Annotated in this window: 57 protein-coding genes (2 of these 57 running past the window's edge); 25 read left to right on the forward strand and 32 right to left on the reverse strand. The window is 60.3% G+C overall.

The genetic code is table 11. The features are described 5' to 3' along the window. The 6 genes from cls to FH061_RS07155 all read right to left on the reverse strand — a co-directional run. A protein-coding gene (gene cls, locus FH061_RS07130) for a cardiolipin synthase (RefSeq protein ID WP_151634645.1) crosses the window boundary here: on the reverse strand, positions 1-106 show its 5' portion. It extends 1,157 nt beyond the left edge of the window; only the first 106 of its 1,263 coding nucleotides appear in the window; the start codon lies at positions 104-106; the stop codon falls past the left edge of the window. A gap of 343 nt (positions 107-449) precedes the next feature. Continuing rightward, positions 450-2,057, reverse strand: coding sequence for a nitrogen regulation protein NR(I) (gene ntrC, locus FH061_RS07135; protein WP_151634424.1), 1,608 nt, complete (start codon positions 2,055-2,057; stop codon positions 450-452). Between the two features lie 60 nt (positions 2,058-2,117). Further along, on the reverse strand, positions 2,118-3,200 hold the full coding sequence (gene glnL / locus FH061_RS07140; protein ID WP_151634426.1) for a nitrogen regulation protein NR(II): 1,083 nt from the start codon (positions 3,198-3,200) through the stop codon (positions 2,118-2,120). Between the two features lie 87 nt (positions 3,201-3,287). After that, positions 3,288-3,788 carry a DUF4124 domain-containing protein gene (locus FH061_RS07145; protein ID WP_151634428.1) on the reverse strand — a complete coding sequence of 167 codons (501 nt, stop codon included), beginning with the start codon at positions 3,786-3,788 and terminating at the stop codon, positions 3,288-3,290. A 205-nt stretch (positions 3,789-3,993) separates the two neighbouring features. Beyond that, a complete protein-coding gene (gene glnA / locus FH061_RS07150) occupies positions 3,994-5,409 on the reverse strand; it encodes a type I glutamate--ammonia ligase (protein ID WP_151634430.1) in 1,416 nt (471 codons plus the stop codon). 150 nt (positions 5,410-5,559) lie between these two features. After that, entirely contained in the window at positions 5,560-5,799 is a 240-nt protein-coding gene (locus FH061_RS07155) for a hypothetical protein (protein WP_151634432.1), read from the reverse strand. A 27-nt stretch (positions 5,800-5,826) separates the two neighbouring features. Here FH061_RS07155 and FH061_RS07160 point away from each other — a divergent pair, with 27 nt between their 5' ends. Beyond that, positions 5,827-6,279 carry a rhodanese-like domain-containing protein gene (locus FH061_RS07160; protein ID WP_151634434.1) on the forward strand — a complete coding sequence of 151 codons (453 nt, stop codon included), beginning with the start codon at positions 5,827-5,829 and terminating at the stop codon, positions 6,277-6,279. A gap of 38 nt (positions 6,280-6,317) precedes the next feature. On the opposite strand, the gene FH061_RS07165 is transcribed toward FH061_RS07160, so the two are convergent. The 4 genes from FH061_RS07165 to orn all read right to left on the reverse strand — a co-directional run bounded on the left by FH061_RS07165 (position 6,318) and on the right by orn (position 11,257). Next, on the reverse strand, positions 6,318-7,658 hold the full coding sequence (locus FH061_RS07165) for a TAXI family TRAP transporter solute-binding subunit (RefSeq protein WP_151634647.1): 1,341 nt from the start codon (positions 7,656-7,658) through the stop codon (positions 6,318-6,320). Positions 7,659-7,799: 141 nt separating this feature from the next. After that, complete coding sequence (locus FH061_RS07170; protein WP_151634436.1) at positions 7,800-8,369, reverse strand: hypothetical protein; 570 nt, start codon at positions 8,367-8,369, stop codon at positions 7,800-7,802. A gap of 546 nt (positions 8,370-8,915) precedes the next feature. After that, positions 8,916-10,583: a peptide chain release factor 3 gene (locus tag FH061_RS07175; RefSeq protein ID WP_151634438.1), complete on the reverse strand. Its 1,668-nt coding sequence runs from the start codon at positions 10,581-10,583 to the stop codon at positions 8,916-8,918. Positions 10,584-10,672: 89 nt separating this feature from the next. Further along, a complete protein-coding gene (gene orn, locus FH061_RS07180) occupies positions 10,673-11,257 on the reverse strand; it encodes an oligoribonuclease (protein WP_151634440.1) in 585 nt (194 codons plus the stop codon). Between the two features lie 43 nt (positions 11,258-11,300). Between orn and FH061_RS07185 the strand changes: the two genes are divergently transcribed. The 5 genes from FH061_RS07185 to ppnP all read left to right on the forward strand — a co-directional run bounded on the left by FH061_RS07185 (position 11,301) and on the right by ppnP (position 16,234). After that, positions 11,301-12,560, forward strand: a complete 1,260-nt coding sequence (locus FH061_RS07185; protein WP_151634442.1) for a M48 family metallopeptidase — start codon at positions 11,301-11,303, stop codon at positions 12,558-12,560. A gap of 10 nt (positions 12,561-12,570) precedes the next feature. Continuing rightward, positions 12,571-13,461, forward strand: coding sequence for a ribosome small subunit-dependent GTPase A (gene rsgA / locus FH061_RS07190; protein WP_151634444.1), 891 nt, complete (start codon positions 12,571-12,573; stop codon positions 13,459-13,461). A gap of 104 nt (positions 13,462-13,565) precedes the next feature. Continuing rightward, positions 13,566-14,480, forward strand: a complete 915-nt coding sequence (argF, locus tag FH061_RS07195) for an ornithine carbamoyltransferase (RefSeq protein ID WP_151634446.1) — start codon at positions 13,566-13,568, stop codon at positions 14,478-14,480. 72 nt (positions 14,481-14,552) lie between these two features. Next, complete coding sequence (gene argG / locus FH061_RS07200) at positions 14,553-15,890, forward strand: argininosuccinate synthase (RefSeq protein WP_151634448.1); 1,338 nt, start codon at positions 14,553-14,555, stop codon at positions 15,888-15,890. 23 nt (positions 15,891-15,913) lie between these two features. Beyond that, on the forward strand, positions 15,914-16,234 hold the full coding sequence (gene ppnP / locus FH061_RS07205; RefSeq protein ID WP_151634450.1) for a pyrimidine/purine nucleoside phosphorylase: 321 nt from the start codon (positions 15,914-15,916) through the stop codon (positions 16,232-16,234). Between the two features lie 78 nt (positions 16,235-16,312). Here ppnP and murB read toward each other — a convergent pair whose 3' ends face one another. Next, positions 16,313-17,350 carry a UDP-N-acetylmuramate dehydrogenase gene (murB, locus tag FH061_RS07210; RefSeq protein ID WP_151634452.1) on the reverse strand — a complete coding sequence of 346 codons (1,038 nt, stop codon included), beginning with the start codon at positions 17,348-17,350 and terminating at the stop codon, positions 16,313-16,315. Between the two features lie 145 nt (positions 17,351-17,495). Between murB and FH061_RS07215 the strand changes: the two genes are divergently transcribed. Together FH061_RS07215 and FH061_RS07220 are read left to right on the forward strand one after the other, a co-directional pair. Next, the gene (locus FH061_RS07215) at positions 17,496-17,981 is read left to right on the forward strand and encodes a YajQ family cyclic di-GMP-binding protein (RefSeq protein WP_151634454.1); all 486 of its coding nucleotides are present in this window, start codon (positions 17,496-17,498) and stop codon (positions 17,979-17,981) included. Between the two features lie 100 nt (positions 17,982-18,081). Beyond that, entirely contained in the window at positions 18,082-18,717 is a 636-nt protein-coding gene (locus tag FH061_RS07220; RefSeq protein ID WP_151634456.1) for a retropepsin-like aspartic protease family protein, read from the forward strand. Positions 18,718-18,804: 87 nt separating this feature from the next. Here the strand turns inward: FH061_RS07220 and aroG are convergent, their stop codons facing one another. Next, on the reverse strand, positions 18,805-19,869 hold the full coding sequence (gene aroG / locus FH061_RS07225) for a 3-deoxy-7-phosphoheptulonate synthase AroG (RefSeq protein ID WP_151634458.1): 1,065 nt from the start codon (positions 19,867-19,869) through the stop codon (positions 18,805-18,807). Here aroG and FH061_RS07230 point away from each other — a divergent pair. Further along, complete coding sequence (locus FH061_RS07230; RefSeq protein WP_151634460.1) at positions 19,868-20,050, forward strand: hypothetical protein; 183 nt, start codon at positions 19,868-19,870, stop codon at positions 20,048-20,050. The genes aroG and FH061_RS07230 overlap by 2 nt on opposite strands. A 216-nt stretch (positions 20,051-20,266) precedes the next feature. Here the strand turns inward: FH061_RS07230 and FH061_RS07235 are convergent, their stop codons facing one another. Then, on the reverse strand, positions 20,267-20,779 hold the full coding sequence (locus FH061_RS07235) for a redoxin domain-containing protein (protein WP_192804950.1): 513 nt from the start codon (positions 20,777-20,779) through the stop codon (positions 20,267-20,269). A gap of 789 nt (positions 20,780-21,568) precedes the next feature. Here FH061_RS07235 and FH061_RS07240 point away from each other — a divergent pair. From FH061_RS07240 to FH061_RS07255, 4 genes are all read left to right on the forward strand, one after another. Beyond that, positions 21,569-22,804 carry a polyhydroxyalkanoate depolymerase gene (locus FH061_RS07240; RefSeq protein WP_151634464.1) on the forward strand — a complete coding sequence of 412 codons (1,236 nt, stop codon included), beginning with the start codon at positions 21,569-21,571 and terminating at the stop codon, positions 22,802-22,804. 115 nt (positions 22,805-22,919) lie between these two features. Beyond that, positions 22,920-23,702 (forward strand): electron transport complex subunit RsxB, encoded by a 783-nt coding sequence (gene rsxB, locus FH061_RS07245; protein ID WP_404822430.1) that lies wholly within the window; start codon positions 22,920-22,922, stop codon positions 23,700-23,702. After that, entirely contained in the window at positions 23,699-24,349 is a 651-nt protein-coding gene (gene nth / locus FH061_RS07250; protein ID WP_151634468.1) for an endonuclease III, read from the forward strand. Before rsxB ends, nth begins: the two co-directional genes overlap by 4 nt. 296 nt (positions 24,350-24,645) lie before the next feature. Next, positions 24,646-25,068: a DUF1841 family protein gene (locus FH061_RS07255; RefSeq protein WP_151634470.1), complete on the forward strand. Its 423-nt coding sequence runs from the start codon at positions 24,646-24,648 to the stop codon at positions 25,066-25,068. Between the two features lie 51 nt (positions 25,069-25,119). On the opposite strand, the gene FH061_RS07260 is transcribed toward FH061_RS07255, so the two are convergent. The 6 genes from FH061_RS07260 to FH061_RS07285 form a co-directional block, all read right to left on the reverse strand. After that, the gene (locus FH061_RS07260; RefSeq protein WP_151634472.1) at positions 25,120-25,626 is read right to left on the reverse strand and encodes an Hsp20/alpha crystallin family protein; all 507 of its coding nucleotides are present in this window, start codon (positions 25,624-25,626) and stop codon (positions 25,120-25,122) included. 408 nt (positions 25,627-26,034) lie between these two features. Then, a complete protein-coding gene (locus tag FH061_RS07265; RefSeq protein WP_151634474.1) occupies positions 26,035-26,421 on the reverse strand; it encodes an Hsp20/alpha crystallin family protein in 387 nt (128 codons plus the stop codon). 25 nt (positions 26,422-26,446) lie between these two features. Beyond that, positions 26,447-26,896, reverse strand: coding sequence for an Hsp20/alpha crystallin family protein (locus FH061_RS07270; protein WP_151634476.1), 450 nt, complete (start codon positions 26,894-26,896; stop codon positions 26,447-26,449). A 254-nt stretch (positions 26,897-27,150) separates the two neighbouring features. Beyond that, positions 27,151-27,492, reverse strand: coding sequence for a c-type cytochrome (locus tag FH061_RS07275; RefSeq protein WP_151634478.1), 342 nt, complete (start codon positions 27,490-27,492; stop codon positions 27,151-27,153). A gap of 12 nt (positions 27,493-27,504) precedes the next feature. After that, the gene (locus FH061_RS07280; RefSeq protein ID WP_151634480.1) at positions 27,505-27,825 is read right to left on the reverse strand and encodes a c-type cytochrome; all 321 of its coding nucleotides are present in this window, start codon (positions 27,823-27,825) and stop codon (positions 27,505-27,507) included. Positions 27,826-28,103: 278 nt separating this feature from the next. Continuing rightward, positions 28,104-30,272, reverse strand: a complete 2,169-nt coding sequence (locus tag FH061_RS07285) for a preprotein translocase subunit TatB (RefSeq protein ID WP_151634482.1) — start codon at positions 30,270-30,272, stop codon at positions 28,104-28,106. A gap of 114 nt (positions 30,273-30,386) precedes the next feature. On the opposite strand from FH061_RS07285, the gene FH061_RS07290 reads away from it, so the two are divergent. Genes FH061_RS07290 through FH061_RS07300 form a run of 3 tightly spaced genes read left to right on the forward strand, consistent with a single transcriptional unit; the run spans position 30,387 to position 33,059 of the window. Further along, the gene (locus FH061_RS07290; RefSeq protein WP_151634484.1) at positions 30,387-31,241 is read left to right on the forward strand and encodes an AAA family ATPase; all 855 of its coding nucleotides are present in this window, start codon (positions 30,387-30,389) and stop codon (positions 31,239-31,241) included. Between the two features lie 35 nt (positions 31,242-31,276). Then, a complete protein-coding gene (locus FH061_RS07295; protein ID WP_151634486.1) occupies positions 31,277-31,900 on the forward strand; it encodes a GNAT family N-acetyltransferase in 624 nt (207 codons plus the stop codon). Next, positions 31,890-33,059 (forward strand): vWA domain-containing protein, encoded by a 1,170-nt coding sequence (locus FH061_RS07300; protein WP_151634488.1) that lies wholly within the window; start codon positions 31,890-31,892, stop codon positions 33,057-33,059. Before FH061_RS07295 ends, FH061_RS07300 begins: the two co-directional genes overlap by 11 nt. Positions 33,060-33,089: 30 nt before the next feature. Here FH061_RS07300 and FH061_RS07305 read toward each other — a convergent pair whose 3' ends face one another. Further along, positions 33,090-33,920, reverse strand: coding sequence for a response regulator (locus tag FH061_RS07305; protein ID WP_151634490.1), 831 nt, complete (start codon positions 33,918-33,920; stop codon positions 33,090-33,092). A gap of 332 nt (positions 33,921-34,252) precedes the next feature. Between FH061_RS07305 and FH061_RS07310 the strand changes: the two genes are divergently transcribed. The 3 genes from FH061_RS07310 to parC are packed head-to-tail and all read left to right on the forward strand — an operon-like array spanning position 34,253 to position 39,357. After that, positions 34,253-36,241, forward strand: a complete 1,989-nt coding sequence (locus tag FH061_RS07310) for a DNA topoisomerase IV subunit B (RefSeq protein WP_151634492.1) — start codon at positions 34,253-34,255, stop codon at positions 36,239-36,241. 10 nt (positions 36,242-36,251) lie between these two features. Beyond that, the gene (locus FH061_RS07315) at positions 36,252-37,028 is read left to right on the forward strand and encodes a lytic transglycosylase domain-containing protein (protein WP_151634494.1); all 777 of its coding nucleotides are present in this window, start codon (positions 36,252-36,254) and stop codon (positions 37,026-37,028) included. A 13-nt stretch (positions 37,029-37,041) separates the two neighbouring features. Further along, positions 37,042-39,357 (forward strand): DNA topoisomerase IV subunit A, encoded by a 2,316-nt coding sequence (gene parC, locus FH061_RS07320; RefSeq protein WP_151634496.1) that lies wholly within the window; start codon positions 37,042-37,044, stop codon positions 39,355-39,357. Between the two features lie 176 nt (positions 39,358-39,533). On the opposite strand, the gene FH061_RS07325 is transcribed toward parC, so the two are convergent. The 6 genes from FH061_RS07325 to FH061_RS07350 form a co-directional block, all read right to left on the reverse strand. After that, a complete protein-coding gene (locus FH061_RS07325; protein WP_151634498.1) occupies positions 39,534-40,727 on the reverse strand; it encodes an aminotransferase-like domain-containing protein in 1,194 nt (397 codons plus the stop codon). Between the two features lie 249 nt (positions 40,728-40,976). Next, on the reverse strand, positions 40,977-41,810 hold the full coding sequence (locus FH061_RS07330; RefSeq protein ID WP_225984519.1) for a PhzF family phenazine biosynthesis protein: 834 nt from the start codon (positions 41,808-41,810) through the stop codon (positions 40,977-40,979). Positions 41,811-41,836: 26 nt separating this feature from the next. Next, entirely contained in the window at positions 41,837-42,295 is a 459-nt protein-coding gene (locus tag FH061_RS07335; protein WP_151634500.1) for a RidA family protein, read from the reverse strand. A gap of 54 nt (positions 42,296-42,349) precedes the next feature. Further along, complete coding sequence (locus tag FH061_RS07340; RefSeq protein ID WP_225984520.1) at positions 42,350-43,231, reverse strand: DMT family transporter; 882 nt, start codon at positions 43,229-43,231, stop codon at positions 42,350-42,352. Positions 43,232-43,250: 19 nt separating this feature from the next. Beyond that, on the reverse strand, positions 43,251-43,841 hold the full coding sequence (locus FH061_RS07345) for a LysE family translocator (protein ID WP_192804951.1): 591 nt from the start codon (positions 43,839-43,841) through the stop codon (positions 43,251-43,253). Between the two features lie 10 nt (positions 43,842-43,851). Next, the gene (locus FH061_RS07350; protein WP_151634502.1) at positions 43,852-44,850 is read right to left on the reverse strand and encodes a threonine dehydratase; all 999 of its coding nucleotides are present in this window, start codon (positions 44,848-44,850) and stop codon (positions 43,852-43,854) included. Between the two features lie 108 nt (positions 44,851-44,958). Between FH061_RS07350 and FH061_RS07355 the strand changes: the two genes are divergently transcribed. Next, positions 44,959-46,425, forward strand: coding sequence for an aminotransferase-like domain-containing protein (locus FH061_RS07355; RefSeq protein ID WP_151634504.1), 1,467 nt, complete (start codon positions 44,959-44,961; stop codon positions 46,423-46,425). 221 nt (positions 46,426-46,646) lie between these two features. Continuing rightward, a complete protein-coding gene (htpG, locus tag FH061_RS07360; RefSeq protein WP_151634505.1) occupies positions 46,647-48,560 on the forward strand; it encodes a molecular chaperone HtpG in 1,914 nt (637 codons plus the stop codon). A 173-nt stretch (positions 48,561-48,733) separates the two neighbouring features. Here htpG and FH061_RS07365 read toward each other — a convergent pair whose 3' ends face one another. Both FH061_RS07365 and FH061_RS07370 read right to left on the reverse strand, forming a co-directional pair. Next, complete coding sequence (locus FH061_RS07365; protein WP_151634507.1) at positions 48,734-49,213, reverse strand: acyl-CoA thioesterase; 480 nt, start codon at positions 49,211-49,213, stop codon at positions 48,734-48,736. Between the two features lie 22 nt (positions 49,214-49,235). After that, positions 49,236-49,670, reverse strand: coding sequence for a hotdog fold domain-containing protein (locus FH061_RS07370; protein WP_151634509.1), 435 nt, complete (start codon positions 49,668-49,670; stop codon positions 49,236-49,238). 156 nt (positions 49,671-49,826) lie between these two features. On the opposite strand from FH061_RS07370, the gene FH061_RS07375 reads away from it, so the two are divergent. Beyond that, entirely contained in the window at positions 49,827-50,414 is a 588-nt protein-coding gene (locus FH061_RS07375) for a TetR/AcrR family transcriptional regulator (RefSeq protein ID WP_151634511.1), read from the forward strand. Between the two features lie 34 nt (positions 50,415-50,448). Here FH061_RS07375 and FH061_RS07380 read toward each other — a convergent pair whose 3' ends face one another. The 4 genes from FH061_RS07380 to FH061_RS07395 all read right to left on the reverse strand — a co-directional run bounded on the left by FH061_RS07380 (position 50,449) and on the right by FH061_RS07395 (position 53,531). Beyond that, the gene (locus FH061_RS07380; protein ID WP_151634513.1) at positions 50,449-51,492 is read right to left on the reverse strand and encodes a 2-dehydropantoate 2-reductase; all 1,044 of its coding nucleotides are present in this window, start codon (positions 51,490-51,492) and stop codon (positions 50,449-50,451) included. Positions 51,493-51,504: 12 nt separating this feature from the next. Further along, positions 51,505-51,948 carry an Mpo1 family 2-hydroxy fatty acid dioxygenase gene (locus FH061_RS07385; protein ID WP_151634516.1) on the reverse strand — a complete coding sequence of 148 codons (444 nt, stop codon included), beginning with the start codon at positions 51,946-51,948 and terminating at the stop codon, positions 51,505-51,507. Between the two features lie 67 nt (positions 51,949-52,015). Beyond that, positions 52,016-52,762, reverse strand: coding sequence for a helix-turn-helix transcriptional regulator (locus tag FH061_RS07390; protein ID WP_192804952.1), 747 nt, complete (start codon positions 52,760-52,762; stop codon positions 52,016-52,018). Between the two features lie 19 nt (positions 52,763-52,781). Continuing rightward, positions 52,782-53,531, reverse strand: a complete 750-nt coding sequence (locus tag FH061_RS07395; RefSeq protein WP_151634520.1) for an SDR family oxidoreductase — start codon at positions 53,529-53,531, stop codon at positions 52,782-52,784. Positions 53,532-53,669: 138 nt separating this feature from the next. Between FH061_RS07395 and FH061_RS07400 the strand changes: the two genes are divergently transcribed. The 3 genes in view from FH061_RS07400 to FH061_RS07410 are tightly spaced (at most 60 nt apart) and all read left to right on the forward strand, a layout consistent with a single transcriptional unit that may run on beyond the window. Beyond that, positions 53,670-54,143 carry a DNA-deoxyinosine glycosylase gene (locus tag FH061_RS07400; RefSeq protein WP_151634655.1) on the forward strand — a complete coding sequence of 158 codons (474 nt, stop codon included), beginning with the start codon at positions 53,670-53,672 and terminating at the stop codon, positions 54,141-54,143. Between the two features lie 60 nt (positions 54,144-54,203). Then, a complete protein-coding gene (locus tag FH061_RS07405; protein ID WP_151634522.1) occupies positions 54,204-55,043 on the forward strand; it encodes a spermine/spermidine synthase domain-containing protein in 840 nt (279 codons plus the stop codon). Then, positions 55,040-56,191: the 5' portion of a GspE/PulE family protein gene (locus tag FH061_RS07410; RefSeq protein WP_151634524.1), read on the forward strand. Its footprint extends 663 nt past the window's final position; 1,152 of the gene's 1,815 nt are visible here — the first part of the coding sequence; it begins with the start codon at positions 55,040-55,042; its stop codon lies beyond the right edge, outside the window. The genes FH061_RS07405 and FH061_RS07410 overlap by 4 nt, the downstream gene beginning before the upstream one ends.

A 56,191-nucleotide genomic window follows, 5' to 3' on the forward strand; every position in this document is an offset into this window, starting at 1 on the left:
ACAGGCTTTCGATCTGTGTCTCGATCTTCTTCTCACCCTCGTTGAGATTGGCAATGAGGATGGTGACGATGGCTGTGAGCGCGATCGCAATGATGATGTGGATTATGCTGAAATGCTTTTTCACCTGTCCGCCCCCTGATGGCGCGCAGGAATTGCCGCCGGCAGCGCTTGACCCCGTGCTGCCTGACACATTGCGCAGCACGGCATCCGCTATTGTTCCAATACAGCAAAAAGCTGTTCGGCTATGTTATTCCTTGCGTCAATGCGCGGTCTTGCGCTGGATAAAGCTTCATGCTGGTGCGTGCACCGGTCCAATAAGGAGCAGCGCACCGCAAAAGCGCAAAAGGCAAGGGAAAGCAAAGCGGGATGGGAAGACGGGGCGGCAGTGAGATGCGCCCCGCCCGGCAGGTCTGAATTGATCCGGATGCCGACGGCCGACGGGGACTTCGTTACTCGTCCTTTGCGCCGTCAATGCCCAGTTCGTGAATCTTCCTGGTGATGGTATTGCGCCCGATGCCAAGGCGGATCGCGGCATCGTTCTTGCGGCCATGCGTATGCTTCAGCGCCGTCTTGATCAGCGCGGATTCAAACTGGCGGCCGAGAGCATCCATGACTTCCGGCTGGCCCGCCGCCAGCATGCTGGCGGCTTCCGATTCGAGCAGGGCAATCCAGCCGGCCTTGTCCGCGCCGTTGCCGGCAACACCGGGTGCATGGCTATTGAGCGGATGGTGCATCGGCGCGGCAGGAACATAGGCGCCCGCACTGAATTGCGGACCGGTCGATGCGGAATCCGGGAGCGCCGCTGCGGGCAGCTGGGGCTGCGCAGGCATAGGCGTGGGGGGCATCGAAGGCGTTGAGGGCACCGAGGCGATGCCTGCCGTCAGCGGTGGCGGGACATATTCCTGTCCATGGGTAAGGTCATGCGGCAGATCCTTGATTTCCACCGTCTGCCCCGGCGCCATCACCGTGATCCAGTTGCACAGGTTTTCCAGCTGACGCACGTTGCCAGGCAGTTCCAGGCTGGAGAGGAATTGCATCGCGCTCTCCGACATGCGCTTGGCTTCGACGCCCAACTGCTTGGCGCTTTGCGCCAGGAAGTGGCGCGTCAAAAGGGGGATATCCTCGCGCCTCTCCCTCAAGCTGGGCAGGCGCAGCCGGATCACATTGAGGCGGTGATACAAGTCTTCCCGGAACAGCCCTTCCTTGACGCGCTGCTCCAGATTCTGGTGCGTGGCAGCGATGACGCGCACATTCGCTTTCAGCGGCTGATGCCCGCCGACGCGATAGAAATGCCCATCCGAGAGCACACGCAGCAGGCGTGTCTGCAGGTCGAAAGGCATGTCGCCGATTTCATCGAGGAACAGCGTGCCGTTTTCCGCCTGCTCGAAGCGCCCCCGCCGCGTTGCCTGCGCGCCGGTGAATGCGCCCCGCTCATGCCCGAACAGTTCGGATTCGAGCAGGTCTTTCGGAATGGCGGCGGTGTTGAGGGCGATATAGGGCTGCGCCGCGCGCGGACTGTGCTTGTGCAGCGCGCGTGCCACCAGTTCCTTGCCCGATCCCGATTCACCGGTGATCAGCACCGTCACATTCGATTGCGAAAGACGGCCGATGGCGCGGAACACATCCTGCATCGCGGGAGCCTGCCCGAGAATCTCGGGCGTTTCGGCCGACACCTGTTCGACGCCGGATTCGCGCAGGCTTTCTTCAAGTGCGCGGCGAATCAGCTCGACTGCCTTGTCGATGTCGAAAGGCTTGGCGAGATACTCGAAAGCACCGCCCTGAAAGGCGGCGACGGCGGAGTCCAGATCGGAGAACGCGGTGATGACGATGACAGGCAGCCCCGGATACTTGGCCTTGACTGCCTGGAGCAGTTCAAGGCCCGATTCCCCCGGCATGCGGATATCGGAAACCAGGACCTGCGGCACGCTGGTCTGCAGGGCGTCGAGCGCCTCCCGCGCATTGGGAAAACTTTTGGTAGCGAGATTTTCGCGGGCGAGGGCCTTCTCCAGCACCCAGCGAATTGATTCATCGTCGTCGACAATCCAGATTGGCTTCATATAGTCTTATGCGTTTCGCATGGCAAGGCATTAATCAAAGCCGGCCCCGATCATTCGGACTCAAGGCAACGGTATCAAAATCCTGAAGTCGGTGCATCCCGGTTTGCTTGTGCATTCGATCACTCCCATGTGCTGCTGAACGAATGTCTGCGCAAGCGTCAGACCCAATCCGCTTCCGCCCTCTCGTCCCGATACCAGCGGATAAAAGATGCGGTCCTGGATATCCGGCGGGATGCCCGGTCCATTGTCGATAATATGCAAGTCTAATGCCAGCCTGTAACGAATCTTCGCGAGCGTCACCTGCCGCGCCACCCGGGTCTGCAATGTGATCTGCGCACCGCCGTCCCTGATCTGCTGCGACAGGGCCTGCGCCGCATTGTGCGTGATGTTCAGCACGGCCTGGATCAGCTGCTCCTTGTCACCGCGGAATTCCGGCACCGACAGATCGTAATCGCGCTTGATGGTCAGGCCCTGCGGGAATTCGGCCACGATCAGGCTGCGCACCCGCTCGCAGACTTCATGGATGTTCACATCGCCGACGATATGCGGCCGCCTGTGCGGCGCCAGCAGGCGATCGACCAGTGTCTGCAGTCGATCGGCTTCCTTGATGATCACCTGCGTGTATTCGCGCAGCTCCTTCAACTGCCGCTCCGGCAGCTCGAATTCCAGCAACTGGGCCGCGCCCCGGATGCCGCCGAGCGGGTTCTTGATTTCATGCGCCAGATTGCGGATGAGCTCCTTGTTCGCCTGGCTCTGGTCGAGCAGCCGCTCTTCGCGGTCGAGCTTGAGCTGCTGAACGTTTTCCCGCAGCTCGATGAGCACCGGCATCTCGGGATTGTCGACAGCGGTGACAATCACATGCACCTGCAGGGCTTCGCGCCCCGCACGCTCCAGGGTCAGATCCAGACGCTTGTCGGCGAAACGATGCTGGACAGCTTCTTCGAAAACCTCGGCGAGATGATCGCCGTTCAGAAAAAGATCGCCAAGCCGTTGCGACATCAGCGCCTTGACCGAACTTTCAAACAGATTTTCGGCAGCGGCATTGGCATAGACAATACGGCTACCGGGATCGAGGATGATGACTGCCGACGACAGCAGTTCAAGTCCTTCGAGTGAATTGCGGGGAGTGGATTTGGGAGTCATTTAAAAATTAAGGGCTGCATCAGCAGCCCTTGTCATGCAAACACCATACCTGAAGAACCCTTTGCTGCGGTGAAGCAGCGGCGATCGCTATTTCAGGTTGCCAATCTCACGCCGAAGCGCTTCGATATTCTTTTCCGTGCGGCCGATATCTTCCTTCATCGCCGCAACCCGCTCCTGATACCTGGCGAAGTTGCGCTCGTCGCCGCGGCGCTCCGGCTCGCCATTGTTGAAGTCCTTCTTCAGACTGGCAAGCTTCTGTTCTTCGCTGCGCATTTCGTCGAGCAGGATCTGGCGGCGGTCATTATCCCGGGTTTTCTGGGTATCGCTGTCGACGCGCGGAAAGTCGGACGGCGAGTTGGACGGCTTGGCTGCTGCCGTCGTCTGCACCACAGGCTTGCGCGCCGCCGAGGGCGGTGCAGGAATCATCGTAATCCCTGGCAGATCGATTTTCTTGCAGCCCTTGGTCAGGCCGGTGTTCTTGTATTCCTTCTTGCCGGTTTCATCAACGCAGAGAAAGACTTCGCTTTGTGCCGCCGTATGTCCGGAAATGCCTGCAAACAGCAGCAGGCCTAAAAATTGTTGTTTCATAATCTTTCTGTATAAGAACAGTAAAGGCAGGAGTAAGTTTAGTATGAGAAACACGCCTTTACAAACGTTCGATTCAGAACCTCTTATAGCACAACAGTTCCTGGAAACAAAAAAGGGAAGGCCTAAGCCTTCCCTTTCATACAACACTTACCGCTGACATTTGCAGCGCCCGCCGAACTCACGGCGTTGCAATCAGCGTGGCTGATTACAGCGAGTAGTACATGTCGAACTCGATCGGATGAGTCGTCATGCGGAAGCGCTGGACTTCCTGCATCTTCAGCTCCATGTAAGCGTCGATCATGGTGTCGCTGAATACGCCGCCGCGTGTCAGGAACTCGCGGTCCTTGTCGAGATACTCGAGCGCCTGTTCGAGCGACGAGCAGACGGTCGGGATCAGCTTGTCTTCTTCCGGCGGCAGATGGTACAGATCCTTCGATGCTGCCTCGCCCGGATGAATCTTGTTCTGAACGCCGTCCAGACCGGCCATCATCAGTGCGGAGAAGCAGAGGTACGGGTTCGACAGCGGATCCGGGAAGCGCGCTTCCACGCGGCGGCCCTTCGGATTTGCGACGTGCGGAATACGGATGGAAGCGGAGCGGTTCTTGGCCGAGTAAGCCAGCTTGACCGGTGCTTCAAAACCAGGAACCAGACGCTTGTAGGAGTTGGTGCCCGGGTTGGTGATCGCGTTCAGCGCACGTGCATGCTTGATGATGCCGCCGATGTAGTACAGCGCGAAATCGGACAGGCCGGCATAGCCGTCGCCTGCGAACAGGTTCTGGCCGTCTTTCCAGATCGACTGGTGAACGTGCATGCCCGAACCGTTGTCGCCAACCAGCGGCTTCGGCATGAAGGTTGCGGTCTTGCCGTAGGTGTGGGCGACATTCCAGATCACGTACTTCATGTTCTGCGTCCAGTCGGCACGCTCGACCAGCGTCGAGAACTTCGTACCCAGTTCATTCTGGCCTGCGCCTGCGACTTCGTGATGGTGAACTTCGACCGGGATGCCCATGGCTTCGAGAATCAGGGACATTTCCGAGCGCATGTCCTGGAAGCTGTCGACCGGGGGAACCGGGAAGTAGCCGCCCTTGACGGTCGGGCGATGGCCGGTATTGCCGCCTTCGAGATCCTTGCCTGTGCTCCATGACGCTTCTTCGGAATTGATCTTGACGAAGCAGCCGGACATGTCAACTTTCCAGCGGACGCTGTCGAAGATGAAGAACTCGGGTTCCGGGCCGAAGTAGGCGGTGTCGCCGAGGCCGGAAGACTTCAGATAGGCCTCAGCGCGCTTGGCGATGGAGCGCGGATCGCGGTCATAGCCCTTGCCGTCTGCGGGTTCGATGACGTCACACTGCATGAACAGCGTGGTCTCTTCCATGAAGGGATCGATGTTGGCTGTGTTCGGATCGGGAATCAGCAGCATGTCAGAAGCTTCGATACCCTTCCAGCCGGCGATGGAGGAACCGTCGAATGCATGGCCTGCTTCGAATTTGTCCATACCGAACTGGGAAACGGGAACAGTAACGTGCTGCTCCTTGCCTCGGGTGTCTGCAAAACGAAAATCAACGAACTTGACTTCGTTGTCTTTCGCCATCTTCAAGACCTCTGCGGCCGTACGTGCCATGCGAATCTCCTAAAATGAGCTAATTGATGCGGTGGTTATGCAATTGGGTTGAGCCGATTGAGCCGACTGTGTTCACCGTAACGCGAAGGCCGCGGCACACATCGAAGTGGGACCAGAACTCAGCCCGCAATGATAGCAGATTCCATGCCATCAACTTGAGAAATCACAAACCCGCCGCACCCGCATGAAGCAGGCTAAATAGCGAAAATAGTGCGCATTTGTAAGCTTTTTCCCAACAAAAACGCAGCAACGCAACTCACCAAAAAAGTGCAGCTCAAGGTTATCGCACCACATTGGTGATCTACGATTTTCACGCTCGATTTTTTGCACATTATTGGTGCGTCGTTTGATCGGTCCGACGGCGGCTTGATTGGCTAAAATAGCAAACATTCCTTTCTACTATTTAGGCCGAACATCATGGATATCCTCACGCAAGCCCGCGAACGCGGGCAGGAAAATACTTTGCCATATGCCGGTGCGGTCACGCCGGCGGAAGCATACGAGCTGCTGCGCTCCGATCCAACAGTGAAGCTCATTGACGTACGCACGAATGCGGAACGCGACTGGGTGGGACGGGTAGCGATTCCGGAAACCCAGCATGCGGCCGTCCAATGGAATACCTATCCCGGCAGTGTGCAGAACCCCGCGTTTCTGGAAGAGCTGTCCCGGGTCGCCGACAAGGAGGAAGTACTGCTCTTTCTATGCCGCTCGGGAGTGCGTTCGCGCCATGCCGCGAAGCTGGCCACTGAAAACGGCTATGCCCACTGCTTCGACATTCTTGAAGGATTCGAAGGCGACAAGGATGCGGATGGACACCGCAAGACCGTCGGCGGCTGGTGCAAGGCGGGCCTGCCCTGGACGGGCGCCTGAGTAGCGCCGGCCCGGCCCGCGTGCCGATTGGACGGCGCTCAGGAAACGGCCGCCTTTTCCATCAGGGCGACAATGCGCCGCCGGACAAAGTTGATATGGCTGCGCAGGCCATAGAGTTCGTCGGCAAAGGACAGCGGAATTGAAATCCGGTTGACGCGCTCCTCGATGTCGTTGAGGCGCTGCAGTTGCGCCGGATAGACCTGTGCATGCTTTTCCCGCGGCACGTCCTCGATTTCCTGTTCCACCGCGCGCAACTGTCCGTACCAGCGATAGACGCGCGACCGCACTTTCCACACATACAGGGGCGGGATGATGCGAGACAGCGGAAGAATCAGCGCTCCCAGGGCCACCACCACCACCCACATCCGCTCCAGGAAGTTCGCCAGCCAGAATGGAAGATAGCGCTGCAGCAGCGGCGAGCCGGTCTTATAGTATTTCTCGGCCGCCGGGGATACCGGAATCTCCGTATAACTAGCTGTGGGAAATTCTCCTTTCCGGTTGAACCAGCCGGCATTGCCGTGAATGCTCGTCGCCGCCTGCACGAACAGATTGACCAGGGCGGGATGCAGGTCTTCACGCGCAACCAGGGTTGCCGTCGGAGCAATCAGGTGATAGTCCTTGGGCGGGAGGTCGCGCCCGAGGTCCACGATGCCTCTTGGCAGAACGACATGCGAGAGAAACGGGAAGCGGCGCGTGTAAGCCTCCGCCTGCGAGAAATCGAACAGTTTGATGCCGGGCGTCTGCAACAGCATCTGGATGAGCGGAGCATCCGGGGCCGAGCTGAATACCAGGCCATCGATGCGGCCGGCCAGCAGCTCCACGGTGGCCGGAGTGTTCTCGAGCATGCCCAGACGAACGTCGCCGGCCTCCATGCCGTTCACCGACAGGATCTTCCTGAAGAGATCGGGTACGCCGGTGCCCTCCGGACCGACATTGATTTTCAGGCCCTTTAGCTGGGTGAGCTGATGAACATTCTTGGCACTGCGGATGAACAGCCATACCGGCTCGGTGAACAGGCTGCCGAGTGAAACCAGACCGCTGCGTTCGGCGGCCTCATGCTCCGTGGATCCGCTCTGAACGAAAGCAATGTCCACATCCGATGAGGGATCATTCAGCCGCTGCAGATTTTCCAGCGATCCGAGCGAGGACTTCTGCACAACGCGAATGTCATATCGCGCGAGCGCGCCCGCGTACTTCTTCCCCAGGGTTTCATAAGCGCTATTGTCCTGTCCCGTCGACAAGGTAACCATGGTCGGCGGTGACGGATCAACCAGCCAGTAGGCAAGCAGGCAGGTTGCGAGGACGGCAATTGCCGCAGGGCCGGCTGCAATCAGAAAATCGCGCAATGAGAAACGCGTGAACTTGAGCATCTTGGGCATGCGTGATCGGAAGGATTTCATGGAGCGACACCATGCCAAGAAACCCCTTCCGGCGCAAGCACCGGAACGTGCAGTTACCTCTCAGGCACCCTTTCCCTTTCGCTGTTGCGAGACCGGCATTGTCCGAACGCCGGGCGAAGATTAGTGATAGTTCGCGGATGAGCGATTGCCATGCGACGAGTGCGGGCTGCTTCGCCCCTGTCGCCCCTTCGCCGCGCCGGACGTCTCGGACAGGCATTGTGCCGCGATGGAAAACCAGTCCTCCACGGTGAGCATGCGGCGTGCCATCGGCAGCAGTTCGCGTTCTTCACGGTCAAGGCGAAGGAAGGCATGCCGGCAGTACAACTCCAGCGAGTTGCAAACCTCGCCTGCCCTCGCCATTCCGTGGTCGAAGGAAGTGGACAGGTGTTCGCCTGCCGCTCGCAGGATGCCTGAGGCTTTTGCGCCCAGCATTTCGAGTTCGACGACCAGCAATTCAGCCTCGCGGCCGAAGCGGCGCAAGGTCGGCATCAGATAACGCTCGATCTTGCGGCTACGGCAGAATTGGTCAAAATGCATCAGCCTGTTGAAGGCAGCATCAAGAATGGCAAAGTCAAGCCGCTGCAATCCCTTCCAGGCTGATTCCATCTGCTGCTGCATCCGTCCAAGCATATGGCGTGCTTTGTCCTGTTCGGCAGCGATAGCGATGATGGAATAGGTTGCGGTCAGCATGAGCACCTCTATAAGGTCAAGCGGAAAAGATCTGCACTTCTAGCAATAAGAGTGCCGACTGGATTCTCGATTCAAGAAACTTGATATAAAGAGCGCGCCATCAAACATCAGGCTCATTGGATGCGGCAGTAAAATTACGGGCGACGACTGGCGGTGCACAATGGTTTTCGTTCCGCGCGCGGGTCACGCAGCCGCGCCGCAAGCATGTGGCTAACTGATGCACTGACGATGTTCCACCGGATAAATGCAGGAAGTTTTCACGAAAACAAGACACAGCGAAGTCGCCTTGGAAAGCGTGCGGTGAGTATAGGGGCCTACTCTTGCCCTTGTTTGATATGGGACAAATTGTGCGGCAAGTTGAGGCGATCTATCAGCATATTCCATTCATCAACTGCTATCTGAAGTGAAAGTATTCAACGGCGACGCAGGAGCAGTTGTGCCTGCAGATTCAGAATGGTTTTCCGCTTTGCGGTTCTCAAAAATGAAAAAGCCGGCGATACGCCTGGTATCGCCGGCCCTGATCTCGCGAACCGGTTCCGGGCAGGATCAGCCCACTTTCACCGCATGCTCGCGGGTTGCATGAAAAGTCAGTTGCGGCCAGCGCTCCTGCGTCAGCTTGAGGTTGACGCCTGATGTCGCAAGATAGGCCATATTGTTGGCGGCATCGTAGGCGATATTGGCGCCCGCCGAAGATTTCTCGAAATCGGCAAGGGCCTTCTTGTCATCGCTCGAGATCCAGCGCGCGCTGCTGATGCTGGTACCTTCAAATACCGCATCGACGCCGTATTCGTTCAGCAGGCGGCTGGCAACGACTTCGAACTGCAGCACGCCGACCGCTCCCAGAATCAGGTCGCCGCCATGCACCGGCTTGAACACCTGCACCGCACCTTCCTCGCCCAGTTGCTGCAAGCCTTTGTGCAGCTGCTTGATCTTGAGCGGATTGCGGATGCGCACCATGCGGAAGAAATCCGGCGCGAAATACGGAATGCCGGTGAATTGCAGCAGTTCGCCTTCGGAAAAGCTGTCGCCGATCTGCATGTTCCCGTGGTTGGGCAAGCCGATAATGTCGCCGGCATAGGCTTCTTCCACCTGCTCCCGGCTCGACGCCATGAAAGTCACCACGCTGGATACCTTGATCTCGCGGTTCAGGCGCAGATGTTTTACCTTCATGCCGCGCTCGAAACGCCCCGAACACACTCGCAGGAAGGCGATGCGGTCGCGGTGCGCCGGATCCATGTTGGCCTGGATCTTGAACACGAAGCCCGAGAACGGCGCTTCCACCGGCTTGACGGAGCGCACCGAGGCATCGCGTTCGCGAGGCGCCGGCGCCCAGTCGAGCAATGCATTGAGGATTTCCCGCACGCCGAAATTGTTGATCGCCGAACCGAAGAACACCGGCGTCTGCGTACCGGCCAGGAAGGCTTCCAGGTCGAACGGATGGGAGGCCCCATGCACCAGCTCGACTTCCATTTTCAGCTGCTCGATTTCAAGCGGGAACATCTCCGACAGGCGCGGATTGTCGATGCCCTTGATCACTTCGAATTCCTGGTCGGCGCGTTCCTCGCCGGCCTTGAACAGCAGAATTTCGTCGCGCAGAAGATGATAGACGCCGCGGAAATTCTTGCCCATGCCGATCGGCCAGGTAACCGGCGCGCATTGGATCTTCAATACCGATTCGACTTCGTCCAGCAGTTCCAGCGGGTCGCGCGTCTCGCGGTCCATCTTGTTCATGAAGGTCAGGATCGGCGTGGCGCGCATGCGGCAGACGTTGAGCAGCTTGATGGTCTGCTCCTCCACGCCCTTTGCCGCGTCGATCACCATCAATGCCGAGTCTACCGCCGTGAGCACGCGATAGGTATCTTCGGAAAAGTCCTGGTGGCCGGGAGTGTCGAGCAGGTTGACCACATGGTCGCGATATTCGAACTGCATCACCGAGCTGGCTACCGAAATGCCGCGCTGCTTCTCGATCTCCATCCAGTCGGAGGTCGCATGCCGACCGCTCTTGCGCGCCTTGACCGTGCCGGCAAGCTGAATCGCGCCGGAAAACAGCAGCAGTTTTTCGGTCAGTGTGGTCTTGCCCGCATCCGGGTGGGAAATAATGCCGAAGGTGCGCCGGCGCGCGACTTCGCGCGCGATCAGCTCGGTGGGAACCTTCCTGGTGTCGGCAGTGCTGTCGACCGCATCGGTCGAGGGAATCTCTGGTACTGAGGCCATGTTTCGGCTTTTAAAAAACGGGTTTTGAAGCTTGCCTGCCACGGTGGCAGCAGGTTTGCGGATACTTGGTCTGGCGGGCCGACGGCTCGTCAGGCCTTGATGAAATGCTCGCGGTAATAACGCAGTTCCTCGATCGATTCGATGATATCGGCCAGCGCGGTATGCTTCTGGTGTTTCTTGAATCCGGAGGAAATCTCCGGTTTCCAGCGGCGGCAGAGTTCCTTCAGTGTCGACACGTCCAGATTGCGGTAATGGAAGAAAGCTTCCAGCTTGGGCATGCCGCGCACCATGAAACGGCGATCCTGGCAGATGGAATTGCCGCACATCGGCGATTTTCCTGCCGGAACATATTTCTTGAGGAAATCGATCAGCGCCGTTTCCGCCTCCGCTTCGCTCACCGTCGAAGCCTTGACGCGGTCGATCAGGCCGGAACGTCCATGGGTGCCCTTGTTCCAGGCATCCATCTTGTCGAGTACCTCATCGGGTTGATGAATTGCAAACACCGGCCCCTCGGCAAGAACATTCAGCTGCGCATCGGTTACCACGCAGGCCACTTCGATGATGCGGTCGCTGTCCGGGTCCAGCCCGGTCATTTCCATATCGACCCAGACCAGATTGAACTCATTGGGACGGACGGGCGCCGGCGCGGCATTTGTTTCAATAGCTTGTGACATAATCTAAATCCTCAGTAATTCGCCATTTTCTCACAGGCACAGCATGTCTTCACTCGTGTTTTCGGTATTGTTCGTCGGCTTTCTGGTTGTGACGCTGATCGTCCGCTTCTGGCTCGGTTCCCGTCATATTCGCCATGTGCTTGCCCATCGCGGCGCCGTGCCGGCGGAATTCGCCGAGAAAATTCCATTGTATGCACACCAGAAAGCCGCGGACTATACCGTGGCACGGACCAAGCTGAGTCTTGTCACGCTGCTGGTGAATGCTGCCGTCCTGGTAGGCTTCACCCTGCTCGGCGGCCTGCAATGGCTGTCGGTGGCGCTGTTCAACCTCACCGGCCCCGGCATGCTGCATCAGCTTGCCCTGCTGGCTGCATTTGCCGCCATTTCAGGCTTGGTGGACTTGCCGTTCGACTACTACCGGCAGTTCGTGCTGGAAGCCAGGTTCGGTTTCAACAAAATGACGCTCGGCCTGTTCATTTCCGACATGGTCAAGAACACGCTGGTCGGCATCATCGTCGGACTGCCGCTGATCTGGGTGATCCTGAGCCTGATGGACAAGGCGGGCAGCCTGTGGTGGTTCTATGCATGGCTGGTGTGGAGCGGTTTCCAATTGCTGATGCTGGTCTTGTATCCGACCGTCATTGCGCCGCTGTTCAACAAGTTCACCCCGCTGCAGGACGAAAGCCTGCGCTCCCGCATCGAGAACCTCATGCAGCGCGTCGGCTTCGCCTCCAAGGGTCTGTTCGTGATGGACGGCTCCAAGCGCAGCGCGCATGGCAATGCCTATTTCTCCGGTTTCGGCGCCGCCAAGCGGATCGTCTTCTTCGACACGCTGCTGGCGCGCCTGGGACCGCAGGAAATCGAAGCCGTGCTCGCGCATGAACTCGGCCATTTCAAGCTCAAGCACATCATCAAGCGCATCGCCGTGATGTTCGGCGTATCGCTCGGCCTGCTGGCGCTGCTGGGTTACCTGAAAACCCAGGCCTGGTTCTACACCGGCCTGGGAGTCGATCCGATGCTGCTGACCAGCAACGACGCCATGGCGCTGGTCCTGTTCATGCTGGCATTGCCGGTCTTCACCTTCCTGCTGTCGCCGCTGACCTCGATCACCTCCCGCAAGCATGAATTCGAAGCCGACGCCTTCGCCGCGAAACATACCAATGCGCAGGACCTGGTTTCGGCGCTGGTCAAGCTGTATGAAGACAATGCCTCGACCCTGACGCCCGACCCCCTGCATTCCGCCTTCTACGATTCGCATCCGCCTGCCAGCATCCGGATTCACCATCTTCTCGGCAGCCGGTAGAGCGACAGACATGACAGGACAGCAAGGAACCGTCATCGCGGCGCACGGCAGGCATTACCTGGTGCAGGCCGGCGAAGAGAAATTGCAATGCGTCACTCGCGGCAAGAAAAGCGATGTCGCGACCGGCGACATTGTCCACTGGAAGCGGACTTCGCCCGATCAGGGCGTCATTGAATCGATCGCCGAACGCAAGACCCTGCTCTATCGCTCGGACCAGTACAAATCGAAGCTGCTTGCCGCCAACGTCACCCAGCTGTTCATCGTGGTGGCAACACAGCCCGGATTCTCCGACGACCTGGTTTCACGCTCCCTGGTCGCGGCCGAAGCCGGAGGAATCGCCGCCCATATCATTCTCAACAAGGTGGATATCGAAGAACTGCTGCCGTCGACGCGGGAGCGGCTCGCTCTTTACCGCGGGCTCGGCTATCCGATCCATGAAGTCTCCGCCAAGAGCATGCCGGAACAGACCAAGGCGCTGCTGCAGCCGCTGATGCAGGGCCAGTCGAGCATCCTGATCGGACAGTCGGGCATGGGCAAGTCGTCGCTGATCAATCTGCTGGTGCCGGACGCCGAACTGGCCACCCGCGAAATCTCGGCGGCCCTCGATTCCGGCAAGCACACGACCACCTTCACCCGCCTGTTCCTGACCGGGCAGGATACGGCCATCATCGATTCGCCGGGTTTCCAGGAGTTCGGCCTCTATCACCTTACCGAAGGCATGCTGGAACGTGCCTTCCGGGAATTCGGTCCGCACCTGGGAAATTGCAAGTTCTACAACTGCCATCATCTGACGGAGCCGGGCTGCGCCGTGCTCGGCGCGGTCGAGGCCGGCGAGATCGCACCGATCCGGCATGCGCTCTACCAGCAACTGGTGCATGAATCCTCGCAAAAGCTCTACTAGGGCCTGCAAGCGGTTATCTTTTCGATACAAAATCTCTTATAATTGAACGGGTTACAACAATCCGGCGGCAAGAGCCAACCCAGCACTTGCCGCCGTTTTCATTTATGTCCATCAAACACTTCCTGCAGTTTTCTGACTTTACGCTTGATGAATTCGAGTATGTGATCGAACGTGCGCGCATCATCAAGCAGAAGTTCAAGAACTATGAGCCGTACCATCCGCTGGTCGATCGCACGCTGGTCATGGTGTTCGAAAAGAACTCGACGCGCACCCGCCTCTCCTTCGAGGCCGGCATGCACCAGCTCGGCGGCGCGGCGATCTACCTGAACACGCGCGACAGCCAGCTCGGTCGCGGCGAACCGGTGGAAGATGCGGCGCAGGTCATGTCCCGCATGTGCGACATCATCATGGTCCGCACTTTCGGCCAGGACATCATCGAGCGCTTTGCCAGCCATTCGCGCGTGCCTGTCATCAACGGGCTGACCAATGAACACCATCCCTGCCAGGTACTGGCCGACGTCTTCACCTACATCGAGCATCGCGGCTCCATCAAGGGCAAGACCGTGGCCTGGATCGGCGACGCCAACAACATGCTTTACTCCTGGCTGCAGGCGGCCCAGGTATTTGGCTTCCACGTGAGCGTATCCACGCCCAAGGGCTATGAAATCAACCCGGACCTGGTTGCGCCCGGCAACGGCAACTACACCGTCTTCGCCGATCCTTCCGATGCCTGCGGCGGCGCGGATCTCGTCACGACCGACGTGTGGACCAGCATGGGCTACGAAGAAGAGAACGCGGCACGGCTGAAGGCCTTTGACGGCTGGATCGTCGACGGCGAGAAAATGAAGCGCGCCAACGCCGACGCCCTCTTCATGCATTGCCTGCCGGCGCACCGGGGCGAGGAAGTCGCCGCCGAAGTGATCGACGGCCCGCAGTCAGTCGTGTGGGACGAAGCCGAGAACCGCCTGCATGTGCAGAAGGCATTGCTCGAATATCTGGTCGTGGGCAGGCTCGCCTGATTGTCGTCCCGGACAGCCCAGTGTTCCATTATCTTATCCATCATCCCAGTTTCATCTAGCGAAGCAGAAATCATGTCGACCATACTTCAGTCCGTACCCGCCAATCAGAAAGTGGGCATCGCCTTTTCCGGCGGCCTCGATACCAGCGCAGCCTTGCACTGGATGCGCCAGAAAGGCGCGATTCCCTACGCCTACACCGCCAACCTGGGCCAGCCGGACGAGCCTGACTATGACGCCATTCCGAAAAAGGCAAAGCTGTACGGCGCCGAGCAGGCACGCCTGATCGATTGCCGCGAACAGCTGGTGGCCGAAGGCATCGCCGCGCTGCAAAGCGGCGCCTTCCATATTTCGACCGCAGGCATCACCTACTTCAATACGACACCGCTCGGCCGCGCGGTGACCGGCACCATGCTGGTCGCGGCGATGCAGGAAGACCAGGTCGACATCTGGGGCGACGGCAGCACCTTCAAGGGCAATGACATCGAGCGCTTCTATCGCTACGGCCTGCTGGTCAATCCGGCATTGCGCATCTACAAGCCCTGGCTCGATGACCGCTTCATCCAGGAGCTCGGCGGCCGCAAGGAAATGTCGGAATTCCTGATCAAGTCCGGCTTCGACTACAAGATGTCGGTGGAAAAGGCTTATTCGACCGACTCCAACATGCTGGGCGCGACACACGAGGCGAAGGACCTGGAACACCTCAACAGCGGCATGAAAATCGTCGAGCCGATCATGGGCGTCGCCTTTTGGCGCGACGACGTCGAAGTCAAGCGCGAGGAAGTCAGCGTCCGCTTCGAGGAAGGACGCCCGGTTGCCCTGAACGGCATCACCTTCTCGAACCCGGTCGACCTGATGATGGAAGCGAACCGCATCGGCGGCCGCCACGGCCTGGGCATGAGCGACCAGATCGAGAACCGCATCATCGAAGCCAAGAGCCGCGGCATCTATGAAGCTCCCGGCCTGGCACTTCTGTTCATTGCCTACGAGCGCCTCGTGACCGGCATCCACAACGAAGACACGATTGAGCAATACCGCGACAACGGCCGCAAGCTCGGCCGCCTGCTGTATCAGGGCCGCTGGTTCGATCCCCAGGCAATCATGCTGCGCGAAGCCTCGCAGCGCTGGGTAGCACGTGCGATTACCGGCGAAGTCACGCTGGAACTGCGCCGCGGCAACGACTACTCGATCCTCAACACGGAGTCGGCCAACCTGACCTACAAGCCGGAGCGCCTGACGATGGAAAAAGGCGAAGGCGCCTTCACGCCGCAGGACCGTATCGGCCAGCTGACCATGCGCAACCTCGACATCACCGATACGCGCGACAAGCTGGGCATCTACAGCAATGCCGGCCTGCTGGGCTCGAACTCTTCCGTCGGCCTGCCGCGCCTCGGCAAGGACAGCGGCGAATAACGATCATCCTTACAGATACCACCATGACCACACAATTCGACAACGTCTCCGTCGTCAAGAAAGCCAATCTCTATTTCGACGGCAAATGCGTTTCCCATACCGTGCTGTTCGCGGACGGCACCCGGAAAACCATCGGCGTGATCTTTCCCTCGTCGCTGACCTTCAACACCGGCGCCCCCGAAATCATGGAACTGAATGCCGGCAAGTGCCGCATCCGGCTGAAGGGAGAAGAAGCATGGAACACCTATGAAGGCGGCCAGAGCTTCAACGTGCCCGGCAACTCCAGCTTCGACATCGAGACCCTGGAAACACTCGACTACGTCTGCCACTTCGTCGCAGCCTGAATTGAGCACCTTGAAGTAGAAAAGTAAAAAGGCGATCGATTGATCGCCTTTTTTGTTGCCTGTGTTCTCCCGGAAGTGCTACACGAAAACCGGTTCAGGTTCGAGCGCCACGCCGAATTTCTCCTGCACGTCGGCTTGTATCGCCGCCGCCAGCGCCGCGATGTCACTGCCTTTGGCGCCGCCCCGGTTGACCAGCACCAGCGCCTGTTTCTCATAGACGCCGGCTGCACCAAGGTTCCTGCCCTTCCAACCGGCCCGGTCGATGAGCCAGCCGGCCGCAAGCTTGTAGCTGCCGTCCGCCTGCGCATAGCTGACCAGGTCAGGACAACGTGCCAGCAGCACATCGCGTGCCGCTTGCGACACGACGGGATTCTTGAAGAAGCTGCCGGCGTTGCCGATCACCGCAGGATCCGGCAGCTTGCGCGTGCGGATGGCAATGATGGCGTCGCTGATCTGCCGCGCGGAAGGAGAATCAATGCCGGCGGCAGCCAGTTCCTGCGTGACGTCGGCATATTTCATATTCGCCTGCCAATGCCTGGGCAATGCAAATGTCACATCGAGAATGACGGCTCGATCCCGCAACGCATGCTTGAAGATGCTGTCGCGGTAACCGAATCGGCAGGCATTCCGGTCGAGGCTGAAAGTCTTGCGATCGACCATGTCGTAGGCCGTCAGTGAAAAGAAACGGTCCTTGAGCTCAACGCCGTAGGCGCCGATATTCTGAATCGGCGCTGCGCCCACGCTCCCCGGAATCAGTGACAGGTTTTCAAGCCCGGGGAAACCATGTTCCAGCGTCCACAAGACAAAACGATGCCAGTTCTCTCCTGCAGCCGCCCTGATGTAAAAAACCTCATCGTCTTCGCCGACGAGTTCGATGCCGCTGGTCGCCATGTGCAACACCAGGCCCTGGAAATCGCCGGTCAGCAGCAGGTTGCTGCCACCGCCAAGGACGAGACGCGGCAAGTTTGCCAATGAGGCATCACGCGAAATCTTCTCAAGCATCGATGCCGAAGTGAGTTTCAAATACGCCGCTGCACTGGCGTCAATGCCGAAGGTATTGAGACCGCGAAGCGGAAAATTGCGCTGGATCGAAGTGTCTGAAGTGTCTGCATTCATAGGGCTGGCATTATAGAGGGTGCATAATCTAGCCACCCGATTTTTTGTCGGCTAGAATGGCCCGGTGTTTTCAGCATGACAAGCCTGAAAAGAACAAGAATATTCAGGCATGTTTCCCCAATCAATATCGCAAGAGAGAATTGCCATGCCATCTTTTGACGTCGTATCCGAAGCCAATATTGTTGAAGTGAAAAATGCAGTCGACCAGTCGAACAAGGAAATCACGACCCGGTTCGACTTCAAGGGCAGCGACGCCCGTGTCGAACAGAAGGAACGGGAACTGACCGCTTATGCCGACAGCGAATTCCAGCTAGGTCAGGTGCGCGACGTCCTGACCGGAAAGATGGTCAAGCGCAATGTCGACGTGCGTTTCCTCGACCTCGGCAAGATCGAAAAGATCGGCGGCGACAAGGTCAAGCAAGTCATCAAGATCCGCAACGGCATCGAGTCCGACATGGCCAAGAAGATCGTCCGCATCGTCAAGGACAGCAAGATGAAGGTCCAGGCCAGCATCCAGGGTGACGCGGTGCGCATCACCGGCGCCAAGCGCGATGACCTGCAGTCTGCCATCGCCATGCTGCGCAAGGAAGTGACGGACCTGCCGCTGGAATTCAACAACTTCCGCGACTGATCACGGATCGCCATCACCGTGCGACTGCCCTCGGGCAGCCGCATTCAGCGACAGGCCAAGCCGATTCCATTTTCCCTGCCAAGTTCCGATATCCGACATCATGCGCGCCTTCCTCATCACCGCAAGCCTGCTTTCCTGCGTAATCTCGGCGCAGGCCGCGGATGTCAGCGTTGTCGGACTGTTTCCCGGGAAAGCGGTGCTGGTGATTGACGGCGGCTCCCCCAAGACCTATGCGGTCGGCGCCACCATCGTGGACGGCATGAAGCTGATAGCCGCGAGCGACTCCAGCGCGACCATCGAAAGCAACGGCAGGCGCCAGACCATTGCCATTGGCGACCATGTCAGCCGTACACCGGCCTCTGCCGGCCGGTCCAGCACCACCTTGCAGGCGGACAGCCGCGGACATTACATGGTGCAGGGACAGATCAATGGCGGCAGCGTACGCATGCTGCTCGATACGGGAGCCACCCTGATCGCGCTGCCGGCGTCGGAAGCGGTACGTCTCGGGATCGATTACCGCAAGGGCCAGGTCGGATACCTGAGCACCGCGAACGGGACGGTGCCTGCATATCATGTCAAGCTCAATACCGTGAAGGTCGGCGACATTGAACTCAACCAGGTGGATGCGGTTGTGCAGGAACAAGGGTTGCCGCTCATCCTGCTCGGCATGTCCTTTCTCAACCGTACCGAGATGCGGCGCGATGGCCAGCAGATGGTGCTGACCAAGCGCTTCTGACTCCCGGCTTTTGAAGGCAGGCCGGGCAACTTTCCCAAGTTCGAATCCCCGGCGAACATCATCGCCGGTCGAGCGAAGTCTTCCAGATTACTCGCGATCTTCCTTGAGGCGGCGCTGCTTCACTGCTTCCGCCAGGCCTTCGAGCACCTTCACGCTGGCATCCCAGTCGATGCAGCCGTCAGTCACTGATTGTCCGTAGGTCAGCTCCTTGCCGGGGACGAGATCCTGGCGGCCGGCGACAAGGTGCGACTCCACCATGACGCCGACGATGCGCGTGTCGCCTTCGGCAATCTGGCGAGCGATGTCGGCGCATACCGGCACCTGGTTCTCCGGCTTCTTGGAACTGTTGGCATGCGAAGCATCGATCATCAGGCGCGAAGCCAGACCGCTGGCCGCGATTTCCTTCGAGGCTGCTTCAACGCTCACGGCATCATAATTGGGCGCTTTGCCGCCGCGCAGAATGATATGGCAGTCCTCGTTGCCGCTGGTCGAGACAATGGCAGAGTGGCCGCCCTTGGTGACGGACAGGAAGTGGTGGGGCTGGGACGCGGCCTTGATGGCATCGACGGCGATCTTGATGTTGCCATCGGTGCCGTTCTTGAAGCCTACGGGACATGACAGGCCGGAAGCCAGTTCGCGATGCACCTGGGATTCCGTCGTGCGCGCACCGATCGCGCCCCAGCTGATCAGGTCGGCGACATATTGCGGACTGATCACGTCCAGGAACTCCGTACCTGCGGGAAGACCGAGCTCATTGATGTTCATGAGCAGTTCGCGCGCCATGCGCAAGCCGTCGTTGATGCGGAAGCTGTTATCCATGTAGGGGTCATTGATCAGACCCTTCCAGCCTACCGTCGTACGCGGCTTCTCGAAATAGACGCGCATGATGATTTCAAGTTCGCCCGCGAAACGCTCGCGTTCCCTGATCAGGCGGTTCGCATATTCCATCGCTGCCTTGGGATCATGAATCGAGCATGGTCCGATGACGACCATCACGCGGTCATCCTGACCATGGAGAATGCGATGCAGCGCAGTGCGTGCCCCTGCCGTGGTATTGGCGACCTTGTCGGAGCAGGAGAATTCGCGAATGAGATGTGAAGGAGGAATCAGTTCTTTCATTTCTCGGATGCGAAGGTCATCGGTGCGCGGCATGTTCATTCTCCAGGTAAAAGTTTTCAAGACTGTACAAATGAAAAAACCGCCATCTCTGGCGGTTTTTCTAGGATTCGGTTTGGCTCTTTTAATCGTGCGCTTACCGCTTCTCCACCGCCTTTGGGCTGGAATAGCTAAAGTAAAAATAAAAGTGGAAGCGCGCGAATGTCATGTTTCGTAGCTGTTCTAGAGCTGGTTTCAAGCAATGGTGCAGCAATTCATGGGATTTGGCAAGCCGTTCGATGTAATTCGTTTCAATGCAAATCATCGGACGCCGTGCCGGTCCAATTGGCATGCTGTCCCATGCTGTTCAAATGGCATGTGGATTTCAAGCTTCGTGCAAATACGCGGCTGCTTGCCCGCTTCCGCGAGCAATCTGCTGCGCGAAACGACGAGCTTACTTTGCGCCCCACCTGGCAATCGTTCTTGATGTGATTACGCCGGAATAGGCAATTTTGTCTCCAGCAGCGTTGAACCAATAACTGCGGGGCTTCTCGCCATGCCATTTCGGGTCCAGCGCATAGCGCAACTGCTCGGCCGGCGCGTTGCCGAACGCCCAGGCATTACCGGCCAATCCCAGAGATTCAAGGCGCTGCCTCATCATTGCCACAGCATCGGGGTCACTGCTCGAATCGGTGGAAATCGTAACGACGTTCAAGGTCCGCCCTCTTCGCCTGCTGTTTTCCTCGCTCAAGTTCTTAAGGCTTGTCTGGCAATACACGCAATCGAGCGACCACACAACCACGACAAACGGCCTGCCTTGCTGGCTTTCGACAATGTGCTTCAAGGAATTGCTTTCAAACGCCTGGATTGGCGGAGCAGCCATGGCAAGATTGCCGATGGCCATGAGAAGCAGGACGGCACTCCTGCTGGCCGACCGGAGGATTGCCCTTTCATCAAATCCGTTCATGTTCATCCTTTCGTCCACTTGCTGCCATCTATCTTAACCAGGCCTCTGGCCTAAGGATGGCAGTTCAGAGGGTATTCGTATGTCGGATATTTCCATACAGATTGAAAATGGAACCAGCTTCCAGGTTCATCTTTGCCAATCGAAAACTCCAAGTCCCGATCCATCAGCACCAGTAAAAATTACACGACATCGGCATGTAATGGCGGACTAGACCCCTTCCTATTGAAAGAATGCTAATTTTTCCAGCTGAATTTTTCCAATTTTTCTAGGGTAAGTCCCTGTCCTTAGTTCCGATACAGGATGGCACGGCTTCTGCTTAGTAGAGTTCATCTTGTAAAGCAACACAAGGAGGCTGATTACAGCACACTGACTTCAATTTCCTGTGCCCGGTACGTCAAACCCGGTAGCAGAACGAAGCTGGCGATAAAACACCAAGGAACACCAAGCCGTTGCGGCCTTACGACAAATGCAGGTAATTGAATTAGACATAAAGCCAAGTCCATTAAAAAAGGGCTGTTGTAGATTCGCACCGTGTCACTATTTATCTTCAGAGGCGTAGCCGAAGCAGCTTCCATAGGACGTTGCGATCATGCTGACTTATGCTATGTTACTTAACAGAAATTTGAATTCTGCCATGCAATACTTCGTACCGCTGCATAGTTGTCTTACATACGAACGGTTGCACTATTTATTTCTTCAAAAGGCCTGAAAGTTGCCTTTGATATATTGCACTGCAGAAAATTTCTATTCAGAATCTAGCGACACCGGTCATACCTCAAAGAGGCCACTATGCTTTACCAATTTCACGAATTAAACCGTACTTTCCTGAACCCGCTCATCCAGTGGGCTGAAGCCTCCGCCAAGCTGTTCACGAACCCGGTATCGCCTCTTGCACATACGCCTTTTGCCCAGCGCATTGCGGCCGGCTACGAATTGCTTTACCGGCTCGGGAAGGATTACGAAAAGCCCGAGTTCGGCATCAAGACAGTCCCTGTCGCAGGCAAGGCCGTCGGCGTATTTGAAGAGATTGCAGAACAAAAGCCGTTTTGCCGGCTCATCCATTTCAAGAAGGACCTGAGCGACGCCCAGTTCGCCGACCTGAAACAGCCCACCGTGCTGCTGGTGGCGCCGCTGTCGGGGCATCATTCGACCCTGCTGCGCGATACAGTGCGTGCCCTGCTGTCCGAGAATGACGTATATATCACCGACTGGACCGATGCGCGCATGGTGCCGCTCTCGGAAGGCGCTTTTCACCTGCATGATTACATCTACTATGTGCAGGATTTCATTCGCCGCCTGGGTCCGGACGTGCATGTCATCTCCGTGTGCCAGCCGACCGTCCCGGTCCTCGCTGCCATCTCGCTGATGGCCAGCGCCAACGATCCGAAGCTGCCCAAGACAATGACCATGATGGGCGGCCCGATCGATCCGCGCAAGTCTCCGACTGCGGTCAACGATCTGGCAACCAAGAAACCCTTCTCCTGGTTTGAAACCAAGGTGATCTACAGCGTGCCGGCCAACTATCCCGGTTTCGGACGCAAGGTTTATCCCGGCTTCCTGCAGCATGCGGGCTTTGTTGCAATGAACCCTGGGCGCCATGCGCAGAGCCACTGGGATTTCTACATGCACTTGCGCGCCGGAGACAACGAGTCGGCTGAAGAACATCGCAAGTTCTATGATGAGTACAATGCCGTGCTCGACATGCCCGCCGAGTATTACCTGGAAACAATCAAGACCGTATTCCAGGAATTCAATCTGCCGAAAGGCACATGGGAAGTTGAAGGCAAGCTGGTACGTCCGCAGGACATCAAATCGGTGGCCCTGTTTACCATCGAAGGCGAACTGGACGATATCTCAGGCGCCGGCCAGACGCAGGCGGCACACGACTTGTGCTCCAGCATCCCGAAAAACAAGAAACTTCACTTTACCGCACCCAAGTGCGGACACTACGGCATCTTTTCCGGCCGCCGCTGGCGTGAAGTCATCTGCCCGAAAATCGGCGAATTCATCAGGGCAAATGCCTGATTGCCGTAATCGGTCCAGTCGTTTCCCCAAAGCCGTTCACCCAGGTGAGCGGCTTTTTTATTTGTAGCATGCCCGGTTTCCCCGGATAATCCTGTTTTTTATTGCAGAACCTGCCGTGTCTCATTCACCCGCCCTTGCCGACCAGCTGGAAGACCTGCTGCCGCAAACCCAATGCACGAAATGCGGCTATCCGGCCTGCCGTCCCTATGCCGAGGCGCTGGCAAGCGGCGACGCCTTGCATAACCAGTGCCCGCCCGGCGGCATGGAAGGCGTGGCGCGCCTGGCCGCTGTCCTGGGCAAGCCAGTCATACCGCTCAATCCCGCCAATGGCATCGAGCGTCCAAGGCCGGTCGCCGTGATCGACGAAAGCCTGTGCATCGGCTGCACCTTGTGCATTCAGGCCTGTCCGGTCGACGCCATCGTGGGCGCAGCCAAGCAGATGCATACCGTCGTGCCGGAACTGTGCACCGGCTGCGACCTGTGCGTCGCCCCCTGCCCCGTCGATTGCATTGCGATGGTCGATGTGACGCTCGGACGCACCGGCTGGGATGCCTGGTCGCAGGCCGAAGCCGATGCGGCAAGGGAAAGGCATCAGTTCCGCACCTTACGCCTGCGGCGGGAAAAGGAAGAAAACGACGCTCGCCTTGCCGCGAAAGCGGCGGCAAAACTGAAGGCGGTAGAGAACGAACCAATCCTGACTCCGGAAGAGAAAGCCGCGCAGGAACGCAAGAAGGCAATCATCCAGGCCGCCATGGAGCGCGCCCGCCTGCAGAAGGAAAAGATGGCGATGGCCTCGGCATCCCGCCCGACCGGCCTCGATGATGTTTCGGCTGGAGTCCGGAAGCAGATCGCCGACATCAACCACAAGCTGGAAGCACAAGCCAAAGACGAGCAATGAACGCAGAAAAACGCCTGGAAATCTTCAGACGCTTTCGTGAAGCGAATCCGCATCCAACGACCGAACTGGAATACACGACGCCATTCGAACTGCTGATTGCAGTGATACTTTCGGCCCAGGCGACCGACGTCTCGGTCAACAAGGCAACGCGGAGGCTTTATCCGGTCGCCAATACGCCGGCTGCCTTGCATGCGCTTGGGGTGGAAACGCTGGAAAGCTACATCAGGACGATAGGCCTGTACCGCACCAAGGCAAAGAATGTGATTGAAACCTGCCGCATTCTTGTCGAGCAGCATGGCGGCGAAGTGCCTCGCTCGCGGGAGGCCTTGCAAGCCCTTCCCGGAGTCGGGCGGAAAACCGCCAATGTGGTGCTCAACACGGCATTCGGGGAACCGACGATTGCCGTGGACACGCATATTTTCCGTGTTTCCAACCGAACCAATATCGCACCCGGCAAGGATGTCGATGAAGTCGAACGCAAGCTGCTGAAGTTCGTCCCGGCGGAGTACCGGCATGATGCCCATCATTGGCTTATCCTGCATGGCCGCTATACCTGCATCGCGCGCAAGCCGCAGTGCTGGAATTGCGTTGTCGCCGATCTGTGTGAATACAAAGACAAGACACCCTTGCCGGAAAAGGGAGTGTAGCGTCTGTTATGAACCCGGCAATGGCGTCCGGGAGACGTCGCAACGGGCCGGATGCAAGGGGTGACGACGCGAAAGTACGAGTTGCGACGCGGCGGATGGCCACCTTTGGCAGCAGCCAGACCTCTTATCGGGCGCATGACAGGCTCCAGGATACCGGGGCTTTCCAGAGTCCGGCATGCCTGGCTTCCTGTATCAACCGTCTCTTGCATATCCGATTTCCGCACCCATCTCCGGACTGCTTTCGAAAAGTTTGCCGGAAAACCTTACCCAGCGAATTTCACGTTAATTGGAATCCCATGTTTACGCCTTCCCAGCACGATGTGCGCCGCTTTTTCTGCGAAACTTACCGCAAGGTTCGCGCCAATGAAATCCTGACGCCATTGGAGGCGATTGCACGCGACTGGATCATCCAGCATGAAGAATATGCGGATGCCCTTTCCAACGTGGATGAGGCGCTCGCTGCCGATTATTCGGTCGAGCGCGGGCAGACCAATCCCTTCCTGCATCTGTCCATGCACCTGTCGATCGCGGAACAGATTTCGATCGACCAGCCGCCCGGCATCCGCGCCGCATTCCTCGGGTTGGCGCAGCGGCTGGGCTCCGAACATGATGCGCAGCACGAGATGATGGAGTGCCTCGGCGAAATGATCTGGAATTCGCAGCGCAGCGGCTTGCCTCCGGATGGGGCCGCCTATATCGAATGCGTGAAGCGGCGCTGAATCACTGCTTGTCCGTCTCGTGGCGATTCGCGCCGCCTTATACCGTTCGGATCAGTCGACCCGAATCGTCGTCCGGCGCGGTTTTTCGAATTCCGCCTTCGGCAATTCAATCCGCAATACGCCGTTCCGGTAGGTCGCCTGTGCCTGGTCGGCAAGGACGGCCACCGGCAAGGGCACGACCCGGCGGAAGCTGCCATAGGCACATTGCAGCACCCGGTATCTGCCCTCGGTATTTTCCTGCTCGAAGCGTTTCTCGCCATGGACAATCAATGCCCCGTCCTGCACTTCGATATCCAGGTCATTCTTGTCCATGCCCGGCACTTCCAGCCTGACGACAACTCTTCGCTCATCCTCGAACAGGTCGCCGCCCAGCATGGACCAGGTACCGGATGGAATAAAAAAGGCGTCATCGACTTGCGTCTTCAGCGGCAGATTCGTGCTGCTGCCCGGTTTGAAACCGGTCAAGGCGCTCGAGGCCGATTGCCGCAGATGCTGCCAGCCTTCCGAGACTGAATCCCAGAAAGAGGAAATTCCCTGCTTGAGTTCATCGAGTTTCATATGGATTTCCTTTCACACTGTGTCACCGTCGAACGTTGCCGCACTGCCGGACCGTTTAGCGCCTTGCCTGAAACCGTGATTCGAGCCTGTCATGCATCTCGCAAGGGTGTGCGGGGATGTCAGAACGGCGCGGAGGCAAGGCGTGACGACGCGACAGTAACGAGTGAGAGCTCGGATTCACAACGCGGCGATGGCACGTTCCAATGTCCTCCGGCCTCTTATGGGGTGCATGACAGGCCCTAATGGTGCGAGTTAACAATTTGTTGATCAAATGGCGGGCGAGAATCATGCCGATACTGCGTCAACAATGCGCGCAACGATTGGCAAAGGCGCGGCCTTGCTGTGCTTTTTCCTTGTCTCGACATGATTTCGCCACATTGGCTTGCAACAAATTGCAAACCCGCACCACTAGGCTATCGAAATTTCAATCTTGCGCGGTTGGGCATGCTCGGCCTTCGGAATGCGCAGCGTCAGAACGCCGTTTCTGAGCTCCGCCGTCGCCTTCTCGCTGTCCAGTTCCCGGGATAGCGCAAAGACACGCCGATATCGCGGCAAGCGCACTTCCACGTGGTTGGACTCCATGCTCTCCGGAGTCTCCAGGCGCATCTCGCCCTCAATCGTCAGGCTGTCGGATTCAAGTTGCAGGCTCAAGCCCTCCCTTGAAACGCCTGGCAGATCGGCAAGCAGGGTAATGCCGGATGCATCCTCGAAGACATCGACTGCGGGCAGCAGTGCCGCTTCCGATGTAGCAGCTTCCAATGAGCGCTGATTGGCCATGCTGTTGTTTGCATTCATGATGAACCTCCTGCTGGTATCGCCATTACTGAACCATGATCCGACGGGGTTGCGGCGCTTGCCGGCGCTTGATGCTGATTCGCAGCACGCCGTCGCGATATTGCGCATTGACGCTGTCCGGATTCACGTCGTCTTCCGGCAGGCTGACGACACGCCGGAAGCGGCCGGTGAAGCGTTCATTGATGTGCATGGATGTCCGTTCCTCTCGCTTCCCGGCGGCAGGCGCATCGGACTGCCTTTCACCGGCAATGGTCAGGACATTGCGTTCAAGATTGACTTCAATGGATTGCGGATCCAATCCGGGAACGAACGCGTAAAGCTCAAGGGTTTGCGGAGTACGCCCGACATTAATCGCGGGAAAGCTTCCTGCGCCGGTGCCCCGTATGTTCGGCACGCTGTCGAAGGCCTGCTGCATGTCGTGCTGAAGCCGTTCGAACTCGGCGAACAGGTCGCGCGGGAACATGGATCGATACATGATGATGTCCTCCGTGAATGATGAACTATTCAACCGGGCCGTACCAGCCCGGTCGCAGAATCGATATAGGGGTCGACGATGAAAATTTCAACGCCTGGGCATTCGTTCCGCGGCGCGGGACCATATCGAGGAACAGGCGGGAATACCTGCATGAAAACCATGCGGGAAATTCATGGGGCAAATAAAAAAGCCACGGAACCGTGGCTTCTTGGAGGAACCTGCCGGCGATGCAACCGCCGGGCGGCTGGCGCCGATTACTTGCGCAGCACCAAGGAACCCGGCAGGCTGTGCAGATAGGCCGCGATGTTCTGGATGTCCTGACGGGACAGCGGCTTGGCTTGCGCACCCATGATCGCATTGCCGCGGCCATTGGCGCCATCACCGCCGCGCTTGTACGCGATCAATGACTGCTCCAGGTAATCCTGATGCTGACCGGCCAGCTTCGGATAGCTGGGATCGATAGGCGTGTTGTAATCCTTGCCGTGGCAGGATGCGCAGTTGTACTTTTCCGCCGCGGCCTTGCCTGCTTCGACATTGCCACCGGCGATCGCATTGAACGACAGCAGCACGGCAGCGACTGCAAAAATCCTTTTCATTGTCCGTCCCCCTTATTTCTGCTGAGCGTAGTAAGCCGCGACATCGGCAATGTCCTGATCCGTCAGGCCGGCCGCAATACCGCGCATGCTGGGATGCTTGCGCTCGCCCTTCTTGTACGCATTCAAGGCGCTCTCAATATATTTTGCCGACTGGCCACCGATCATCGGCACCTGGTAGACCTCGGGGAATGTGGCTTTGTAACCCGGAATGCCGTGGCAGCCGATACACATTGCCACCTTGTTTTCCGCCGCCTTGGGATTGCCAACCACGTCGGCTGCAGCAGCGAGATTAGCCATACCCGCAAGCGCGAGAAGCGCAAAGATTTTTTTCATAATAGCTGGGGTAATTAATATGAATTTTCAAAACTTATCCGCAAGGGATGGATTGCCTTGCCGATTCTGCCGAAGACCAGGGAAGGAAACAGCGGAAACACGCCGGACCGGTCAAACCAGATCGCTTACGGATAAATTTTGTATGCGACACCGCCGTCTCCGCCGGGTGTTGCTTTTACGCACCAAAACCGCTTAATTCTACATTAAGACTTTGGAGCAGTCCACGCCGGACGTTGAACCAGGCGAAATGAACTGCTCCCTGTTGCAATTGGAGGCAATCAGCGGTCCGATCCGGTCCGCCGTTCGGCCTCCCCCGTTCCGTCAACCTCTTCGGGCGCCGGCGATGGCAACTCGGCCGGAGCATGTGCTTCGGCAATACGCTGCCGCCGTTCCGGGAAAAGATATTTCCACGGCGCAGAGGCCAGTCGCCGCAACACAGCCCACGCCACGATGCGCCGCATGCGCAGCGGAATACCGCGAGCCCGCAACGCCAGGCCGAGCGAACAGGCGAATCCGACTCCAACGTTGAACACGCCCGTCAGCAGTATGCCGCCTGCGGCAAGCCAGAAGGCGGGAGTGAGCAGTACCTCCCAGCCAAGACTGGATGCGGCCGCGGTCAGCGTGCCGGCCGCAAGGGTGATGTGCCGCACATCGAGAGGCATGCCGAAGAACTGGAGCAGGACGGGCGACATGCCCATCAGCAGCGCCAGCGACAATATTCCCGCGATGTGCGCAAAGCGGGCTTCCATCCAGCGCGCAAACCGTTCCGCCCGCACCGGGCCGAACACATGTACCAGGCGGCGCTGATGCGCCAGGGCGTCGCACAATTTACGCAGCGCGAACCAGTTGTCGGCAAATCCCGCCGCCAGGCTCGAAAGCCAGAGCAGAATGCCGGTGAATGCGGCGTACAGCGGGGTCGGGCCCAGCAGGGACAGCGACTCGATGGCGGCAACCGCTTTCTCGGGCTGCATCGCCGGGACATCGGCGATCAGCAGCCATCCGGCCGCAATGACCAGCATGGTCGGCACCACCGTGACCAGATTGCCGAATACGGCGGCTGCCTGCGATCGCAGTATCGAGGCGATTTCCTCGAGCAGCTTGCGCAGCCCGTCCACCGTATCGAGCGCATGCATCTTCGCCGCCAACGCGGGACCGGTAACGGCAGGCTGCGTCGCCGCCAGCGTGCCGCCAGCGGCGGAAATGGCAAGGAAGCCGGCGGCATAATTCATGGACGCGAACGCGCCTTCGAAAAATCGGGCGGTGCCGCCCACGGGAAGAAATGCCTTTACAAGGGCAGTGATGGCTGTCACGGCTCCGCCCCGTGCAGCCGATGTGAAGATGGAACGGTATCCGCCGTCGTCGCGTGCGACATACTGTTCGCCGCGATCCGCGTTGCGCTCCACCATTTTTCTCGCCAGCAGCGAAAAGCTGCGGCTGACCAGACCGTGCACCGACGAACGGCGATGATGCGCTTCGATCAGGTCGACCAGCAAGGCATGGATCTGATCGGAGGACTGTTCGGCCGCAAGCGCGGCGCGCAGGTCGATCAGGCGGGTCATGCGCAGCAGCTGCGCCCGCATTCGCTCGACCTTGTACACCAGGCCCACCGACACGCCGTGCTCGTCGAGATGCGCATAGATCCGGTCCGTCTGCGCCTGGCAGACGGCGATCAGCATGCGCACGCTGCGCAATGCCGCTTCGTCGCGCGGACCGGCCATCAGGTACTTTTCCAGCTCGCGCCGCAGCGCCATGAAAGGTGTGGCCTGCAGCGGCATGTGCGGCTCGAGCCGATGCCGGAATTCCAGGCTGATGCCGGTGGCGATGATCATGGTCACGAGATAGATCAGCGCCTCGTCGAGCTGCTGCTGGACGCCATGGGAAATGCCGTCGTCGGCACACAGCTTCCAGATCCGGTAAAGCGTTGCCTGATCGAGGCCAAGCAGCCAGTCGGCATCGGCGGCATCCGGAAACATCGCTGCAAACAAGACGGACAGCTCCTGTTTCGCCGCGGCCTTCGGCAATATCAGCCGGGTGATGCGCTCCCAGAGTTCGCTGAAGAAGGCCGGCTCGCGCGGCAGTCCGGTCGCGGAAAACAATTCCGGGCCAACCGCCTCGCGCAGCGTTTTCTGCAAGGTGGTCTGCACGATCCGCTTGACATCGCGGTTGTTGTCGAGCCAGTCGAGCAGGAATTGCGTGCGTTGCTGCTTGGCTCGCCGCACCACGTCGGCAATGTCCCTTCCCGGACGGATATGCGTAGGCGGACGGCGCAGCCAGATGCCGATGTCGATCATCCAGTTGGCGCGCTCGCTCCAGGAAGCAAATGGACTGGCCCGGCGCATGAGCGCCTCGATCTGGGGAATGTAGCGAAGCTGATGCTCGTTGTGCTGCGGTGAAGTGCGTCGAAAGCGACGCCACATCACCCGGAACTTCATGAGGGTTATTTTCATCGTGTGGCTATTTGAAAGGAAAAGGCCATAACTGCGCCCTATATCCGGCCTTCAGCCGGGCTGCGGTTTCTCGCTTATACTTGTTTGTATCTTCTTCCTGATGAATAACATGCCATGCGACAAGAAACGCGCTTCGAAGGTTCCCAGAATTACGTTGCCACGCAGGATCTGAAACTGGCGGTCAATGCCGCGCTGACGCTGCAGCGGCCATTGCTGATCAAGGGCGAGCCGGGCACCGGCAAGACCATGCTCGCAGAAGAAGTGGCGGCGGCTCTCGGCATGCCGCTGCTGCAGTGGCACATCAAGTCGACCACCAAGGCGCAGCAGGGTCTGTATGAATACGATGCGGTGTCGCGCCTGCGCGATTCCCAGCTCGGCGACGAGCGCGTCAAGGATATTCACAACTACATCGTCAAGGGCGTGCTGTGGCAGGCCTTCACTTCCGACCAGCAGGTGGTGCTGCTGATCGACGAGATCGACAAGGCCGACATCGAATTCCCCAATGATCTGCTGCGCGAACTCGATCGCATGGAATTCTATGTGTACGAGACGCGCGAAATGGTCAAGGCCAAGAACCGTCCTCTCGTCATCATCACCTCCAACAACGAGAAGGAATTGCCGGACGCCTTCCTGCGCCGCTGCTTCTTCCATTACATCAAGTTCCCCGACAAGGACACGATGGAGCAGATCGTGGATGTGCACTTCCCCCAGCTGAAGAAGGAGTTGCTGGCGCAGGCGCTGCAGACCTTCTATGAAGTGCGCGACGTGGCGGGCCTCAAGAAGAAACCGTCGACGTCGGAGCTTCTGGACTGGCTCAAGCTGCTGCTGGCGGAAGATATTCCCCCGGAAGCGCTGCGCAGCAAGGACGCGAAGAACGTCGTGCCGCCGCTGCATGGCGCGCTGCTGAAGAACGAACAGGATGTGCATCTGTTCGAGCGCCTGGTATACATGTCGCGCACCAATCGCTGATCACCGACGCATCCTGACGCCATGAGCCTTCGCCTATGAGCTTCGTTGAACCCGTCACGCTGCAAGGACGGCATGCCACGCTGGAACCGCTGGCGCCCGAGCATGAGGAAGACATCCGCGAGTCCGTCCGTGACGGCGAACTGTGGAAACTGTTCTTCACCATGGTGCCCGCGCCGGAAGGCATAGGCAACTATATCGCCCAGCTGCTGGCATTGCGCGAGCGCGGACTCGCCTTTCCCTTTGCGGTTCGCGACAATGCGAGCGGCAAGGTCATCGGCGGCACGCGTTATCTGAATATCGATGCGGCCAACCGCCGTGTCGAAATCGGCGGCACCTGGTATGCCGGACGCATGCAGCGCACCGGCATCAACACCGAATGCAAGCTGATGCTGCTTGAGCATGCGTTCGAACGGCTGGACTGCATCGCGGTCGAGTTCCGCACCGACTGGTTCAACAAGCGCTCGCAGGCCGCCATCGAACGGCTCGGCGCCAAGCGCGACGGTCTCCTGCGCAACCACATGATCATGGCTGACGGGCGCATTCGCGATACGGTGGTGTACAGCATCATTCGCAGCGAATGGCCCGGCGTGAAAACCAACCTGCAGTTCAAGCTTGAAGCGGGAGCAGCATCATCGACACGAGGGCACCATGCTGATTGATTTCTTCTTTACGCTCAAGGACGCGAAAATTCCGGTATCGATCAAGGAATTCCTGATCCTGCTGGAAGCCATGCAGAAGAGCGTCATCAATCCTTCGCTCGACGAATTCTATTTTTTGTCGCGCACCACGCTGGTCAAGGACGAAGCGCACTACGACAAATTCGACAAGGCCTTCGGCCTTTATTTCCGCGGCATCGATGCCATCTTCGAGAAGCATCCGGAAATTCCGCTCGAATGGCTGCAGAAGCGCATGGAGCGCGAGCTGACCCCGGAGCAGAAGGCCGCCATCGAGAAGTTCGGCTATGACAAGCTGATGGATCGCCTGAAGGAATTGCTGAAGGAGCAGAAGGAGCGCCATGAAGGCGGCAGCAAGTGGATCGGCACCGGCGGCACCTCGCCCTTCGGCAACGGCGGGCAGAACCCGGAAGGCATCCGCATCGGCGGCGAAGGCGGAAACCGCACGGCGGTCAAGGTCTGGGAAGCGCGCTCCTACCGCGATTACGACGATGAACGCGAACTCGGCACCCGCAACATCAAGGTGGCGCTGCGCCGCCTGCGCAAGTTCGCGCGCGAAGGCGCGGAGGAGGAACTGGCGCTCGACGACACCATCCGCGCCACCGCCAACAATGCCGGCTATCTCGACATCAAGATGCAGCCGGAGCGCAAGAACAACATCAAGGTGCTGATGCTGCTGGATGTCGGCGGCACCATGGACGACCACATCGCCCGCACCGAAGAACTGTTTTCCGCGGCGAAGACCGAATTCAAGAACATGGAATTCTTCTACTTCCACAACTGCGTCTACGACTACCTGTGGAAGAACAACCGGCGCCGCCACGCGGAGCGGTTTCCGACCTGGGACATCCTGCGCAAGTATCCGCCGGATACCAAGCTGATCTTCGTCGGCGACGCCACCATGAGTCCCTACGAGATTCTTCAGCCGGGCGGCTCGGTCGAATACAACAACGAGGAAGCCGGCGCGGAATGGCTGCAGCGTTTCACCGGCACCTTCCCGAAATTCATCTGGCTCAATCCGGAGCCGGAAGGTCTGTGGCAGTACCGTCAATCGATTTCGGTGATACGGCAACTGATGAACAACCGCATGTTTCCGGTGACGATCGAGGGCCTGGAACGCGGCATGCGCATGCTGAGCAAGTAGGCGCTTCCCCGCCTGGCGAGATGCGGATTCTCAGCGGGTCTGGGGAAGATACTTTTTCATCACCGTGAGCAGGTGATGGTTCGCGATCGGCTTGTTGAGGAAACCTTCGACGCCGACATAGCGGGCTTGCTGCCTGTCGTATTCCGCCGGATTGCCGAGCAGGAGAATGACGGTCGTCTTGATTGGAGAATCCTTTTCCTTGATGCCCCAGCACAATCGATACGGATCGACGCCCGGGGTCGATGTATTGATCATGACCACCGCCATCGGAATCGTCCGGCACAGTTCCACGGCTGTCGCCTCGTCGGTTGCCCACAACACCGGGACCCGCTGCCGCGCCAGGAGTTCGGACAGGTAATCGCGCGAAACGCTGCTCTTGTCGATGACCAGCACCGCGCCATTTGCCGGGATCCTGCCGCGCAACTGTTCATATTCGGCTGGATGGGTGAGGTCGATATCCGGCCGCGGGCGCCGCCGGCGCTCCGTCACCGTGACGACATCCGATGCCTCGAGCCGCGACAAGGCATCGGCCCGCCGCTCAATCAGACGATCAAGCACTTCGAAAAGGCCGCTCCAGCTGAACGGGATATCGATCCGGGGATAATCCAGCTGAATCGCAGGTTGCCCGATGAGCAGCGCCGGGCGCAGCTCGGAGGGACGCAAATGCGCCAGCGTGGCCAGCGCCCCGAGATGGGAAGCGGCTGCAATATGAAGATCCGGATCCTGCAGGTTGTCATCATCCAGCCGGACATAATCGAAACCCTTCCCTTGCCTCTCCGCAAATGCGGTATCGAAGGCATCGGCTTCCTGTGGACCGAATCCCAGGAGGCGTACGGCAAATGGAAAGGTTTGAGCGGACATGATGTTGCATTCTATAAATTTTTTCCCAGGGCGTAATACCACAACTGAATTCTGTAGCAATTACATCGCTTTTTGGCTGTGGCAATGGAAATAAATCTTTCCTTCATTGCCAACACGACAATGAAAAGCCGATGCGACAACCGTGCCCGAGTGCCTTCCCAATGTCCACTTCAGGTTGCATAAGGGTGAACTATCCCCATATACCGTAGGCTGGATGTTGCAATCCCACGCAGTACCAAGCCCTCGCCGGCCTCAATTTTCATTAGAATGCTGGGGGACTTATGTTTAAATACCTTCCCTTTGGAAATTCCCATTTTTGATGTCTTCATTGCATGGCCACTAAAAAATCCTCCGCGTCCGATTACAGCGAATCGTCAATCCGGGTCCTGAAAGGTCTGGAGCCGGTAAAGCAGCGGCCGGGCATGTACACCCGCACCGAGAATCCGCTGCACATCATCCAGGAAGTCATTGACAATGCTTCCGACGAAGCGCTTGGCGGACATGGCAAGAACATCATCGTCACGCTCAATGGCGATGGCAGCGTCAGCGTCGAAGACGACGGCCGCGGCATCCCGGTCGGCCTGCATCCCGAAGAGAAAGTGCCGACGGTGGAAATCGTCTTTACCCGCCTGCACGCGGGCGGCAAGTTCGACAAGGGTTCGGGCGGCGCCTATTCCTTCTCCGGCGGCCTGCACGGCGTGGGCGTATCGGTGACCAATGCCCTCTCCTCCCGCCTGGAAATCTCGGTGTGGCGCGAAGGCGGCTTCCATCAGCTCGTGTTTGCCGACGGCGATGTCGTGCAAAAGCTGAAGTCGCGTCCGCTCGCCAGGGAGGAAAAGAAATCGGGCACCCGCGTCACCGTCTGGCCGAACGGCAAGTATTTCGACTCGTCGGCCATTCCCATGGGCGAACTGCAGCGACTCCTGCGCTCCAAGGCGGTGCTGCTGCCGGGCGTGAAGGTAACGCTGGTGAACGAGAAGAACGGCGACACGCAGACCTGGCAATACGACCAGGGCCTGCGCGGCTACCTGCTCGAATCGCTGGCTCAGGCCTCGCATGCCGATCCGCTGATTCCGCTGTTCGAAGGCCAGCAATACGCCGGCGCCGATACCGAAGGCTTTGCCGAGGGCGAAGGCGCTGCATGGGTGGTGGCCTGGACCGAGGAAGGCAACGTGGTGCGGGAATCCTACGTCAACCTGATTCCGACGCCGGCCGGCGGCACGCATGAAGCCGGCCTGCGCGAGGGCTTGTTCAATGCCGTCAAGAGCTTCGTCGAAATGCATGCGCTGCTGCCCAAGGGCGTCAAGCTGCTGCCGGAAGACGTGTTTGCCCGGGTCTCCTTCGTGCTGTCGGCCAAGGTGCTCGACCCGCAGTTCCAGGGCCAGATCAAGGAGCGCCTGAATTCGCGCGATGCGGTGCGCCTGGTCGCAACCTATACCAAGCCGGCGCTGGAGTTGTGGCTGCACCAGCATGTCGATTACGGCAGGAAGCTGGCGGAACTGGTCATCAAGCAGGCGCAGTCGCGCCTGCGTTCGGCGCAGAAGGTCGAGAAGAAGAAGTCCTCCGGCGTGGCGGTGCTGCCCGGCAAGCTGACCGACTGCGAATCGGACGACGTCACCCGCAACGAGATCTTTCTCGTCGAGGGCGATTCCGCAGGCGGCTCGGCCAAGATGGGGCGCGACAAGGAATTCCAGGCCATCCTGCCGCTGCGCGGCAAGGTGCTCAACTCCTGGGAAACCGAGCGCGACCGCCTGTTCGCCAACAACGAGATCCATGACATCGCGGTGGCGATCGGCGTCGATCCGCACGGTCCGAACGACACGCCGGACCTGTCCGGCCTGCGCTACGGCAAGATCTGCATCCTGTCCGATGCGGACGTCGACGGCTCGCATATCCAGGTTCTGCTGCTGACCCTGTTCTTCAAGCACTTCCCGCAGCTGATGGCGCGCGGCCATATCTGCGTGGCGCGTCCGCCGCTGTACCGGGTCGATGCGCCGGCGCGCGGCAAGAAGCAGGCGCAGAAGCTGTACGCGCTGGACGACGGCGAACTCGAAGCGATCGAGGACAAGCTGCGCAAGGACGGCTTGAAGGAAGGCGCGTGGAGCATTTCCCGCTTCAAGGGCCTGGGCGAGATGAATGCCGAACAGTTGTGGGAAACCACGATGAATCCGGATACGCGCCGCCTGCTGCCGGTGTCGCTGGGTGATTTCGACCTTGCCGCTTCCGAGTCGCGCTTCAACATGCTCATGGGCAAAGGCGAAGCCGCCGCACGCCGCGCCTGGCTGGAAGAGCATGGCAACGAGGCGGAAGCCGATATCTAAGCCCATACGCATGAAACGACTGGCCGCCATTGCCGCCCTGTGCATCGCCTTTGCCGCTCCGGCTGTCAGGGCGGATATCTATGGCTACGTCGATGCGGACGGCATTGCACACTTTTCCACTGAAAAGCTGGATGAGCGCTACCAGCTGTTCCAGCGCGGGAATGCCTCGTTCGATTCCGCGCAGCTCGGTTCTTCGGCCAGGGCAGCCGCCGTGGAAAGCGGCGACACGCCGTTGTCGCGTTATCTTTCACGCCATCCCGGCCTGGCGAAGGTGGAACCGCTGCTGAAGGAGGCGGCCGAGGAATTTTCGATCGACCCGGCATTGCTGAAAGCAGTAATGGCCGCCGAGTCGGGCTTCAATCCGAATGCAGTGTCTCCGAAGGGCGCGATCGGCCTGATGCAGGTGATGCCCGCGACCGCGGAACGCTATGGGCTGCAGGGCGACCGCAAGCGCACGCTGGAACAGAAGCTGGCCGATCCGAAAACCAACATCCGCCTCGCGGCGCGCTACCTGCGCGATCTGCACAAGCTGTTTCCGTCGCGGCCGGAACTGGTGGTCGCTTCCTACAACGCCGGCGAAGGCGCGGTGCAGAAGTACCGGAACAACATTCCGCCCTACCCGGAGACGCGCAACTATGTGCAGATCGTCAAGCAGTTCTACCAGATCTACAAACCGGCGGCACAGTCGCTGACGGTAGCGGCGCTGGACAGCGAGAGCGGCGGCGCCAAGCGCATTCACATGACGATTCCCGGGCGCCGCAACATGCCGGCGTCCGTACTAGAGTGACTCAAGAACCACGATGACAGAACAAGCGAACCTGTTTGAAAACATGCCCTCAGGCGACGGCGAAGCGCTGACGCTGGCGACCTTCGCCGAACGCGCCTATCTCGATTACGCAATCTCGGTGGTCAAGGGCCGCGCCCTGCCCGACGTCAGCGACGGCCAGAAGCCGGTGCAGCGCCGCATCCTGTATGCGATGCATGAGCTCGGCCTGAACTCCACCGCCAAGCCGCGCAAGTCGGCGGCCGTGGTCGGCGACGTGCTCGGCAAGCTGCATCCGCACGGCGACCAGTCGGTATACGACGCGCTGGTGCGCATGGCGCAGTCATTCTCGCTGCGCTATCCGCTGATCGACGGCCAGGGCAACTTCGGTTCCCGCGACGGCGACGGCGCGGCGGCGATGCGCTATACCGAAGCCCGCCTGACGCCGATCTCGCGCCTGCTGCTGGACGAGATCGACATGGGCACCGTCGATTTCGCGCCCAACTATGACGGCACGTCGGAAGAGCCGAAGCTGCTGCCGGCGCGCCTGCCCTTCGTGCTGCTCAACGGCGCCTCCGGCATCGCGGTCGGCCTGGCCACGGAAATTCCTTCGCACAACCTGACCGAAGTGGCGAGGGCTGCGGTGGCGATGATCCGCAATCCCAAGATCACGCATGCGGAACTGATGGAACTGGTCCCCGGCCCGGATTTCCCGGGCGGCGGCCAGATCATCACCCCGACCTCGGCCATCTCGGAAATGTACGAGAACGGCCGCGGCACGCTCAAGGTGCGGGCACGCTGGAAGATCGAAGACCTGGCGCGCGGCCAGTGGCAGGCGGTCGTCACCGAGCTGCCGCCCGGCACCTCGGCGCAGAAGGTGCTCGAGGAAATCGAGGAGCTCACCAATCCCAAGGTCAAGACCGGCAAGAAGTCGCTGCTGCCGGACCAGCTGGCGATGAAGCAGATGGTGCTCGGCGTGCTCGACACGGTGCGCGACGAATCCGGCAAGGATGCGCCGGTGCGCCTGGTTTTCGAACCGAAATCGAAGAACCAGGACCAGACGGAATTCATGAACATCCTGCTGGCCAACACTTCGCTCGAAAGCGGCAGCTCGATCAACCTCGTCATGATCGGCGGCGACGGTCGTCCGCGCCAGAAAGGCCTCGGCCACATCCTGCGCGAATGGATCGATTTCCGCTTCGCGACGATCACCCGCCGCACCCAGTTCCGCCTGCGCAAGGTCGATGACCGCATCCATATCCTGGAAGGCCGCGAGGCGGTGCTGCTCAACATCGACAAGGTGATCAGGATCATCCGCGAATCGGACGAACCGAAACCGGCGCTGATGCAAGCCTTCAAGCTGTCGGACCGGCAGGCCGAGGACATCCTTGAAATCCGCCTGCGCCAGCTGGCGCGGCTGGAAGCGATCAAGATCCAGCAGGAACTGGATGAATTGCGCAAGGAAAAGACCACGCTGCATGATCTGCTCGACAATCCGGCGTCGATGAAGCGGCTGGTGATCAAGGAAATCGAGACCGATGCGAAGCAGTTCGGCGATGCTCGCCGCACCCTGATCAAGGAAGCCGAACGCGCCAGCGTCGAACAGAAAGTCATCGACGAGCCGGTGACCGTGGTGATCTCGCAGAAGGGCTGGGTGCGCGCACGCGGCGGCCATGGCCACGACCCGGCGCAATTCACCTTCAAGGCGGGCGACACCCTGTACGGCACCTTCGAATGCCGCACCGTCGATACCCTGCTCGCCTTCGGTTCCAACGGCCGCATCTACTCGGTGCCGGTCACATCGCTGCCGGGCGCGCGAGGCGACGGCGTGCCGGTGACGACGCTGCTCGAACTGGCCAGCGGCTCGCGCCTGCTGCACTACTTCGTCGGCCCGGCGGATACCACGCTGCTAATGGCATCGACGGCCGCTTACGGCTTCACTGCCAAGGCCGGCGACATGGTCAGCCGGATCAAGGCGGGCAAAGCCTTCCTGACGCTGGAGGAAGGCGATGAACCGGTCGCTCCGCGCATCGTGGAAGGCAATGCCAGCGCGATTGCCTGTCTGTCCGAAAAGGGACGCCTGCTGGTGTTCGGCCTGGACGAGGTGAAGTACCAGCCGGGCGGCGGACGCGGCGTGATCCTGATGGAACTGGAGCCGAACGAGAAGCTGCTGGCGGCCCAGCCGATCAGCCAGAAGGGCGTGACCGTGGTCGGCATGGGCCGCGGCGGCAAGGCGCAGGAACTCAGCCTGTCGGCTTCCGTGCTGGCGCCGCATATCGGCAAGCGCGCACGCAAGGGCAAGAGCCTCGAAGGAACGAAGATCAAGCCCGCAGCACTGTTGCCTAATCAGTAATCGCGTCGGTCCGCGTAGCAACAACGGGCGTTTTCTCTTGCGGGAAGACGCCCGTTTTTCATGCCCGGTTGGCAAAGGCAAAAGCGCGAAAAATAGCAGGGCTCCGGGGAGCGGCAAAGCAAAACGCCCCGGCTGGCGGGGCGTCTTTATTGACTTCCAGATCTAAAGAGCAGAGCTTAGAGCTTCGCGGCGATCAGCTTGCCGAGGCGCTCCACGCCTTCGCGGATCTTCGCCGGCGGCACGGTCACGAAGGACAGGCGCAGCGTGTTCTGCTCCGGCGCATTTGCATAGAACGGCGCGCCGGGCACGAAGGCCACCAGCTGTTCGATCGACTCGTCGAGCAGCTTCATGCTGTCGATATGCTTGGGCAGCGTCACCCAGATGAACATGCCGCCTTCCGGCCGGGTCCAGGTGACCGACGAGGGGAAGAATTCGGTCAGCGCATCGAGCATTGCCTGGCACTGGTCTGCGTAAAGCTTACGGATGGTGGGAATGTGCTCGGTGAGGAAACCGTCCTTGATGGTTTCATAGACGACCATCTGCGTCAGCGTCGCGGTATGCAGGTCGGCGGCCTGCTTGGCCTGCTCCAGCTTGCGGATCAGCGGGACCGGTGCGACCACGTAGCCAAGGCGAATGCCCGGTGTCAGCACCTTGGAGAAGGAGCCCATGTAGATCACGCCGTTCGGGTTCATGGTCAGCAGCTTCTGCAGCGGCTCGCCGCGGTAGCTGAGCGCGCCGTAGGGATCGTCCTCGATCAGCGGCAGGCCGAGGCGGGCGCAGGCTTCGACCAGCGCGATGCGGCGTTCGAGCGGCATAGTGCGGCCGGTGGGGTTCTGGAAATTCGGGAGTGCGTACAGCAGGCGCGCGCCTTGTGCGAGGCCGGCGACATGCTCAGGCAGAAGACCGTTCTCGTCGGTAGGTACCGAGACGAATTCCGGACGGTAGACGGAGAAGGCCTGCAATGCGCCGAGATAGCTCGGCGTCTCGACCAGCACGCGGCTGCCTTCATCGACCAGCACCTTGGCCAGCAGGTCCAGGCCCTGCTGTGAGCCCGACACCATCAATACCTGCTCGGGAACGATCTTGGCGCCATCGGTGGACAAGGAATCGGCGATCCACTGGCGCAGCGGCAGATAACCGTCGGAAGGACCGTATTGCAACGCCACCTTGCCCTGCTTCGACAGGACGCTGTCGAAGACGGTGCGCATGCGCTCGACCGGGAAGGTTTCAGGCGAAGGCAGGCCGCCCGCAAATGAGATCACCTCGGGACGCGCGGTCACCTTGAGGATTTCTCGGATGGCCGAGCTCTGCAGCTGTTCGGCGCGCTCGGAGAATTGCCATTGGATCGGGGTCGGATTTTCCATTTTCATACTTGTCTCACTGGGTTGATGGCAAATGGCGCAACTCGCATTCACCGTGTACGCATTCGCCTTTATTAAGCTCCGCTTGTGGCGGACTTCTGCCGAACCGGCATCGGGTAGACGCCGGCCGGAACCGAGAATTGTAGTGCATGCGGCCCATAATGGGCGGTGTTCATTTCAACTGCAGGACAGTTTTACAGGCTCCGCCCGGCGAGAATTGCAAGAACGTTACTGTCCGTACTGCGGTTTCATTCTTTTTCAGGCAACGATGCTGCCTTCAATGCAACTGACCGCCTGTCCGGCGAGCCAGATGGTGTCGCCGTCATGCGTGATGCGGATATGTCCATCCCTGCCGACGCATCGGCCCTGTCGCGCGCGGTAATCCTGCGCGCCGCGCCGTTGGCGCAGGTAACAGGCTACCGCGCCGTTGCCGCTGCCGCACACCGGGTCTTCGGGAGTGCCTTCATGCGGCGCGAAGGAACGCACTTCCGGCGTTTCGCCCTCCATGCCGAAGAGCGTGATGCCATTGGTCTGTGCCCGCCGCGCCACCGCGGCGATGCCTTCCATCGACGGCCGGAGCGTACGCAGCAGCTCGCCGCTGGCCACCTGCCCTGTCAGCCATACGATGCCGAGATCGACCGCGACGGGCGCAGCCAGCAGCGGTGCGCCGATCGCCTTTTCTACGGCCGCGCGCACGTCATCATCCGCCGGCCGCATGCGGGCCTGCGGCAAGGCGAGCGCGATGCCGTCTCCGCCAGTCCGCAGTCGCACCAGGCCGACGCCGCATTCCTGCAGCAGCTCGCCCGGCCGCTTCGGTGCATAACCGGAAGCCAGCACCGCATGCGCGCTGCCGATGGTCGGATGCCCGGCAAAGGGCAGCTCGCTTCCGGGGCAGAAGATGCGCAGCCGGTAATCGGCCGCAGGCGTCGCCGGCGCGCAGACAAAGGTGGTCTCGGACAAATTGGTCCAGCGCGCGATGGCTTGCATCTGTTCGCTCGTCAGGCCGTCGCCGTCGAGCACGACGGCGACCGGGTTGCCCTGATAGGGAACGGTCGTGAATACATCCACCTGCCTGAAGCGTCGCTGGATCATGGCGGTCCGTGAAAAGGAAAAGAGCGTTAAGCGAGTTCGGCGATCAGCTCGATCTCGACGCAGGCGCCCAGCGGAATCTGGGCCACGCCGAATGCGGAACGGGCATGCTTGCCCTGCTCGCCGAAGACTTCGCCGAGGAGTTCGGACGCACCGTTGGTCACGAGATGCTGCTCGGTGAATTCCGATGTGGAATTCACCAGGCTCATTACCTTGACGATGCGCTTGACGCGGTTGAGGTCGCCGCCGCAGGCCGCCTGCAGGGTGGCCATCAGGTCGACGGCGACGGCGCGGGCCGCCAGCTTGCCCTCATCGGTCGTCATGTTCTTGCCGAGCTGGCCGACCCAGGGCTTGCCGTCCTTCTTGGCGATATGGCCGGAGAGATAGACGGTATTGCCGGTCTGCGCATACATGACATAGGCGGCGGCGGGCGCGGCGACTGCGGGCAGTTCGATGTTCAGGGTTTTCAGTTTGTCGTAAAAGGACACGATGGACTCCAAGTCAGGTGTGAAAGGTCATGGTTGAGGCGCTCATTCTACCGGTCAGCGCCGGATGCCCATGCGCCGGCCGACCGCGACCACCGCGATCACCGCCAGCGCGAACAGGATGTTGCGCGCGTCCAGCGATTCGCCGAGGATCAGCGCTGCGCCGATGAGCGTCATGAAGGGTTGCAACAGCTGCACCTGCCCTACCCGCGCGATTCCGCCCAGCGCGAGACCTTTATACCAAAAGAAAAACCCAATAAACATCGAAAATAAGGACACATAGCCGAATCCTATCCAGGCGCGCGGCGATGCCTCCAGGCCATAATTCCAGCTCAGCCACAGCGTGATCGGCAGCAGCACCGGCATGGACAGTACCAGCGCCCAGGAAATGACCTGCAGCCCGCCCATGTCCTGCGACAGGCGGCCGCCCTCGGCATACCCCATGGCGGCGGCGACCACGGCGGCGAACAGCGCGAGATCGGCCAGGTGGAATTCACCTCCTCCTTGCCACAGCGCAAATCCGATCACCAGGGCGCTGCCGGCGACGGCCGCGATCCAGAAACCGGCGGAAGGACGCTCGCCGAAACGCAGCGCGCCGAACAGCGCGGTGGCCAGCGGCAGGATGCCGACCACCACCGCGCCATGCGACGCCGGAACGTAGCGCATGGCAATCGAGCTGAATACGGGGAAGCCGATCACCACGCCGAGAGCGGTCACCGCCAGCGCGCGCCACTGCCGCGGCGTCGGACGCGGCGCCCCCAGCCACCAGAGCAGCGCGGCGGAACAGATGGCGGCAACCACCGCGCGCCCCAGCGCTACCAGCACCGGATTGAGTTCGGCGACGGCCATGCGGGTGAAAGGCAGCGTCAGGCTGAAAATGCCTACGCCTGCCAGTCCGAGCCACATGCCCCGGCTTTCCTGCGTCATGCTTGTGTTCATATGTTGTTCCCGAGCCTGATTAGAGCCAGATGGCGATAGCAGAATACAGCGTCAGCAGCACCATGACGATACAGAACAGGCGCTGCCAGCGCGGTTCCGACAAATAGCGGCGCAGCATGGCGCCGGTGCCGGCCCAGACGCCGATGCACGGGAGATTGACGGCGCAGAAGACGAGGCAGAACAAGGCGATTGCAAGCCAGGCCGGCTGGACCAGCGGCAGAAACGCCGATGCGCCGGTCACCGCCATGACCCAGGCCTTGGGATTGGCGAACTGGAACAGCGCCGCGCCGACAAAGGACATCGGCTGGCCGCGCGACTGTTCATCCCGGCGGAATGCCATGCTGCGCAATTGCCAGGCAAGATAGACCAGATAGGCAGAGCCCAATGCCTTGAGCAGGATATGGATCGCGGGCACCGCCAGGACGAGACTGCCGATGCCTGCCGCGCACAGCGCCAGCATGGCGCCGAAACCGAAAGTGATGCCGAGCATGTGAGGGATCGAACGCAGGAAACCGAACAGGATGCCCGACGAAGTCAGCATGATGTTGTTCGGCCCCGGCGTGATCGACGAGACGAAGGCGAATAACGCCAGTGGCAACAGTGATTCCATGATGTCTTCCTCAACAGAGCGGCGGCTTGCCGGCATGCGCGGTCAGGATGCGCGCGAACTGGTCGTGATCGACATTGCCGCCGCAGAGCGGCACGCCGACTTTGCGCCCGGCCAGCTTTTCCTTCTGCTGCATTGCCGCGGCGAGCGCGGCCGCGCCGGCGCCTTCGGCGACGTTGTGCGTGGCGACATAGCACAGGCGCATGGCCGCCTCGACTTCCTCGTCGCTCACGGCGACGATGTCGTCCGCATGTTTCATGATGATCTCGAGCGACCAGTCATCGGGCACGCGGCAGGCCATGCCGTCGGCCGTCACGGTGGTGACCGGCGATTCGAGCTTGCGTTTGTGCTCGAACGACAGCTTGTAGGCAAGCGCATGCGACGACACCACGCCGATGATGCGGGTCGACAGGCCCAGCGCCTGGCGGGCGGCAATCGCGCCGCAAATGCCGGAGCCCTGCCCGATCGGCACGAATACGACATCGAGTCCGGGCTGCGCGGTGAACAGTTCCATCCAGTAGCTGCCCACGCCGCTCACCAGGTCGGGATGGCAGGACGGGATCATGTGGAGGCGGCGTTCCGCCGCCAGCTGAATCGCATGCTCGCGGCTTTCCTGGAATTCCCTGCCATGCTCGACGAGATTGACGCCAAGGGCGCGCATCGCCGCATTCTTTTCCCGGCTGTTGCCGTGCGGGACCACGATGGTCGCCTGCAAGCCCTGGCGGCGCGCCGCGAAACCGACCGACTGTCCGTGGTTGCCGCGGGTGGCGGAGATCACGCCAGTCACGCCAGTCGCACCTGGTGCGCGCCGGGCCAGCGCCTCCATGTAGACCAGGCCGCCGCGCACCTTGAAGGCGCCGGTCGGCGTATGGTTTTCGTGCTTGACCCAGAGTTCGGTTCCCAGCGCTTCATTGAGCAGCGGCCAGCTGTACTGGGGAGTGGCCGGCATGGTGCGGTAGACGGTCCGGGCGGCGGCTTCAAGCTGTTCACGGTTGGGCAGGGGCGAAATCATGGCGGCCTTTCAGGTTGCTTCATCAGGAATGTTGGACTATGCTAATCGACAAAACCAATACAGTACCAGTACACTTTTTTAAATAATTCTGACCACTGTCACGGCAAAATGACCAATACAGCTCGATATGCAAAGGCGGCCGCTCTCAGCCTCGCCTCCACGCCGGTTCTCTCCAGGGAGGCGGGCGAATCGCTGGTGGACCAGATCGTTCGCTCGATACAGGCCCGCATCGACGACAAGCTGCTGCGCAGCGGGGCGCGCATGCCGTCGATCCGGCAGTTCGCGGAAACCCACGGCGTCTCGCGCTTTACGGTGGTGGAAGCCTACGACCGGCTGGTGGCGCAGGGTTTCCTGGAATCGCGGCGGGGCTCGGGCTTCTATGTGCGCGAACGTTCGCCGCTGGCGGTCGCCGGACAGGTGCGGACGGAGGAAGCGCCGCCGCCGCAGCGTATTGATGTGGTCTGGCTGGTGCGCAACATGTTCCGCCAGTATCCCGCGCACCGCACCCCGGGTTCCGGCCTGCTGCCCAACGACTGGCTGGACGGCGAACTGATCGCCAACGGGCTGCGCGCCATCAGCCGCCAGAACCAGAGCCAGCTTCTGCAGTACGGCAATCCGCAGGGTTTCCTGCCGCTGCGCCAGCAATTGCAGCTCAAGCTGGCGGAACTGGAAATCGCCGCCACGCCGGAGCAGATCGTGACCACGTCGGGCATCACGCAGGGACTGGATATCGTGGCCCGGCATTTCACCCGGCCGGGCGACACCATCTTCGTCGACGACCCGGCCTGGTTCCTGATGTTCGGCTCCTTTGCCACGCTCGGCGCCAACGTGATCGGCATCCCGCGCCTGCCAGATGGACCGGATATCGCGAAACTGGCCGAACTGGCGGCGCTGCACAAGCCGAAGTTCTACGTCATCAACTCCGTGCTGCACAATCCGACCTCGACTTCGCTGTCGGCGGCCAAGGCCTTCCAGATACTCAAGATCGCCGAGCAGCATGATTTCACCATCATCGAAGATGATATCTACTGCGACCTGCATCCGGGCAGTTCGGTGCAGCCAGCCACGCGCATCGCATCGCTCGACCAGCTGAACCGCGTCATCTACCTCGGCGGCTTCTCCAAGACGCTGGCGGCCAACCTGCGGGTCGGCTTCATCGCCACCACGGAGGAAATGGCCAAGCGGCTGTCCGACCGCAAGATGCTGTCGACGCTCACGACATCCGACATCGGCGAGCGCATCGTCTACAAGATCCTGTCCGAAGGCCACTACCGCAAGCATGTCGACCGCCTGCGCGGCAAGCTCGACGGCACGCGCGACAAGATGATCAAGCAGCTGGAACGGGTCGGACTGACCATCGACATCACCACGCCGGCCGGCCTGTTCCTGTGGGCCGACGCCGGCTGCGACACCAATGTCCTGACCGAAAAGGCGATGGCCGAGGGCATCCTGCTGGCGCCGGGCAGCCTGTTCTCGCCAAGCCAGCTGCCGTCGACACGCATGCGGGTGAATGTCGCCTCGATGGGGGATATCGAAGTGCTGCGCTTCCTGGAGCGGGAGCTGGGAAAGAATTAGCGAAGGTTCATGCAACCTGGCTGACCGGGCTGCCGGCATTGTTCGCCGCGGAGCACGCACGCCCCGGTACCGCAAAATTAACCATTTGCAAGAACAGCCCTTGAAATCCTCAGGGCAGTCCCCATTTCGCAGGAATTGTCAGACCTGCATGCAGAGCTTTCCTGCGTGCCGGCTGCTTATTCCGCTCCTTACAATTACTACCATTGATTCTCGAGGTGAAAATGGCCGTAGCCGAAAAGCAAACCCTGGGTTTTCAGGCAGAAGTCAAGCAACTGCTGCAATTGATGATTCACTCCTTGTACTCCAACAAGGAAATCTTTCTGCGGGAACTGATCTCCAACGCCTCCGACGCGTCGGACAAGCTGCGCTTTGAAGCGATCAACAACAGCGCGCTGTTCGAGGACGATCCGGAGCTGAAGATCAAGGTCACCTTCGACAAGGCGGCACGCACCATCACCATTTCCGACAACGGCATCGGCATGAGCCGCGACGAGGCCATCGAGCACCTCGGCACCATTGCCAAGTCGGGCACCAAGGAGTTCTTTTCCAAGCTTTCCGGCGACCAGCAGAAGGATGCGGCGCTGATCGGCCAGTTCGGCGTGGGCTTCTATTCCGCCTTCATCGTCGCCGACAAGATCACCGTCGACAGCCGCCGCGCCGGCCTGCCCGCTGACCAGGGCGTGCGCTGGGAATCGGGCGGCGAAGGCGACTTCAGCGTCGAGCAGATCGACAAGCCGGCGCGCGGCACCGACATCACCCTGCATCTGCGCGAAGGCGAGGATGAATTCCTCTCCATCTGGAAGCTCAAGTCGGTCATCCGCAAATACTCCGATCACATCTCCCTGCCCATCCTGATGCAAAAGGAAGAGTGGGATGAAGAGAAGAAGGAAACCGTGGTCAGGGACGAGTTCGAGACCGTCAACCAGGCCAGCGCGCTCTGGACGCGCAGCAAGTCCGACGTCACGAAAGAACAGTACGAGGAGTTCTACAAGCACGTCTCGCACGACTTCGAGGCGCCGCTCGCCTATACCCACAACCGCGTCGAGGGCCGCAGCGAGTACACCCAGCTGCTCTACATCCCGGGGCGCGCGCCGTTCGACCTGTGGGACCGCAACAAGCGCGGCGGCATCAAGCTGTATGTGAAGCGCGTCTTCATCATGGACGACGCCGAGCAGCTGATGCCGGTCTACCTGCGCTTCGTCAAGGGCGTGATCGACTCGGCCGACCTGCCGCTGAACGTGTCCCGCGAGATCCTGCAGGAGTCGCGCGACGTCAAGGTCATCCGCGAGGGCTCCACCAAGCGCGTGCTCGGCCTGCTGGAAGAAATGGCAAACGGCGAGGAACAGGAACAGAAGGACAAGTACGCGAAGTTCTGGACCGAATTCGGCCAGGTGCTCAAGGAAGGCATCGGCGAGGACCAGGGCAACAAGGAACGCATCGCCAAGCTGCTGCGCTTCGCCTCGACCCACAACGACAATGATGCGCAGACCGTTTCCTTCGACGACTATATCGGCCGCATGAAGGAAGGCCAGGAAAAGATCTATTACGTCACCGCCGACAATTATGCGGCGGCGAAGAACAGCCCCCACCTGGAAATCTTCCGCAAGAAAGGCGTGGAAGTCCTGCTGCTGACCGATCGCGTCGATGAATGGATGCTGTCCTTCCTGCATGAAGTCGAGGGCAAGGAGCTCGTCTCGGTGGCCAAGGGCGATCTCGACCTCGGCAAGCTGGAAGACGAAACCGAGAAGAAGCAGCATGAGGAAACCGAGTCGCAGTACAAGGAACTGGTCGAGAAGATGAAGACCGCCCTGTCCGACAAGGCCAAGGATGTGCGCGTGACTTTCCGCCTGACCGATTCGCCGGCCTGCCTGGTGGCGGACGAACATGAACTGTCGGGCAATCTGCTGCGCATGCTGAAGGCAGCCGGCCAGAATGCGCCCGAATCCAAGCCCATCCTGGAAATCAATCCGGACCATGCGCTGGTGCAGCGGCTGAAATACGAGGAAGCCAGGTTCGATGACTGGTCGCACATCCTGTTCGATCAGGCAACGCTGGCCGAGGGCGGCAACCTGTCCGACCCGGCGGGCTTCGTCAAGCGGCTCAATGAAATGCTGCTTGGCATGGCAAGCAAGTAATTCCGGGCACAACGGCACGGCAGGCGGCGGCGCCGAAACCGCCGTCGCCTTGTTCAGGCAATGTCTTGCCGGGCAAGCCGCAGTGCTGGATGCCTGATGAAAAAGGAGCGGCGCCGCTGGCCCGCTCCTTTTATTTCCCGCCTGGCGATTTCAACCTTCCACCCTGGCCAGGCCTACGCCACCTTGTCCGGCATGCGCTGGACGAGGCCCACGGTTTCCATCACCAGCCCAGGATCCACCACGCCGTCACGCGACCGGATCACGCCTTTCGAAGTGCCTATCGCCGCCACCCTTCCGCCCGCCGTGAAGGTGTGCGTCATGTAGAAGTATTTCGCATCCCAGTGCGTCACCGCCAGTTCGACGTCGAAGCGCTCGAACAGCTTCAGCGGCTTCTTGTAGGTCATGGTGTGGTCGGCGATCATCGGCATCCATTTCCGCTTCAGCATCACCTTCGCCAGTCCGGAACGGATGAACAGGTCCACCCGGTTCAGGTCGCAGATGGTCAGGTAGCGGCCATTGTTCATGTGCAGGTTGATGTCGAGGTCGTTCGGCAGAGTGCGCAGGCGGAGCCGGCTTGCAAAAGCATCGGTCCCGATGCGCGGCCGGAACAGCGCGCCCAGCAGCACATAGAACATCCGGAACAGCAGATTCATGGTTTTCTCCCGTTGCGGCGGCCTACCTGAGGTTCATCGTGATGGTCGCCGTGAAGACGCGCCTGCCTTCGGTGTCGAAGGCATCGACCGGCACCTCGACATTGCCGGTCCGGCTCCAGTCGACGGCGCCGCCGTCGGCCACGACCCGCATATCGGTTTTCGCCTTGGCCAGGTATTGCACGCTCATGCCGACCGGTATCCATTCCCGCCCCTCGGCCAGGGAGACGGTCGTCATGGTGCCCGCGGCGAGTTCGGCGGCGTTGCACAAGGCGATCGCATGCACCGTGCCGATATGGTTATGCACCTCGCGCCGGTTGGCGAAACTCACTTCCGCGAAACCCGGGCGCAAGGCGGTGAAACTCGGCGCGATCGTGGAAAAATAGGGGGCAATCTGCGTAACCGCCTTGCCGAAGGCCTCATTGCCCAGTTGCTCATACAGGGCCAGAGTCTGGTTCATTTGCTGCTCCTTGAATGGAATCGGGGCAGGAATTGCCGCCGTCGCACAGTCGCGGTATGGTTGCATTCGGCGCATTGGCAGAATACCGCTCTAGAATCGTATTCTAGAATAATATTCTAGTCAATGCAGAATCCATCATGTCGCGCAAAGCCGGAAATGACCGTAGAAAAGAAAAACAGAAAGCAGGAGATCCTCGAGGCCGCCCTTGCGTGTTTCACCGAACATGGCATCGAGGCCACCACCATCGACATGATCCGGGAGCGGTCCGGCGCCAGCATCGGCAGCATGTACCATCACTTCGGCAACAAGGAAAGCATTGCCGCCGCGCTGTATGTGGCGGCGCTGGCCGAACATCATGTCTACCAGCAGGAATTGCTGCAGGCGGCGGGCACAGCCGAACAAGGCGTGCGGGCCATCGCCCATGCCTATGTCGACTGGGTGTCGGCCAATCCCGACAAGGCCCGCTTCGTGCTCTACGGGCGCAGCGTGCTGGCAAGGGGAGGCATGGCCGCCGACCTGCGCGAGCAGACGCGCTCGCATATCGAATCGGTGGTGCAGTGGTTCCAGCCGCATATCGAGGCAGGTAGGATCAGGAAGCTGCCGCTTGAACTGTACGGCTCGCTGATGACCGGCGCGGCGCATGACTATGCGCGCCTCTGGCTGTCGGGCCGGGCAAAGACCGACATCAAGGCGTACCGCGACATATTTTCGGATGCCGCCTGGGCGGCGATGAGACCGGCTTAAGCGATCAGAAGGCTCTTGTGGAGACGAAACCGCTCTAGCTGTCGGCGCTGGTGAGTGGATCGCGCCGCAGCTCGTCCGTCGTCTGCAGAGCCGACAGCAGTGCTCCACCGGCAAACCGCCGATCGCTTCCCTGCTCCGCTTCGCGCACCAGCGCGACGATGCGCGCATTCAACGGCGCCTTGCGGCCACACGACTGCGCCAGGCGCACCACGGCGCCGTTGAGGTAATCCACCTCGGTGCGCCGTCCTGCCTGCAAGTCTTCCCACATCGACGAGCGCGCCTCGGGATCGATGTTGAGCATGGCGCCGGCCACGCGGGCGAAGAGAAAATCCGGCAGCCGCAGGAGCACGGGCAGCACGCCCGGCGCCACCTTGGCCACCTTGGCCGGCCGGATGCCGGCCGCCTTCAAGATCATGAGCGCCTCGCCGATCAGCAAGGCCAGGCAGCGCCGGTAAGCGCGCTGCGACAATTCGGCCTTCAGCGGCAAGCCGGACAGCGCATTGACAGGGTTGTTCAAATTCAGCAGCAGCTTGCCCCATTGCACCGCAAGGAAATCACTGCGTTCCAGCAGAGGCAAGCCCGCATTGCGGAAGCCGTCGAGCCACGGCGCCAGCCTCGGCGAAGCTTCCACCATCATTTCACCTTCGGTGCCGCGGTGAAAGCGGTTGCCGGGCATCTGCACCACATTGAAAGGGACCATGCCGGCCAGCACGCATTGCTCGGGCAAGGCGGTGCGCAGGACATCGACATTGCCGACGCCATTCTGCAGGCTGATCACCAGCGCATCGCGCCGGGCATGAGCGCGAATCCTTGCTGCCGCGGCGGCGGTATCGGCGCTTTTGACCGTCACCAGGATCAGGTCCGCATCGCCCAGTTCCTGGCCCTCCTCGCTGTACGGAATGCGTTCGGGCTCAAGCCGCCGATCGCCGCCGCGCAGGTCGGTCAGCCGCACGCCGTCGCGGGCGATCCGGGCGCGCATCGGCGCCCTTCCGATCAGCACCGCATCGGCGCCGGAAGCCAGCAGGGACGCCCCGGCATAGACGCCGATCGAGCCGGCGCCGAAGATGGCGATTTTCATTCCATGCAGGGCTCAGTATGCGATGCGGACGCGGCGATACAGAATCGCCAGCACGAACAGCGGACCGATCAGCAGAAAGCGCAGATCGTCGAAGAAGGATGGCTTCTTACCCTCGATCTTGTGGCCGATGAACTGCCCGATCCAGGACACCACGAACACCGCGAGCGAAACGCTCAGTACATGAGCCTGCGGCAGCAGCGACAGCGCCCAAAGCATGACGCCCGACATTACCAGCATGCCGAGCGCGAACGATACCGACAAGCGAAGGTAATAGACGAGCGAGACGATGGTGACGGCCAGCGCAGCCAGCGGATGCAGGCTCCACAGCAGGCCGAGAAAGGAAAAGATGATGGCCGGAATGCAGATGCAGTGGATCAGTTCATTGGCGGGATGACGATGGCTTTCACCGTATTTGTCCAGCAGGGCATCGACCTGTCTTTGCGCAACAGTTTCCATGAGAGTCTCCATGTTCCTTGGTTTGATAAGGCGATTCTGCTCGATCGCTCTTGATCATCTTAGAACCTCATTGCACGGTCTGCTTGAACGCAATCGTCATCTTTTGCAGCTGCGACGGCACGACGCCGAAAGTATTGCGGAAGCTGCGGCTCATGTGCGCCAGGTCCGCGAAACCGGCCTGATGTGCGGCCGTGGTCAGGCTGTCGCCGCGCGCCACCGCGGCCACTCCTGCAAGCAGCCGCATCCACAGCAGGTAGCGCGACAGCGTCATCCCGGTTTGCTCGCGGAACAAATGCGTGAAGCGGCTTTCGGACAGATGCACCTTCCGTGCAAGCAGGGCACCGTCGGGCTCGCTGCCGGGGTTGGCGGCGATCCAGGCCAGCGCCGCCGCAATGCGCTCGTCATAGGCGGCAGGCATGAGCGCCTGCGGCACCGCACAAGCCAGCCACTGCCCGGCTGCCTGCGCGGCGTCCTCCACGTTGATGGTGCTTCGGCGCGCCGCTTCCAGCGCGCTGCGCACCGCCGCAAAATCCGGCAATGCCTGATATTGCGCCGGCATCACGGTGCCTATCGTCTGCTGGCGCAGCGGCATCTCGACGAACAGATGGGCCAGCATCGCGCCGCCGCAATCGATCTGGTGCGCCTGGTTGGGGGCAAACACGGCCGCACCGGTTTCCTGCCAGGGCTGGTCCGGTGCCAATCGGGCGCGGAAGGGTCGGTCCAGGCCCAGGGTAAGCTGGAGTGCGAAGTGGGCATGCGGCGAGGAATCGATGCCCGGCCCGACGATCAGCGCACGGCCATGCCAGAGATACATGCTGGCCCGGTCCGCGGTGCTAGCGGCCGCCGGCAACATCGATGAACGAACCCGTCGTATAGGAAGACTGGTCGGACAGAAGCCACAGAATGGCATTGGCCACTTCGAGCGCATCCCCGCCCCGCTTCATCGGCACGGTTTCCTTGACGCGGTCGACCCGGCCCGGCTCACCGCCGCTGGCATGGATTTCCGTATAGATCACGCCTGGCCGCACGGCATTGACGCGTATGCCGTCGGCCGCCACCTCCTTGGCCAGGCCGATGGTCATCGCATCGATTGCGGCTTTCGACGCGGCGTAATCGACATACTCGTTCGGCGCTCCCAGCCTGGCGGCGATGGATGACACATTGACGATCGCCCCGCCGCTTCCGCCGCGGGCGGTCGACATGCGCCTGACAGCCTCGCGCGCGCAGAGAAAACTTCCGGTGACATTGGTGGCGAAGATCCGGGCGAGCCGCCCCGCATCCATGTCTTCCACGCGCATCTGGTGTTCGAGGATGCCGGCATTGTTGACCAGCGCGGTGATATCGCCGAGCGACTGGTCGACCGCGCCGAACAGCCGGATCACATCTTCCTGGGACGAGACATCGGCCTGCACCGCGATCGCCTCGCCGCCGGAATTGAGAATGGCCTGCACCACTTCATCTGCGGCGGCACGGTTGTTGAGATAACTGATGCAGACCGCGTACCCCTGGGTCGCGGCGAGCTGGGCGGTCGCGGCGCCGATGCCGCGGCTGCCGCCGGTGATGAGGATGACCTTTCTGGACATGTTTTCTCCGGGTAGTGGCCTTTCCGATAACGACATATTAAACCAGCGTTCCGGCCGTCGCCGCCGGCACGGCCTGCCGCCCGGCGAGGCTGCGGCTACAATGCAGGAATGACCTCCATTCCGACCCCGCAGACCGCCCTGCTGGCCGGCTTTCCGCCGGTCCTCGACCGGTCCACGCGCATCGCCGTTCTCGGCAGTTTTCCAGGTGTGGCTTCGCTTACGGCACAGCAATATTATGCCCATCCGCGCAACCAGTTCTGGCGGCTGCTATCGGCCGTGCTGGACGATCCCATTGCAAGCCTGCCTTACGAACAGCGGCTGAACAGGCTGCTGAGCCATGGCATCGGCCTGTGGGATGTGATCGCCATATGCGAGCGCGAGGGCAGTCTCGATGCCGACATCAGGCAGGCGCAGGCGAACGACTTCGCAGTCCTGCGCCATCAAGCGCCGCAGCTGCGCAAGGTTTGCTTCAATGGCAAGACCTCGGGCAAGTACGCGCCCTTCTTCGCCGATGCAGGATTTGAAACACTGGTCCTGCCTTCGTCTTCACCTGCCAACGCCCAGCTTTCCTTTGAGGAAAAACTGGCGCAATGGAAGAACATCATTCTGTAGAATGACAGAAACATTTTTTACCGTCCGCCGTTCCGGCGCACGGCAGATTGCCTAATCGCCATGCTCATCAAACGCAATTCCATGGAAGCGCAAGCCAACCGCAAGGCCGGCCCCGGCAAGCCGGCGGCCCCGAAAGCGCCGCGCAAGCCCAAGTTCGCACCCATCACTCTCTCGGAGCAGGACGGCGTGGTCTTCCTGCACTTCGGCACCGAGTGGGTTCAAGGCGCGATGCGCAAGCGCAAGCCGGACTGGATCGAGCTGGAATATGCGCAGCAGATGATGTCGTGGATGCTGTTCATCGAGCGGCCTGCGCATGTCGCCCAGCTTGGCCTGGGCACCGGCGCACTGACCAAGTTCTGCTACCGGCAATTTCCCGACGCGCGCGTGACGGCGGTCGAACTCAATCCTTCGGTCATCACGGTATGCCACTCCATGTTCAAGCTGCCGCAGGAAGACGAGCGCTTGTCCATACGCGAGATGGATGCGATGGATTTCGTGACGGATCCGGCCAACCACGGTACCCTCGACGCGCTGCAGGTTGATCTCTACGATGCCACCGTCAAGGGGCCGGTGCTGGATACGCCGGAGTTCTACGAAGCCTGCGCCGCCTGCCTGAAACCGCATGGCATCATGACCGTCAACCTGTTCGGCGACCATCCCAGTTACAACAAGAACTACAAGGCGATGCGCTACGCATTTGCCGACACGCTATGCCTGGCGCCGGTACATGAAGGCAATGTGGTGGTGCTCGCCTTCAAGACCAAGCCGGAAATCGACTTCAAGGCCCTGCACGAGCGCGCCGCGCAGATTACCGCCGCCACCAGGCTGCCGACCAAATCCTGGGTGAACGGCATGCAGGTCTGGCATCAGCTGCGCATGGAAAAACAAGGAAAGCAATGAGCGCGAGACTCGAGCAGGCCGGCGCACCCGCGGCCAAGGCGGCGACCCGGACCATCGACCTGCAGCAAATCTTTACCTGGCTGATGGCCGACGGCATCGTGGCCAAGACGGAGGCGAAAACGCTGTTCAACCAGGCGCAAGGCTTGCTGCGCAATGCCACCGTCACCATGCATCCCCTGACCGCTGTCGCCCAATGCAAGCTGCAGTCGGCCGCCCCGCCGCACCGGCTGCTGACGCTCGACTGGCTGAGCGAATGGATGGCAGGCAAGGTCAAGCTGCCGTTCTTCCGCATCGACCCGCTGAAGATCGATTTCACCAAGGTGGCCGATGTGATGTCGGCCACCTATGCAAGCCGCTTCAACATCCTGCCGGTGGAACTGACCTCCACCGATGTCGTGATTGCCACCGCCGAGCCGCTCGCCATCGAATGGGAAGCCGAGATCGCCAAGATCACCCGGCGCAGCGTGCGCCTGGTGGTCGCCAATCCGCTCGACATCGCCCAGTACACCGCGCAGTTCTTCACGCTGGCCAAGTCCATCAAGGGCGCCAACAAGTTCGGCAACCAGGACGTCTCCCTGCGCAGCAATTTCGAGCAGCTGGTTGAACTCGGCAAGTCCAACAAGACGCTCGATGCCAATGACCAGCACATCGTCAACATCGTGGACTGGCTGTGGCAGTATGCCTTCGAGCAGCGCGCTTCCGATATCCACCTCGAACCCAAGCGCGATCTCGGCGCGATCCGCTTTCGCATCGACGGCGTGCTGCACCAGGTCTACCAGGTGCCGATCGCGGTGATGATCGCCATGACCGCGCGCATCAAGCTGCTCGGCCGCATGGACGTGATCGAAAAGCGCCGCCCGCAGGACGGCCGCATCAAGACGCGCACCGCCGGCGGCCAGGAAATCGAACTCCGCCTGTCCACCCTGCCGACCGCCTTCGGCGAAAAGCTGGTGATGCGCATTTTCGATCCGGATGTCGTGGTCAAGACGCTGCCCGAACTCGGTTTCCCGCCGGACGATGCGAAACGCTGGGATGCGCTCACGGCCCGTCCGCACGGCATCATCCTGGTCACCGGCCCCACCGGCTCCGGCAAGACCACGACCCTGTACACGACGCTCAAGGCGCTGGCCACCTCCGAGGTCAATGTC

It is taken from the genome of Noviherbaspirillum aerium (assembly GCF_008929045.1).
GTDB classification, from domain to species: domain Bacteria; phylum Pseudomonadota; class Gammaproteobacteria; order Burkholderiales; family Burkholderiaceae_D; genus Noviherbaspirillum; species Noviherbaspirillum aerium.

Excerpts from the sequence above, each read along its gene's own strand:
- ntrC (WP_151634424.1), bottom strand. The coding sequence starts at position 2,057 with ATGAAGCCAATCTGGATTGTCGACGACGATGAATCAATTCGCTGGGTG.
- glnL (WP_151634426.1), bottom strand. The coding sequence starts at position 3,200 with ATGACTCCCAAATCCACTCCCCGCAATTCACTCGAAGGACTTGAACTG.
- FH061_RS07145 (WP_151634428.1), bottom strand. The coding sequence starts at position 3,788 with ATGAAACAACAATTTTTAGGCCTGCTGCTGTTTGCAGGCATTTCCGGA.
- glnA (WP_151634430.1), bottom strand. The coding sequence starts at position 5,409 with ATGGCACGTACGGCCGCAGAGGTCTTGAAGATGGCGAAAGACAACGAA.
- FH061_RS07155 (WP_151634432.1), bottom strand. The coding sequence starts at position 5,799 with ATGTTTGCTATTTTAGCCAATCAAGCCGCCGTCGGACCGATCAAACGA.
- FH061_RS07160 (WP_151634434.1), top strand. The coding sequence starts at position 5,827 with ATGGATATCCTCACGCAAGCCCGCGAACGCGGGCAGGAAAATACTTTG.
- FH061_RS07165 (WP_151634647.1), bottom strand. The coding sequence starts at position 7,658 with ATGCCCAAGATGCTCAAGTTCACGCGTTTCTCATTGCGCGATTTTCTG.
- FH061_RS07170 (WP_151634436.1), bottom strand. The coding sequence starts at position 8,369 with ATGCTGACCGCAACCTATTCCATCATCGCTATCGCTGCCGAACAGGAC.
- FH061_RS07175 (WP_151634438.1), bottom strand. The coding sequence starts at position 10,583 with ATGGCCTCAGTACCAGAGATTCCCTCGACCGATGCGGTCGACAGCACT.
- orn (WP_151634440.1), bottom strand. The coding sequence starts at position 11,257 with ATGTCACAAGCTATTGAAACAAATGCCGCGCCGGCGCCCGTCCGTCCC.
- FH061_RS07185 (WP_151634442.1), top strand. The coding sequence starts at position 11,301 with ATGTCTTCACTCGTGTTTTCGGTATTGTTCGTCGGCTTTCTGGTTGTG.
- rsgA (WP_151634444.1), top strand. The coding sequence starts at position 12,571 with ATGACAGGACAGCAAGGAACCGTCATCGCGGCGCACGGCAGGCATTAC.
- argF (WP_151634446.1), top strand. The coding sequence starts at position 13,566 with ATGTCCATCAAACACTTCCTGCAGTTTTCTGACTTTACGCTTGATGAA.
- argG (WP_151634448.1), top strand. The coding sequence starts at position 14,553 with ATGTCGACCATACTTCAGTCCGTACCCGCCAATCAGAAAGTGGGCATC.
- ppnP (WP_151634450.1), top strand. The coding sequence starts at position 15,914 with ATGACCACACAATTCGACAACGTCTCCGTCGTCAAGAAAGCCAATCTC.
- murB (WP_151634452.1), bottom strand. The coding sequence starts at position 17,350 with ATGAATGCAGACACTTCAGACACTTCGATCCAGCGCAATTTTCCGCTT.
- FH061_RS07215 (WP_151634454.1), top strand. The coding sequence starts at position 17,496 with ATGCCATCTTTTGACGTCGTATCCGAAGCCAATATTGTTGAAGTGAAA.
- FH061_RS07220 (WP_151634456.1), top strand. The coding sequence starts at position 18,082 with ATGCGCGCCTTCCTCATCACCGCAAGCCTGCTTTCCTGCGTAATCTCG.
- FH061_RS07230 (WP_151634460.1), top strand. The coding sequence starts at position 19,868 with ATGTTCATTCTCCAGGTAAAAGTTTTCAAGACTGTACAAATGAAAAAA.
- aroG (WP_151634458.1), bottom strand. The coding sequence starts at position 19,869 with ATGCCGCGCACCGATGACCTTCGCATCCGAGAAATGAAAGAACTGATT.
- FH061_RS07235 (WP_192804950.1), bottom strand. The coding sequence starts at position 20,779 with ATGAACGGATTTGATGAAAGGGCAATCCTCCGGTCGGCCAGCAGGAGT.
- FH061_RS07240 (WP_151634464.1), top strand. The coding sequence starts at position 21,569 with ATGCTTTACCAATTTCACGAATTAAACCGTACTTTCCTGAACCCGCTC.
- nth (WP_151634468.1), top strand. The coding sequence starts at position 23,699 with ATGAACGCAGAAAAACGCCTGGAAATCTTCAGACGCTTTCGTGAAGCG.
- FH061_RS07255 (WP_151634470.1), top strand. The coding sequence starts at position 24,646 with ATGTTTACGCCTTCCCAGCACGATGTGCGCCGCTTTTTCTGCGAAACT.
- FH061_RS07260 (WP_151634472.1), bottom strand. The coding sequence starts at position 25,626 with ATGAAACTCGATGAACTCAAGCAGGGAATTTCCTCTTTCTGGGATTCA.
- FH061_RS07265 (WP_151634474.1), bottom strand. The coding sequence starts at position 26,421 with ATGAATGCAAACAACAGCATGGCCAATCAGCGCTCATTGGAAGCTGCT.
- FH061_RS07270 (WP_151634476.1), bottom strand. The coding sequence starts at position 26,896 with ATGTATCGATCCATGTTCCCGCGCGACCTGTTCGCCGAGTTCGAACGG.
- FH061_RS07275 (WP_151634478.1), bottom strand. The coding sequence starts at position 27,492 with ATGAAAAGGATTTTTGCAGTCGCTGCCGTGCTGCTGTCGTTCAATGCG.
- FH061_RS07280 (WP_151634480.1), bottom strand. The coding sequence starts at position 27,825 with ATGAAAAAAATCTTTGCGCTTCTCGCGCTTGCGGGTATGGCTAATCTC.
- FH061_RS07285 (WP_151634482.1), bottom strand. The coding sequence starts at position 30,272 with ATGAAAATAACCCTCATGAAGTTCCGGGTGATGTGGCGTCGCTTTCGA.
- FH061_RS07290 (WP_151634484.1), top strand. The coding sequence starts at position 30,387 with ATGCGACAAGAAACGCGCTTCGAAGGTTCCCAGAATTACGTTGCCACG.
- FH061_RS07295 (WP_151634486.1), top strand. The coding sequence starts at position 31,277 with ATGAGCTTCGTTGAACCCGTCACGCTGCAAGGACGGCATGCCACGCTG.
- FH061_RS07300 (WP_151634488.1), top strand. The coding sequence starts at position 31,890 with ATGCTGATTGATTTCTTCTTTACGCTCAAGGACGCGAAAATTCCGGTA.
- FH061_RS07305 (WP_151634490.1), bottom strand. The coding sequence starts at position 33,920 with ATGTCCGCTCAAACCTTTCCATTTGCCGTACGCCTCCTGGGATTCGGT.
- FH061_RS07310 (WP_151634492.1), top strand. The coding sequence starts at position 34,253 with ATGGCCACTAAAAAATCCTCCGCGTCCGATTACAGCGAATCGTCAATC.
- FH061_RS07315 (WP_151634494.1), top strand. The coding sequence starts at position 36,252 with ATGAAACGACTGGCCGCCATTGCCGCCCTGTGCATCGCCTTTGCCGCT.
- parC (WP_151634496.1), top strand. The coding sequence starts at position 37,042 with ATGACAGAACAAGCGAACCTGTTTGAAAACATGCCCTCAGGCGACGGC.
- FH061_RS07325 (WP_151634498.1), bottom strand. The coding sequence starts at position 40,727 with ATGAAAATGGAAAATCCGACCCCGATCCAATGGCAATTCTCCGAGCGC.
- FH061_RS07330 (WP_225984519.1), bottom strand. The coding sequence starts at position 41,810 with ATGATCCAGCGACGCTTCAGGCAGGTGGATGTATTCACGACCGTTCCC.
- FH061_RS07340 (WP_225984520.1), bottom strand. The coding sequence starts at position 43,231 with ATGAACACAAGCATGACGCAGGAAAGCCGGGGCATGTGGCTCGGACTG.
- FH061_RS07345 (WP_192804951.1), bottom strand. The coding sequence starts at position 43,841 with ATGGAATCACTGTTGCCACTGGCGTTATTCGCCTTCGTCTCGTCGATC.
- FH061_RS07350 (WP_151634502.1), bottom strand. The coding sequence starts at position 44,850 with ATGATTTCGCCCCTGCCCAACCGTGAACAGCTTGAAGCCGCCGCCCGG.
- FH061_RS07355 (WP_151634504.1), top strand. The coding sequence starts at position 44,959 with ATGACCAATACAGCTCGATATGCAAAGGCGGCCGCTCTCAGCCTCGCC.
- htpG (WP_151634505.1), top strand. The coding sequence starts at position 46,647 with ATGGCCGTAGCCGAAAAGCAAACCCTGGGTTTTCAGGCAGAAGTCAAG.
- FH061_RS07365 (WP_151634507.1), bottom strand. The coding sequence starts at position 49,213 with ATGAATCTGCTGTTCCGGATGTTCTATGTGCTGCTGGGCGCGCTGTTC.
- FH061_RS07370 (WP_151634509.1), bottom strand. The coding sequence starts at position 49,670 with ATGAACCAGACTCTGGCCCTGTATGAGCAACTGGGCAATGAGGCCTTC.
- FH061_RS07375 (WP_151634511.1), top strand. The coding sequence starts at position 49,827 with ATGACCGTAGAAAAGAAAAACAGAAAGCAGGAGATCCTCGAGGCCGCC.
- FH061_RS07380 (WP_151634513.1), bottom strand. The coding sequence starts at position 51,492 with ATGAAAATCGCCATCTTCGGCGCCGGCTCGATCGGCGTCTATGCCGGG.
- FH061_RS07385 (WP_151634516.1), bottom strand. The coding sequence starts at position 51,948 with ATGGAAACTGTTGCGCAAAGACAGGTCGATGCCCTGCTGGACAAATAC.
- FH061_RS07390 (WP_192804952.1), bottom strand. The coding sequence starts at position 52,762 with ATGTATCTCTGGCATGGCCGTGCGCTGATCGTCGGGCCGGGCATCGAT.
- FH061_RS07395 (WP_151634520.1), bottom strand. The coding sequence starts at position 53,531 with ATGTCCAGAAAGGTCATCCTCATCACCGGCGGCAGCCGCGGCATCGGC.
- FH061_RS07405 (WP_151634522.1), top strand. The coding sequence starts at position 54,204 with ATGCTCATCAAACGCAATTCCATGGAAGCGCAAGCCAACCGCAAGGCC.